Consider the following 46,313-nt stretch of genomic DNA (forward strand, 5'->3'; position numbering starts at 1 on the left):
CCCCCGGACCCCGCCCCCGCTCCGCCCCGCGAGCAGGTAGCGTTGCCGGACGGTTCCGTACGGTCGGGCGAGTCGGAGAAGGAGTCCCGGTGACGCAGAGCGGACAAGGGGGCGCGCCGCAACCTGGTGCCCCGTGGGATCCGGACCCGGCGTCCGGGTATCCGGCGTACCCGGAGCAGCCGGAGCAGCCGCAGCAGCCGCAGCAGCCGCACCCCGGGGCCGCCTACGGCTACCCGCAGGCCTACCCCGCACCGCAGTCCGAGCCCGGGCACGTGGTCGGCCCCGGCTACGAGGGCCCCGGCGCACCGCACGGCTACGGCTATCCGCCGCTGCCCGAGGCCGTCACCCAGTACATCCCGCCCGTCCCGGCGACCCCCGACCACGCCGAGGCCGCGACGCAGTTCATCGCACCCGTCCCGGCGACTCCCGGGCACGACGAGGCCGCGACCCAGTACATACCGCCCGTACCGCCCGTACCGGCCGACCACGGCGAAGCCGCGACGCAGTACATCCCGCCGGTCCCGGCAGGCCCGGCAGCCCCCGCCGCCTCCGCCGTCGAGGGCTTCGACGGCCTCTTCCGGGGAGACGACTCCGCCGGTCACACCCAGCACCTGCCGCCCGTGCAGGAGCCCGTCCTGCGCGGCCGGCCGCCGCAGCGGCCCCAGCAACCGCAACCACACCCGCACCAGCAGCAGCAGTACGCCCCGCCCCCGCCCCCACCGGCGGAGCCGACCCGCAAGGTCTCGCCCGCGATCATCGGCGCCGTCGTCATCGGCCTCGCCGTCATCGGCCTCGGCGTCGGATCGCTGCTCGGCGACGGCAAGCCCCAGAACAACGACCCCGGCGCCGTCCCCGCCGCGCCGACCGCGAGCGGCGGATCCGCCGCGCCCGCCGGTGAGGCCCCGGTCGACCCGGCCCGCCCGCAGGCGGTCCAGCTGGACAAGCTCCTCGCGGACAGCAACGACAGCCGCGCCTCGGTGATCAAGGCCGTGGAGGACATCAAGGGCTGTTCCAACCTCGACCAGGCGTCCTCGGACCTGCGCGACGCGGCCCGTCAGCGCGAGGAACTGATCACCCGCCTGCAGGAGTTGAAGGTCGACAAGCTCCCCGACCACGCCAGGCTGTCCGCCACCCTGACCAAGGCCTGGCAGGCCTCGGCGGACGCCGACAACAGCTACGCCGCCTGGGCGGACGACGTCGACGACGACAAGTGCAAGGACGGCAAGGCCAAGGCCACCAAGAACGCCTCCGACGGCAACAAGTCGAGCGGCGAGGCGACCAAGGCCAAGGAGTCGGCCGCGACCATGTGGAACACGATCGCGGCCAAGTACGGACTCACCAAGCGCGACAAGTCCCAGCTCTGACCTCCGGCCCCGTCAGGCCGTGCGCGGGGCCTGTACCAGCGTCGGCGTCATGTCCAGGGGCTGCTCACCCGGCTGCGCCACGAGCCGCCCGGACTGGACGATCTGGAAGGTGACCTGGCCGTTGACGATGCGGGGGAAGCCGGCGACGGCCCGCATGTCCTGGTAGCGCCAGCTCAGGTCCGGGGTGAGGCCGCCGGTCTTCACGGGCTGGGACTCGTTCAGCGACCGCTTGATCTTGCGGGCGTCGATGCTCTCGCCCTTGTCGAAGCGCTTCACGATCTCGCCGAGCACCGTGTACGCGATCCAGGTGGTCTGGGCCCCGCTGTCGTCGGGGTCGACGGTGTCGTCGCCGAAGGCGAAGTCGGTGACGACCTTGCGCATCGGCTCCCAGAGGGGATCGGACGCCACCGGGTACCAGCTCGTGAGGTACGCGCCCTCGAAGGGGCTCTCCCGGCCGCCCGTGCGGTCCACCAGGGACTGGCTGACACTGCCCAGCACGGAGGAGATCTGCGGCTTCTTGCGCTGCGGCTCGGTGCGGCGGAAGGCGTCGAAGAACGTCTCGGTGCGCTCGCCGAGGACCGCGGTGACGCAGCCCTTCTCCTTTTCCTTCTCCTTGCCGGAGCCGGTGGTGTGCGCGATCGCCTCGCCGGCCTGCGGCTTGAAGTCGGCGGAGTCCTCGGCGGCCCGGATGTCGGAGGCGTCGGCCATCTTGTTGGCGCGCAGTCCCGCGTTGAGCAGGACCGGCAGGGTGTCGCCCGCGAGGGTGTCGGGGCGGACCAGGGCCACCTGGTTGCAGGCACGGCTCAGCTGGTGGCCGGCGCCGGCGATCAGGACGGGCTGGCCGCCGTTGACGGGGTAGGAGAGCGGGGACTGGAACTCCTCGGAGGAGACTCCGTAGCCGCCGATGAACGGGATGCCCTCCGCCTCCAGCGGGGCCATGAAGGCGCGTCCGTGCTGGCTGTAGGAGCCGACGACGGCGACGGCCTTCTCGGCGACGGCCTTGCGGGCGCAGTCGGCGGCGCCGCTGGGCGTGTTCTTCTCGTTGCAGGTCAGTACCCGGAGCCTGTGACCGTTGATGCCGCCCTTGGCGTTCACCCAGCGCTCGTAGGCCTTGGCCATGCCGGTCATGCCGGGCATGTTCGTGGCCTTGGTCGCCTCCGGCGCGAAGGTCATGACGGTGATCGTTTCCCCGGAGCCCCCCGAGCCCCCGGGTAGCGTCCCGCACCCGGCCACGAGGCAGGCCCCCATCGCCGTGGCCACGAAGGTGCGCGAGAGGGATGCTGCACGTCGCGAGATGGTCATGTCCATGCACCATTCCGCCCCACAGGTAACTGTCGAGTGAGATGGACACAACATCGGGTGACGTCGCGGTGAATTACGGGGGTGCTGTCACTTGCAGGCGCTTCAAGATCGCACTGAACAGGAACGTACGATCGAAAGCGTGACATTCGCCCAAGGTTCGAAGAACTCTTCCAAACGCGGCGGCCGCTCCTCCACCATGGGCGGCATGCCCCTGAACGACATGCCGTGGTGGCGCTGGCGCAGCAACGTGCGCTCGGCGCTGCACATGCTTTCCGACCCGGCCTTCCACGAGGACACCTGGCTGGCCGGCGACGAAGGGTACGGCGACGTCACCGACGCCGTGTACCGGCTCGTCGAGGACACGTGGCTCGACAGCTGGTCGGCGGAGAAGTACGTCGGCACGATCTTCCGCGACTCGCAGGAGGCGGCCCTCGTCGACCTCGCCGTGCTGCGCGTGCTCCGGATCCTCCACCAGGTCGGCCCCGACGCCCCCGTCTCCGTCTACCTGGAGCACCACGCGTGGCCCGAGGCGGTCCGTGCCGCGCGCGAGGCGCACGTACGGCTCGCGCAGGCCGACGGGGACGACCCGGACGTACGCCCCACCTCGCTGGAAGTATTGAAGATCCTCACCCGCGCGGTGTGAAAGGCTGTGCGGTCATGAGCGACCCGCACAACGAGGCCCAGGCCCAGCAGCAGCCCCAGTACGTCCTGACCGTGTCCTGCCCCGACAAGCAGGGCATCGTGCACGCCGTGTCGAGCTACTTGTTCATGACCGGCTGCAACATCGTGGACAGCCAGCAGTTCGGAGACCGGGAGACCGGGCTCTTCTTCATGCGGGTGCACTTCGAGGCCGAGCCTGCGGTGACGGTGGAGAAGCTGCGGGCGAGCTTCGCCGCCATCGGCGAGTCCTTCAAGATGGACTGGGAGATCCACCGCTCCGAGGAGCGCATGCGGATCATCCTGATGGTGTCCAAGTTCGGGCACTGCCTCAACGACCTGCTGTTCCGCTCGCGGATCGGGGCCCTGCCGGTCGAGATCGCGGCCGTGGTCTCCAACCACACCGACTTCGCCGAGCTGGTCGCCTCGTACGACGTGCCGTTCGTGCACATCCCGGTCACGAAGGACACGAAGGCCCAGGCCGAGGCGCAGCTGCTGGAACTCGTACGCGCCGAGAACGTCGAGCTGGTGGTACTGGCGCGGTACATGCAGGTGCTGTCCGACACCCTCTGCAAGGAGCTGAGCGGGCGGATCATCAACATCCACCACTCGTTCCTGCCGAGCTTCAAGGGCGCGAAGCCGTACCACCAGGCGCACGCGCGCGGTGTGAAGCTGATCGGCGCCACCGCGCACTACGTGACGGCGGACCTCGACGAGGGGCCGATCATCGAGCAGGAGGTCGAGCGGGTGGGCCACGAGGTCACCCCGGACCAGCTGGTGGCGGTCGGCCGCGACGTCGAGTGCCAGGCGCTCGCGCGCGCGGTGAAGTGGCACAGCGAGCACCGCGTCCTGCTGAACGGCTCCCGCACGGTGGTCTTCGCCTGACGGGCGCCTCACGTCGAACGGGCCGCGCCCCGGCCCGGCCCGGCCCGGCCGTGACCGGCTCGCGGTTCGGGGCCTGCGGCTCGCGGCGCGTTCGGCCGGTGACCGACGGCCCGTGACCCACGGCCGGTGACCGGTCTGCGCCCGGCCCGCGGTTCGCCGGGGCCGGGGCCGTGGCCGGGGCCGTGGTGTGCCGGGGCGCGGGACGGCGGGACCCGCCCCGGTCCTGGTCCTGGTCCTGGTGCCGGTCTTGGTCCCGCTCCTCGTCCTCGGCCGGTCGCACGGCAGCACCAGGTCGGGCCGCCTGTCCTTCACCGCTGTGCGGGCGGCGTGGCTTCGGGCGGTCCACCCGGTTCGTGCGAGCTCGCCGTAGGCGTTACGCGTCCGGGGCCTCCACCCCGCAGTACCCGGCGAAGGCCGCCAGGATCTCGTCCTCAGAGATGCGGCCGTCGCCGTCGGTGTCGAGGCCCAGCGCCACCTGCTCGGCCAGCTCGGGCGCCGTGCCGAGGACGCGCAGCACCCGGGCCGCGGCCGGCGGCGTCGCGCCGAGGCCGTCCTCGTCCGCCACCGCGATCACGGCCCGCAGGAACGGCCGCGCGATCTCCGCGAACCGCTGCGGGTTGTCGCGCAGCCGCTTGGCCGCCCCGGTGATGAACTCCTCGCGGGACACCCGCTGGTCCCCGTCGACGTCCGCGATCCCGGCCATTCCCTGCCAGAACGCCTCGGCGCCGCCGAAGACGGCCTGGCCCTTCTCCGACCGTGCGGCGGTACCGAATTCGGCCAGGACGGCCTTCGCGGCCGCGCTGAAGTCCTCCCGGTCGATGAAGCCGGACCCGTCCTGGTCGAAGGTGGCGAATCGGGCGGCGATCTTGCGCTCGTATTCTGCGCTGTCCATATGCGGCGTTCCACCTTCACGTTGCGTGGGGTTCAGATCAAGACAAGGCAGGAGCGTAAGGCCTAGTTGGCCTGCACGTTAAGCGAAGCGGTCAAGCAGGCGGCCGCATCGAACCCGCGCACGGGGAGCGCGGCGGGGCGCGTACGCGTGTACCCATGTGCCCTCGGCCGCACCACCGTTCACGCCCTGCAACGCCCCTATCACGCAGGGCCCACTTCCGAGGGGAGCTTCGTCCAAAACAGGCGCGATCCGCCATGTGCCCACTACATTCGATGCGTCGACACACGGCTGGGGGCACTTATGCCGAAGGACGTACCACCGCGCTGGGACCGCCGCATGCAGCAGCGCCTGGCCCGCGGCGAGGCCGCCGCGCTCGGTGAGCTCTACGACCGCTTCGCCTCGCTCGTGCACAGCCTGGCGCACCGGGTGCTGGGCGACGAGAAGGCGGCGGACCGGATCACCCGCGAGGTCTTCGGCTACATCTGGGAGAATCCGGACGCCTACGACCCCAAGCAGGGCTCCATGCGCTCCTGGGTGGCCCGCATCACCCAGGGCCAGGCGGTGGCCCGGCTGCGCCAGGCCGAACTGGGCCGGGGCTCCCGCGAGGAGCTGGAGCAGAAGGTGCGCAGCGCCAACGCCGCCGCCCGCGCGGACTACATCGTGACCTCCATGCCCGCGCCGCTGCGCGCCGCGCTGGAACTCGCGTACTTCAAGCGCCGCGACTACCGCCAGGCCGCCGCCGACCTCCAGATCAGCGAGGACGAGGCGCGCCGCAGGCTGCGGCTCGGGCTCCAGCTGCTGTCGACCGCCAACGCCCTCCCGCAGGAGGACGCCGCCCAGCCCGGTTACGGCCCGCGCGAATACGGAACACCCCGATGAACGGCCCCGCCCAGTCGCCCGACGACGGATACGAGCGTCCCGGCGGCCAGGCCCGGATACCGGGCCCGCGCGGGGCCGCCGACGACCTCGACCCGGGACACGCGCCGCGGCCGCTGCCGTTGTCGCTGCCGCAGGCGCCGCCGTCACCGCCGCCCTCGCACGCCGTGCTGAAGTCCCTGCTCGGCGCGTGGGCGCTGGCCGCCTGCTCGGCCGAGGAGACCCGGGCGGTGGAGGACCACCTCACCGAGTGCGCTCCCTGCGCGGAGGAGGCGCTGCGGCTGCGCGACGCGGTCGGGCTGCTGCACCCGGAGGAGACCCTCGACCTCAAACCGCTGCTGCGCTCGCGCGTGCTGGAGGACTGCCTCGGCAAGCGGCCGGCCCGCATTCCGGTGCCGGCGTGGGCGAGCCCGTACGACACCGAGACCGCGCGGCTCGACGCGCTGCTGCAGGACTTCGGCGACTCCGAGTGGCACACCCCGGTACGCCTGAAGTGGTTCGAGGAGGAACGGCGCCGGTCGCAGCGGACCACGGTGGCCGGCGTGATCGGCCACCTCCTGACGGTCGACGGGCTGATCGCCACCGCGCTCGGGCTGGACGATCCGCTGGGATCGGAGGCGCCGCCGGGCGGCCCGACCGTACGGACGGAGTACTTCTGGGGCGCGTCGTCGTATCCGACGACGCGCCAGGTGCGCGAGCCGTGGCGGGAACAGGGGCACACGCTGGTCCGTACGGTGTCCTTCGCGGGGCGCGGTGTCGCCGAACTCGCCGTGGACTACGGCGGCTTCGCACTGCCGCTCGGGGACGCCTTCCTGGAGCGGGCCTTCGAGCGCTGGGTGCACGCGTGGGACATCGCGGACGCGGTGGACTACCCGTACGAGCCGCCGTCCGGGCCGCACCTGCACCGGATGATCGACCTGGCGGCGCGGATGCTGCCGGGCGCACTCGCGCAGCGGCGACGCGCGGGCCTGGCGGCCCCGGCGCGCGGCCTGGTCGCGGCGGGAGCGCCCGGGCGGACCCTGCACCTGGAGATCGAGGGCGCGGGTGGTGGCGGCTGGGACATCGCGCTGGACTCGCCGGGGGCGAAGCCGTCGGTGGAACGCACGGTGGCGGAGATCGCCCTGGACGGCATCGAGTTCTGCCAGCTGGCGGCCGGCCACATCTCGCCGGAGGACGCGGCGGTCGGCCAGCACGGCGACCGCGAGGCGATCCGCGACGTCCTGTTCGCGGCGGCCTCCCTGAGCCGCTTGTAGGGGGTACGGGGCGGGGCGCGGGGGCGGGGGCGGGGGCCCCGCCCCCGGCGGCGGTGGAGCGGAAGCCGGTGGCCGGCTGGGCGGGGTTTCGGTGAGGCCGATCCACTCGGGCGGGATCAGGGATGGTTTGGGGGTTTCCCGTCAGTCCCATCGTCTCTCCGGGCCGTGCCGGCCCCTCAAGGGCGCTCCCTGCGGTCGCGTCGCTTCGCGATGGCCTTCGGCCACCCTTGACCGCCCGTCCCGCCCCGGACATACGAGGACAGCCGGGAAGCCCCCGAAGGAACGGGCCGGGCATCGATCATGAGACGGGGCGTCGCAGATGCCCGGGCGGAGCCCGGGGCGCCCCAAATCGCCACGCGCTCCTGCACGAGGGCGTCCGCGAACCCCTGTGGCTGGGCATAAGCCGCCATCGATCGCTACGCGCTCCTGCACCACGCGTCTGCGGTCCGTCTGAGGCCGGTCATAGGCCGCACAGGTCGCCCAGTGGCCCCGCCCCCCTACGCGTATCGCTCGCGCAGTTTGTATTTCAGGACCTTGCGGAGGGCTTCGTTGCGGGGGAGGGGGGTCAGGAGTTCCAGTTGTTCCGGGAGTTTGTGGGTGGCCAGGCCTTCCGTGCGGAGATAGGCCGTGAGTTGGGGGAGGGTGAGGGGGGCGGCTCCCTCGGGTTGTTCGATCACCGCGCAGACGCGTTCGCCGCGGATCTGGTCCGGGAGGCCGATGACCGCTACGTCCGCGACGCCCGGGAGGCGGTGGAGGAGGTCTTCGATCTCCTTGGCGGAGATGTTCTCGCCCTTGCGGATGATGACGTCCTTGCTGCGGCCGGTGAGGACCAGGTAGCCGTCGTGGGTCAGGTGGCCGAGGTCGCCGGTGATCAGGTAGCCGTCGTGGTCGAAGACCTCGGCGGACCGGTCCCGGCCCAGGTAGCCCTGGCAGACCGCCTCGCCGCGCAGGCGCACCTCGCCGTCGGTGCCCGCGGGGAGCAGGGTGCCGGCGGGGGTGGTGATGCGGATGGACATGCCCTCCGGGGGCCGGCCCTCGGTGGTGGCGAGGTGCTCGGTGGTGTCGTCCGGGGCGCCCATGGTGATCATGGGGACTTCGGTCATGCCGTAGCCGTGGGTGAGCTGGCAGCCGAGTTCGCGGACCACGGCGTGGTAGATCTCGGGCGGCTTGGGGGCGCCGCCGCCCGCGAGGAGGCGGAGGGTGGGGATGAGGGGGACGTCCGGGGCCTTGCGCTGTTCGGTGAGGAACATGGAGTAGAAGGCGGTGGATCCGCCGGCGACGGTGACCCCGTGGCGGCGGTAGCCGTCCAGGGCGTCCGGCATCGCGAACTTCTCGAAGAGGACGGCGGGGAAGCCGTAGAGCAGCAGCATCACGGTGTAGTCCGGGCCGGCTATGTGGGCGTAGGGGAAGGCCATCGAGCCGACGTCGGACGGGGTCAGGTGCAGGGCGTGGGCGAGGCAGGAGCCGCCGGCGATGAGGGAGCGGTCGGTGTGCAGGACGCCCTTGGGGTCGGAGGTGGTGCCGGAGGTCCAGTAGATCCAGCGGACGTCGGTGCCGGAGGCGGGCGGCGGGGGCAGTACGGCCGGGTCGCCGTCGGGGAGGGAGGCGTAGGCCTCGAAGACGCCGCGGGCGCCGAGCCGCCGGGCCATGGCGGGGTAGTCGTGGCCCCGCCACACTCCGGGTATCGCGAGGAAGTCGGCCTTGGCCTCGCGGAGTGCGAAACCGACCTCGCGGTCGCGGTAGAAGGGGATGACGGGGGTCTGGACGGCGCCGATCCGGGCGAGGGCGACGCAGAGCAGTACGGTCTCGATGCGCGTGGGGAGCTGCCAGGCGACGACGGTGCCGGGGCGCACGCCCATGTCGTACAGACCCGCGGCGACGCGTTCGGAGCGGTCGCGCAGTTCTCCGAAGGTGAGCGTGCGGTCGGCGGTGGGGTCTTCGGCGGCTTCGATCAGGACGGGGGTGTCCGGGGTGAGTGCGGCCCGGCGGGTGATGAGTTCCCACAGGGTGCGGGAGCGGCTCAGTTCTGTCGCGGTCGCGGTGTCCGTCATCCCAGACCTCTCTTCGGCCATCGGCCAATAACTGACGGTTAGTCAGATCTGGCGCAGAGCGTAGAGCGCCGACGCTTGTCGGTCCAGGGGTGGCGGGGCTAGCTTGTTTCTGACGATCCATCAGATCGGCACGGGATCGGCACGGGATTGGCACCGGATTGGGGAGCCCATGGAACTGCCTCGGATCATCAGCGTCGACGACCATGTGATCGAGCCCGCGCACCTGTTCGACGTCTGGCTGCCCGCCAAGTACCGCGACCGCGGCCCCAAGGCGCTCACGGCCGGCATCGGCGAGCTCCAGTACACGGGCGGCAAGTACGTGATCTCCATGGACCCGGACGGCCCCCCGACCGACTGGTGGATCTACGAGGACCTGAAGTTCCCGTACAAGCGCAACATCGCCGCCGTCGGCTTCGACCGCGACGACATGACGCTGGAGGGGATCACCCGCGAGGAGATGCGCCAGGGGTGCTGGGACCCCAAGGCGCGCCTCGCCGACATGGACCTCAACCACGTCGAGGCCTCCCTGTGCTTCCCGACCTTCCCGCGCTTTTGCGGTCAGACCTTCGCCGAGGCGCACGACAAGGAGGTCGCGCTCGCCTGCGTGCGCGCCTACAACGACTGGATGGTCGAGGAGTGGTGCGGCGACAGCGGCGGCCGGCTGATCCCGCTGTGCATCATCCCGCTGTGGGACATCGACCTGGCGGTGGCCGAGATCCGGCGCAACGCCGCCCGCGGGGTGCGCGCCGTGACCTTCTCCGAGATCCCGACCTACCTGGGGCTGCCGTCGATCCACTCCGGCTACTGGGACCCCTTCTTCGCCGTCTGCCAGGAGACGGGCACGGTGGTCAACATGCACATCGGGTCCAGCTCGCAGATGCCCGCGGCCTCCCCGGACGCGCCGCCCGCCGTACAGGCGTCGCTCAGCTTCAACAACGCCATGGCCTCGATGATGGACTTCCTCTTCAGCGGGGTGCTCGTGAAGTTCCCGACGCTCAAGCTGGCCTACAGCGAGGGGCAGATGGGCTGGATCCCGTACGCCCTGGAACGCGCGGACGACGTGTGGGAGGAGCACCGGGCCTGGGGCGGAGTGCGCGACCTGATCCCCGAGCCGCCGTCGACCTACTACTACCGGCAGATGTTCTGCTGCTTCTTCCGCGACAAGCACGGCATCGCCTCGCTCGACGTCGTCGGCCGCGACAACGCGACCTTCGAGACCGACTACCCGCACGTGGACTCGACCTTCCCGCACACCAAGGAGGTCGCCCTCGACCATGTGCGGGGGCTGGACGAGGAGACGGTCTACAAGCTGATGCGCGGCAATGCCATCCGCATGCTCGGCCTCGACATGGACAAGGACCGCAGCAAGGGCACGGGCCGCTGATGGACCTGACGTACACCGACGAGGAGCGGGACTTCCGGGCGCGGCTGCGCGAGTGGCTCGCCAAGACCCTCCCCGAGCTGCCCGCCCGGCCGTCCCCGGACGACTGGCCGGGCCGGCGCGCCTACGACCTGGGCTGGCAGCGCAGGCTGTACGAGGCCGGGTACGCCGGGCTGCACTGGCCCGTGGACGCGGGCGGCCGCGGCGCCACCCCGACCCAGCACCTGATCTTCCTGGAGGAGACCGAGCGCGCCGGCGCCCCGTACGTCGGCGCGAACTTCGTCGGGCTGCTGCACGCCGGCCCGACCATCGCCGCCGAGGGCACGGCCGCGCAGCGGGCGCGCTGGCTGCCGCCCGTACTGCGCGGCGACGAGGTGTGGTGCCAGGGCTTCAGCGAGCCGGACGCCGGCTCCGACCTGGCCTCCCTGCGCACGCGCGCGGTCCGAGACGGCGACGACTACGTGATCACCGGGTCGAAGATCTGGACCTCGCACGCGGAGGTCGCCGACTGGTGCGAGCTGCTCGTACGCACGGACCCCGAGGCCCCCAAGCACCGCGGGATCTCCTGGCTGGCCATGCCGATGGACGCGCCGGGGGTGACCGTACGGCCGCTGCGCACGCTCGCCGGGTCGACGGAGTTCGCCGAGGTGTTCCTCGACGAGGTGCGGGTCCCGGTCGCCGACCGGGTGGGCGCGGAGAACGACGGCTGGCGCGTCACCATGGTCACCCTGTCCTTCGAGCGGGGCACCGCCTTCGTCGGCGAGGTCGTCGCCTGCCGCCGGACCCTGGGCGAGCTGGCCCGTACGGCGAAGGCGAACGGCCGCTGGGACGACCCGGCGCTGCGGCGCCGGCTGGGCAGGCTGTACGGCGAGTTCGGCGCGCTGTGGCGGCTGACGCAGTGGAACGTGAGCGAGGCCGAGCGGTCGGCGGGCGGGGTCCCCGGCATCGGCGGCTCGGTCTTCAAGCTGGCCTACTCGCACGCCCGCCAGGAGCTGTACGACGCGGCGGCGGAGGTCCTCGGGGCCGCGTCCCTGTCCCTGGAGGAGGAGTGGACCCTGGACCGGCTCTCCTCCCTCTCGTACACGATCGCGGCGGGCACCTCGCAGATCCAGCGGAACATCGTCGCCGAGCGGATCCTCGGCCTCCCGAAGGGCCGGTGAGCGGGATGGACTTCCGGCCGACGGAGGACCAGCGGGCTCTGCGGGCGGGCGTACGGGCCTTGCTGGCGGGCCGGTACGGGCGGGAGGCGCTGCGCGCCTCGGTGGACACGGGCGTCGCGGTGGACCGCGGGCTGTGGCGGGAGCTGGGCGAGGCGGGCTTCTTCGCGCTGCGGCTGCCGGAGTCCGAGGGCGGTGTGGGGCTGGGGCTGCCGGAGGCGGTGCTCGTCTTCGAGGAGGCCGGGCGGGCCCTGGTGCCGGGGCCGCTGGTGGCGACGCACCTGGCCGCCGGGGTGGTGCCGGGGGCCGCGGCGGGGACGGCGGTGGTGACCGCCTTCGACCTGGGCGGTGACCTGGTCGCCCACCTGGGGGAGGCGGACGCGGTGCTCGGCGCGGCCGGGCTGCCGGACGGCGAGCCGGTGCGCGCGGCGGACCCGCTGACGCCGCTGCACCGGGTTGCGCCGCACCGGGTTCCGCGGCGCGGTGACGTCGGCGCGTACGTGGCGGAGGGGGCGCTGCTGACGGCCGCGCTCCAGGTCGGGAGCGCGCTGCGGACGGTGGAGCTGGCGGTGCGCCACGCGGGCGAGCGCGAGCAGTTCGGGCAGCCGATCGGGGCGTTCCAGGCGGTCAAGCACCTGTGCGCGCAGATGCTGGTGCGGGCGGAGGTGGCCCGTACGGCGGTGTACGCGGCGGCGGTGACGGGCGGGGCGGGGGAGGTGGCCGCGGCGAAGCTGCTGGCGGACGGGGCCGCCGTCGACAACGCCCGGGACTGCCTGCAGGTGCACGGCGGGATGGGCTTCACGTGGGAGGCGGACGTGCACCTGCACCTGAAGCGGGCCTGGGTGCGGGCCGAGCAGTGGCGGACGGCGGCGGAGGCGGAGGAGCTGCTCGCGGAGGAGCTGCTGGACTCGGCGGGGTAGCCCGCCGGCCCCGGGTGGGGCGGTCCGGCCCCGGGTGGGCGGTCCTGCGCGGTGTGACGGGTGGGGCGAGAGGGGTACGGGAGGAACACCGCGGGACGCATGTCCGATTACAGAGAGTTGATATCGCTTTGTGTCCTTCGCCCGCCCCATTACGGCCCGGAGTCAGGGGCCTGCTCCGGTACGCTCCGACGAATGCGAGCGATTGAGCGGCGGGAGCGTCGCACAGTATGCACCACGCCTACTCATTCGCGCGGGAATATGCCCGAAGCGCTTGTTGTGGTGACTGTACGTCAACCATGCTGCTACGCAAGGGGGTCACGGTTGGTGACCCCGCCCCGTCGCGAGGCGAAGTGTCCGCCGGTTCGGATGGTGTGAGCGGTGCAGGTGCTTCAGGTTCAGTTGGAGGTAGGCGCGGATCCCGCCGAGGTCGGCCGGGCCCGCCGGTGGGCGCGGTCGCGGCTGGCGGGGTCCGGCATAGGGGACGACGAGCCGCTCGCCGAGACGCTGATCCTGCTGATCTCCGAGCTGGTCACGAACGCGGTCGTGCACACGGGCTGTCCGGCCGTGCTGCGCATGCTGTTCGGGGGGCCGGGGGTGCGTGTCGAAGTGGCCGACGCGAGCGACCGGGCGCCGGCCCGCCGGCAGGCCTGCGGAGAGGACACGGGCGGGCGCGGCCTGGAGCTGGTGGACGGCCTGGCCGACCGGTGGGGCTGGCAGCGCGAGGGCGCGGGCAAGCGGATCTGGTGCGAGATCGACCGCGCGCGGAAGGCGGAGTCGGACGCCGCGACGGGCGGTGCCTCGGCGGACGCCTCGTGCTGCACGCCGGAAGTTCACACTCCCGTGCGGGAACCGCGCTTGTACCTCTAACGAGGTGTTGACGGTTCGTCACCTGTTGATCACCCTGGTGTGGAGCGATTCGACGCGAGGGGACGCCAAGGACACGCCTTGACGAGTGCGGGTCGCGGGGTGGCGGCTGCCGTGCCGCGCTCGGGGCGTGCATGCGCGCCGCCGCCACCCGCAGCACACCGCGGCGCGCTCCGCGGCCCGGCGGTCCGGGTGGCGGAGCGCGGCGGGCGCCGGGCGGAGGTCAGCCGTCGGTGCAGATCACGTCGTAGGGACGGCCCACCGAGATGGTCAGACGGATCGGATCGGTGGTGCCGGAGGGGCACTCTTCCTTCGTCTTGACCAGGCCGAGGACCTTGAGCGCGCCCGAGCCGCCGCAGGGGACCTCCTTGGCCTGCGAGGTCACGCAGTCGCCCTTGACGAGCTGGCCGCCGCCGGCGCCGGCGTCGCCGGGGTGTTCGTTGGACAGGTTGCGGCCGCAGACCGTGTTGGTGGGGATACCGCTCGACTTGCCGCCGTTGTAGGAGATGCTCACCTCGATCATCACGTCGGTGCCCGCGGGGCACTGGATGGAGCCCGGCAGGATGCTGGCTTCCTTGATGTCGATCGCCTTGAAGCTTGCGCCGGAGTCGGAGCAGCCCGTCCGCTTGTAGGCGTCGGCGCCCTTGGAGGCGTCGGGTCCACCGCAGTCGCCGACCTTCCAGGCGCTGGAGGTGTCGGAGGAGGACTCGGGGGACCCGGGGTCCTTCGCCGTGGGCTTGGCGGAGGGGGAGGCGGAGGCGGAGGTGGAGGTGGACGACTTGCCCTTGTCCGCGCCGAGCACCTTGGAGGCGCCGTAGGCCCCGCCGACGACCAGGGCCAGGACCAGGAAGACGACGAACTTGTTGCTCCCGCGCCGCTGCGGGGCCCCCGGGGTGAACGGCGGCGGCTGCGGCGGGGGCGGGGACGCCTGGTACGGGTTGGACATGCGCTTCTCCAGTGCTGAGGGTGGTGAGGAGCGGGGGGTGACGCGAGAACGGTGACGCGTCATGGACACAACATGGTTCCACCCGGTGTGGCGCCCGGGCCGCCGGGGTCGCCCCGCCCCTCGCCACCTGCGGGGACGGGTCTCAGAGGACGGCCACCGGGGCCACGGGGGTGCCGGTGCCGCCCACGAAGGGCTCGGGCATGGCGGAGAGGAGGAAGGCGTACCGGTTCTCTTCTGCACAGGCTGTGGACAGTTTTTCGAGGTCCCAGTTCTGGCCCTGGTGCATGCCCATCTCCACCAGGTCGAGGGCGTGGACCGGCAGCCACAGGTTCTCGATCTCCGGCGGGAAGATCTCGAAGGTCAGGGTGTCGTTCGCGACGGCCGCCACGTCCCGCGCGTGGAACCACTCCGGGGTGCGGACGGACAGCCCGGGCGACGGGAAGCCGTAGCCGTGCTTGTCGCCCGCCAGGTAGACCTGGATCTGGCCGGTGCGGACCAGGACGACGTCGCCGGCGCGGACGGTGACCCGGCCGAACTCCTCGGCCTCCGCCAGGTCCGCCGGGGTCACCGCGTGATCGCCCGGCAGACGGTCCAGTCCCTTCGCGCGGGCCACGTCGAGGAGCACCCCGCGCGAGACGATGGGGGTGGCCTTGTCGATGCCGCTGAACTCGGCCCGGCCGTGGGCGGTGATGGTGCCGGCGGGGCGGCCGTTGTAGATCCGGCCCGAGTGCGAGACGTGGGTGAGGGCGTCCCAGTGGGTGCCCGCCTGCAGGCCCATGCTGACGGCGTCGTCGCTGCACGCCACGGTGCCCGGCCCGAAGAGCTCCTGGTTGATCTGCACCATCGTGTGCAGCGGGTTGATCCGGCCGGGGATCATGCCGACCTGGACGCCGTCCTCCTTGAGCGGCAGCGCCAGGGGGATGCGGCGGCCGCTGCGGATCTCGGCGGCCGCACTCCGCACCACCTCGTCGGTGATCAGGTTCAGGGTGCCGATCTCGTCGTCGGCGCCCCAGCGTCCCCAGTTGTTGACGCGCTTGGCGATGTCGTGGAACTCGGCGGGCAGGGTCATGGGCGTCGACAGCTCCTCGCATGGATGCGGATGCGGATGTGGATGCGGTAACGGGGGCTTGTGCAGGTGCATCTGACTACCCATAGAATCTAACGGTCCGTCAGAAAACGCGGGAAGGGGCCGACGTGGGGAACTTCTTGGCAGGCAAGGTCGTCGCCGTCACCGGCGCCGGCCGGGGCATCGGACGGGCCGTGGCACTCGCCGCGGCCGCCGAGGGCGCCAAGGTCGTCGTCAACGACTACGGCGTCGGCATCGAGGGCGGAGAGCCCACGAGCGAGATCGCCGACGGCGTCGTGAAGGAGATACAGGCCGCCGGCGGGGAGGCCGTCGCCGTCGCCGACGACATCTCCACCATGGCGGGCGGCCAGCGCATCGTCGACGTCGCGCTCGCCCGGTACGGGCGCATCGACGGGGTCGTCTGCGTGGCCGGCATCCTGCGCGAGCGGATGCTGTTCAACATGTCCGAGCAGGAGTGGGACCCGGTGGTCGCCACCCACCTCAAGGGCACCTTCACCGTCTTCCGCGCCGCCTCCGCCGTCATGCGCCGCCAGGGATCGGGCACGCTGATCGGCTTCACCAGCGGCAACCACCAGGGTTCGGTCGCCCAGGCCAACTACAGCGCCGCCAAGGGCGGGATCATCTCCCTCGTCCGCTCCGCCGCCCTGGGCCTCGCCAAGTACGGGGTCACCGCCAACGCCGTCGCACCCGTCGCCCGTACCCGCATGTCCGCGAACGTCCCCATGGAACTGAAGGAGATCGGCGAGCCCGAGGACGTCGCGGCGCTCGTCACCTACCTGCTCTCCGACAAGGCCGTGGCCGTCGGCGGCGAGCGGATCACCGGACAGGTCTACACGATCGCCGGCCCGAAGATCGCCGTGTGGGCGCAGCCGCGCGAGCTGCGCGCCGGATACGCCGAGGGCTCCTGGACCCCGGAGAAGATCGCCGACTTCCTGCCCGGGACGGTCGGCACCGACCCGATGCCGATGCTGGCGCAGCTGGAGGCCATGGCCAGGGCGGCGGCCGCCAAGGACCGCCCCAACGCCTGACGAGGGGGGAGCGGCGTGGACTTCAGCTTCGGGGCCGAGGACGAGGAGCTGCGCACCCGGGCCCGGGCGTGGCTGACGGAGCACCTCGTGGGCCCCTACGCGCAGGCCGTCGGCCTCGGCGGGCCGGGCAGCGAGCACGAGGGGGTGCAGGCCCGGCGGGCCTGGGAGCGGGAACTGGGCCGCGGCGGCTGGATCGGGCAGGGCTGGCAGGCCCCGGAAGGGGCGTACGGGCAGCGGCGGCTCTCGCTGACCGGGCAGGTGGTGTGGGCCGAGGAGTACGCGGCGCTGCGCGCCCCCGGCCGGGTCGGGCACATCGGGGAGAACCTCCTCGCGCCCACCCTCATCGCCTACGGCAGCCAGGAGCAGCAGCGGCGCTTCCTGCCCGCCGTCGCGCGCGGCGAGGAGCTGTGGTGCCAGGGCTACAGCGAGCCGGGCGCCGGCTCCGACCTCGCGGGCATCCGCACGGCCGCCGTGCGCGACCCGGCCGACGGGCTGTTCCGCGTCACCGGGCAGAAGATCTGGACCTCCCTCGCCCGCGACGCCGACTGGTGCTTCGTCCTGGCCCGCACCGAGCCCGGATCGCGGCGCCACCGGGGGCTGTCCTTCCTGCTCGTACGGATGGACCAGCCGGGCCGCGTGGAGGTCCGGCCGATCCGGCAGATGTCGGGGACCTCGGAGTTCAACGAGGTGTTCTTCGACGGGGCGGTGGCGGCGGAGGTCGTGGGCGGCGAGGGCGACGGCTGGACCGTGGCCATGGGCCTGCTCGCCCTGGAGCGGGGCGTCTCGACACTGGTCCAGCAGATCGGCTTCGCGGCCGAGCTGGAACGGGTCCTCGGGCTGTACGCGGCGTCGGCGAAGGCTTCCGGCGCGCCGGCCGACCCGGTGGTCCGCGACCGCCTCGTACGGCAGTGGGCCGAGCTGCGCACCATGCGGTGGAACGCGCTGCGGACCCTGGGCGCGCAGGGGGATCCGGGCGCGCCGAGCGTGGCCAAGCTGCTCTGGGGCGGCTGGCACCGGCGGCTCGGGGAGCTGGCGGTGGAGGTGCGGGGGGCCGCGGCCGCTGCCGGGCCCGCGCAGTGGGCGCCGGACCTGCCGTACGAGCTCGGACTCGACGAGGAGCAGCGCCTGTTCCTGTTCACCCGCGCCGACACGATCTACGGCGGTTCGGACGAGATCCAGCGCAACATCATCGCCGAGCGCGTGCTCGGCCTGCCTAAGGAGTCCAGGTGAGAGGCGTCGTGTTCGACGGCAAGCAGGCCCAGGTGGTCGACGACCTGGAGATCCGGGATCCGGGGCCGGGGGAGGTACTGGTCGCGATCCGGGCGGCGGGCCTGTGCCACAGCGACCTGTCGGTGATGGACGGGACGATCCCGTTCCCGCCGCCGGTGGTGCTGGGGCACGAGGGCGCGGGGGTCGTGGAGGCAGTCGGCGAGGGCGTCACGCACGTGGTGCCCGGCGATCACGTGTCGCTGTCCACGCTGGCCAACTGCGGGGCGTGCGCGGACTGCGACCGGGGCCGGCCGACGATGTGCCGCAAGGCGATCGGGATGCCGGGACAGCCGTTCTCGCGGGGCGGCAAGCCCCTCTTCCAGTTCGCGTCGAACTCCGCCTTCGCGGAGCGGACGATCGTCAAGGCCGTGCAGGCGGTGAAGATCCCCGCCGACATCCCGCTGACGTCGGCGGCGCTCATCGGCTGCGGGGTGCTGACCGGGGTGGGGGCGGTCCTCAACCGGGCGCGCGTCGACAACGGCGAGACGGTGGTGGTCATCGGCACCGGTGGCATCGGGCTGAACGTCCTCCAGGGTGCCCGGATCGCGGGGGCCGCGACGATCGTGGCGGTGGACGCGAATCCGGCGAAGGATGCGGTGGCCCGGCAGTTCGGGGCCACGCACTTCATCGACGCGTCCGCGGTGGCCGACTCGTCGGCGGCGGTGCGCGAGATCCTGCCGACCGGTGCGGACCACGCCTTCGAGTGCGTGGGCAACGTCAAGCTGATCCGCCAGGCCGTCGACCTCCTCGACCGGCACGGCCAGGCGGTGCTGCTGGGCGTGCCCGGCTTCAAGGAGGAGGCGTCCTTCCTCGTCTCGTCGATGTACCTCGACAAGACGATCATGGGTTGCCGGTACGGGTCCTCGCGCCCGCAGCGCGACATCGCGCTGTACGCGGAGCTCTACCGGCAGGGCAGGCTGCTGCTGGACGAGCTGGTGACCGAGGTCTATCCGGTCGAGGACTTCGCCAAGGCCGTCGACGACGCCCACCACGGGCGGGTGGCGCGCGGGGTGCTCACCTTCTGATCCGCGTCCGGTACGACGACTGCCGGTCCGCCCCCCGGGGGTGGACCGGCAGTCGTCGGTTGGGCAGCACCCTCAGTCGGCGAGGCGGCCGAAGCGGCCCTTGTGGAAGAGCAGCGGATCGCCTTCCCCGGCCGCGCCCATGGCCACGACCCGGCCCACGACGATGAGGTGGTCCCCGCCGGTGTGGACGGCGTGGATCCGGCAGTCGATCCAGGCGGGCACGGCGTCGAGCTGCGGTGAACCGGTGACCGGGGCCGGGGTGTGGGTCACTCCGGAGAACTTGTCGGCGCCGCTGACGGCGAAGGACCGGCACAGCTCACCCTGTTCGGCCCCGAGGATGTTGACGCAGAACACCCCGGCGCGGGCGATCCGGGGCCAGGTCGTCGAGGTGCGGGCCACCATGAAGGTGACCAGGGGCGGGTCCAGGGAGAGCGAGGCGAAGGACTGGCAGGCGAAGCCGGCCGGCCCGTCCCCGTCCCCGTCCTCGCCGGGCGGCGCGGTGATGACCGTGACCCCGCTCGCGAAGTTCCCCAGCACCGCCCGGAATTCGGCGGGGCCGACCGGCGCGCGCTCGTCCTCGCCGACGGCCCGCAGGTCGGGACGCGGCAGGGCGTCGACGGACTCGGGTTCCCGCTGCGCCGGGGCGGAGGTGGGGGAGCCGACTGACCTGAGGTATCGGACGACGGTGGCCGCCATCCCTGCATGTCCCATCACATCTCCGATTGAAGCTGACGGTTCGTCAGATTGGAAGGGTGGTACGGGTTTCGACCTTGATTGAACACGTTCAAGGGAGGGTGTAGGGTCCGGAGTCAGAGTGTTGAACATGTTCAAGCGGGGGGTGGGTGCGGTGGCGCGGACGGCATGCGGTCCCGAGGAGGAACAGGCTTCGTGGTGGTCGTCGGCACCGGGTGCGGAGGCCGTGTTCGCCGGGGAGGCGATCGTCGCCCTGACCTTTCTGGTCGCCCTGCCCGGCTCCGGCGACAGCTATGGCCAGAGAGGCTGGGGAGCGGGCGTGCTCTTCGGGTTCGTGATCGTGTCGGGAGTGTCCGTCCCGGTGCTCCTCTGCCTCGGTGTCCTGCACGCCGTCGTGTTCACCCGGCCGGCCCTCGCCCTGGCCCGGCGGACCGGCCGGGGCGTGGCCGCGGTGGCCTGGCTCCTGTCGGCGTCGGCCGCGTCCGCCCTGGTGGTTCGGTGCGCCGGAGCCCCGTACGCGAGCGCCCTGGCCTGGATCGCGGGCATCGGTGTGCCGCCGCTGCTGGTGGCCCATCTGGCGCTCAGGGCGGGAACACGGCCCGGCACGGTGGTGGCCAGGACGAGTGTTGCCACTCCCGTGCTCGTCCTCGTGGCCCTGGCGGCCGTGAGCGGCATGAGCGACGCCGGTGCCTTCGACACCTACGAGCCGCCGAGCCTGGAACGCGCCGCATACGTCGGTGAGTGGCGCGGGGAGGGCGATGAGGTGATCCGGCTGTACGAGGGCGGAGGAGCCGCCGTCGAACGCGTGAAGGCGAGCGGCTTCGGCGGCAACGGTGCCGCCTGCACCGGCACCGGAACCTGGACGGCACGGGCGGAGGACCCCCGGTACGGCACGCGGGCCGGCGTGGAGATCGACGTACCCGGCTGTTCCCGATGGGGAGAGACCTGGGAGGTGTCAGGCACCGCGGCGCGTCCCGAGCTCTTCCAGTGGATCGGCGACCCGGACACCGGGGACCTGCGGATCCTGCGCCGCACCGGCGCGGCCACGGCGACGCACCCGCACGGGTGAATCCGGCCGGGCGGGCGGCTCCGCGGGCCCGGCCGGGGGAGGAGGCTCGGCATCGTGGCTGCGACCCGTACCGCCGCCGTACCCCGGAGGGCACATGCTCGGCACCGACTTCCGTACCGGATCACCCAACTGGCTCGACCTCGGCAGTCCCGACACCGGCGCGGCCGCCGCGTTCTACGGGGCCGTCTTCGGCTGGGAGTTCGTCTCCGCCGGCCCCGAGGCGGGCGGGTACGGCTTCTTCCGGCAGGACGACAAGACCGTCGCCGCGCTCGGGCCGCTCACCGAGGAGGGCGCCCGTTCGGCCTGGATGCACCACTTCATGACCCCCGACATCCGGGCCACCACGGAGGCCGTCCGGGCCGGTGGCGGGACGGTGCGGATGGAACCCATGGACGTCATGGGAGAGGGGTGGCTGGCGCAGTACACCGACCCGCAGGGCGCCGAGTTCGCCTGCTGGCAGCCCGGGAACACCGAGGGCTTCGGGGTGGCCTCCGCCGAGAACACCCTGGTGTGGGCGGAGCTGCACGTACCGGACCCGGTCGCGGACATCGCCTTCTACGCCGGACTGTTCGGGTGGCGGCACGCCGAGATGCAGACGCCCGGGATGACCTACCGGGTCCTGAGCACCGCCGACGGCGACCAGGAGGACGCCTCCTTCGGCGGGGTCGCCCCGCTCGGCGAGGGCGCGGGCGACGGCCAGGAGGCGCGCTGGGTGCCCTACTTCCACGTGGCGGACGTCGACGCCACCATCGCCCGGGCCCGGGACAACGGCGGCACCGTCCTCATGCCCGCCGCCGACGTACCGGACGTCGGGCGGATCGGCTGGCTCGCGGACCCCTCCGGCGCGGTCTTCGCCCTGCTGAAGCCCGACCCGCGGATGTAGCCCGCCGAAGGGGCCGCGGTCAGCGGCCGAGGTACTTGGGCGTGCGGCGCTCCACGAAGCTCGCCACGCCCTCGTTCGCGTCGGCCGTGGTCATGTTGATCTCCTGAGCGGTGGCCTCGGCGGCCAGTGCGGCCGCCCGGTCGCCGTCCAGGGAGGCGTTGACCAGCTGCTTCGTCATGGCGAGGGCCCGCGTGGGGCCCTGGGCGAGCCGCTCGGCCCACTCCCGGGCGGTGTCCTGGAGCTCCTCGGCCGCCACCACCTTGTTGACCAGGCCGAGCCGTGCGGCCTCGGCCGCCGGGACGGCGTCACCGAAGAACATCAGCTCCTTCGCCTTCTGCGGGCCCACCAGGCGGGGCAGCAGGTACGCGCCGCCGCCGTCGGGAACCAGGCCGCGGCGCACGAACACCTCGATGAAGCGGGCCCCTTCGGCGGCGATGACGAGATCGCAGGCGAGGGCGAGGTGCGAACCGATGCCGGCGGCCGTGCCGTTGACGGCGGCGAGCACCGGCTTCTCGCAGTCGAGGACCGCGGTGATCAGGCGCTGCGCGCCGAGGCGGATCGTGCGGGCCACGTCCCCGGCGACGCGATCGCCGCCGCCGGGGCCGGTCGCGGGGCCGGTCGTGGAGCCGGTCGCGGGACCGCCGCGCAGATCGGCGCCGGCGCAGAAGCCCTTGCCCGTGGCGGTGAGGACGACCGCCCGCACCGCGGGGTCGGCGGAGGCGTCGGCGAGCAGCGCGATGACGCGTTCACGCTGGGCCCAGGTGACGGCGTTCATGGCCTCGGGGCGGTTGAGGGTGATCCAGGAGACGCTGTTCTCGGTGCGGTGCAGGACGGTGTCCTCGGGGGCGGTGGGCACGGGGGCTCCGTTCGTGGTCGGTGGTCGCGGCCGTGCCCTCGAACGCCGGGCGGGGCCCGGCAACGGAGGCGGCGGCGCCCCGTGGGGTCAGCGGCAGATGGCCAGGGCGTCCAGGGCGACCGCGCCCTGGCCCCGGGGGAGCACCATCAGGGGGTTGATGTCCAGCTCGGAGAGTTCGTCGCCGAACTCCAGGGCCATGCGCTGGATCCGGAGGATGACCTCCACCAGCGCGTCCACGTCGGCCGGGGGCGCCCCCCGGACGCCCTCCAGGAGGGCATGGCCGCGCAGCTCCGTGAGCATCGCGCGGGCCTGGTCCTCGCCGAACGGCGGGACGCGGACCGCCGCGTCGTGCAGGACCTCGACGAGGACGCCGCCCAGCCCGACGGTGACGGTCGGGCCGAAGAGGTCGTCCTGGGTGACCCCGACGACCATCTCCACGCCGCGTTCCACCATCTGGCAGACCAGGATCCCGTCGAGCGGGACGTTCTCGTAGCGGGCGATGTCGGTCAGCTCCCGGTAGGCGTCGCGGATCTGGCTCGCGGAGGTCAGGCCGATCTTCACCAGGCCGAGTTCGGTCTTGTGGCCCAGCTGCGGGCCGGAGGCTTTCATCACCACCGGGTAGCCGACCAGCCCGGCCGCGCGGACCGCCGCCGCCGCGCTCGTCACCAGCTGCTCGCGGGGCACGCGTATCCCGTAGGCGCGCAGGAGCTGCTTCGCGGCGTGCTCGCTGAGCTGCTGTCCCGGCCGCATGAGGGCCTGCGCCTTGCGGTACGAGGGTGACGGCGTGCGGGGCGCGTCCTCGAAGGGGGAGCGGTAGCCGGCGGTGAAGCGGTGGTGGCCGAGGTAGGCGCGTACGGCGGTGATGCAGTTGCCGAAGGTGCGGAAGGTGGCCACGCGGGATGAACCGAGGAGGGTGGTGCGGTAGGCGTCCTCGGTGCCGACGGGGGAGCCCCAGATCACGCAGATCAGCTTGTCGGTCTGCTCGGCCGCGTCCACCAGGTCCTGGGCGAGCTTGTCGCTCATCGGGGGGAAGGGGCCGGTGATCGGGCAGATCAGGACGCCCACTTCAGGGTCGGCGAGGATCGCGTCGATGATTTTCCGGCCGCGCCAGTCGCCGACCGGGTGGCCGCCGTTGTCGACGGGGTTGGCGACGTTCAGGTACGGCGGGATCCACTGGTGGAGTTCGTCCTGCTTGGCCTGCGAGAGGGCGGGCAGGGTCAGGCCCGCCTCGGTGGCCAGGTCGGAGAAGTGGGCGCCGGTGCCGCCGGAGATGGAGTACACGACGACGCCGTCGGCCTTGGGCCTGCGAGCCCGGGCAAGGAGGGCGGCCGTGTCCTGGAGCTCGTCGAGGCCGTCGACGCGGATGACGCCGAACTGGCGCATGGCGGCGTCCACGACGGTGTCGGCGCCGGTCAGCTTCCCGGTGTGGGAGGCGGCCGTGCGGGCGCCGGTCTCGGTGCGGCCGACCTTGACGGCGACGACGGGGACGCCGTTGCGGGCGGCCCGGTCGGCGGCGAGGAGGAAGGACCGGCCGTCCTTGAGGCCCTCGACGTAGCAGGCTATGGCGCCGACCTCGGGCCGCTCGGCGAAGTAGGAGATGAAGTCGGAGGTCTCCAGGTCGGCCTCGTTGCCGGTGGGTGCCCAGTGGGACAGCCGGATGCCCAGTTCCTGGAGGGTGTAGAGGGGTCGGCCCTGGTGGCCGGACTGGGTGATCAGGGCGATCGCCGGGCCGTCGAGGTCGTCGCGGAACTCCTCGAAGGCGTTGAGGTTGGTGTTGGGTCCCAGCAGGCGCAGGCCGGAGCGCCGGACGGCGGCGGCGAGGCGTTCCTGGGCGGCGGCTCCGGCCCCGCCGGTCTCCGCGAAGCCGGAGGCGAAGGCGACGGCGAACTTCACCTTGGTGTCGGCGAGTTCCTCGATGACGGGCAGCGGGTCGGAGACCAGCAGGACGGCGAGGTCCACCTGTTCGGGCAGCTCGGCCACGGACGCGTGGCAGGCCAGCCCGAAGACGGTGGTGCGGCTGGGGTGCACGGGGTGGATCCGGGCGCCGACGCGCTCCGCCCAGGCGATGAGCTGGCGGGTGATGCCGGTGTTGGGTCTGCCCTCGGCGTCGGAGGCGCCGATGACGGCCACGGACTCGGGCCGGAAGAACCGGTCCAGGTCGGGTACGTCGGCGTGCAGCGGCCGTCCGCTGACGTCCACGGGGACCGCGTCGTCGGCGGAGGGGGCCGCCGACGAGTGGACGGCCGCCCTGGGGGTCTCCCCGCAGGCCTCGACTCGTGCGCGGAAGTCGGTGGTGAGGGTGCCGTGAGTAGATCCAAGCATCGTTCCGCCCGCTCCTGCTCGATGAACCTCGATGGAACTCGATAACTGACGTGCAGTCAGATTACTGAACTGACGTGCCGTCAGGAACAGGGCTGCGCAGGAAAGCTGGTGGAGGTGATGTGGTGAACGGTGGCAGACGCCGCCGGACCCGGTCCAGAGTGCACTTCAGGCCGAGATCAACCGCCCGCGGCCCGGGTCGGCGCGCTCGCCGCCCGCGGCCCTGGATGTTTCCCCGCAGCGGTGTGATCATCTACCGCATGACTGCTGTCCGAAAGGCCCATGCCGCGTAAGCGGCCGAGCGCGTTGCGCGCACGACTGTCCCTGCCGCAACCGATGTACGCGGGCACCGACCACTGTCGGAGCCGCCGGCCGCCCATGCCGTGGCCCACCCGGATCGACCGGCTCTCCTCCCGTACGGTCGCCGCGATCCACCGCGAGGAGTCCCGGCGCCCGTACGACGAAGGGCTCTGGCCCGGGGCGACGGCGACGGCCCTCGCGACCTGTCGCTCCTTCCTCGCTCTTCCGGGCCGCCGGCTCTACCTGCAGCGGGACTACTGCGCCTGCGAGCAGTGCGACCTCCGCAACGACATCGCCGTGGCCCGGGACCTCCTCGAACTGACCGTCCACAGGCTTCCGCCCTGGCCGCGCCGGGAACTGGAGGCCCTGCTGGCCTGGCTGGACGGGGAGCTGTGGCGCCGGACCGTGCCCGACCCCTTCGCCCACCGGCAGCCGCACCGCACGGGAGCCTGGTGGCACCGGCGGCTCTACGACCTGGACCACCTGCTGTGACGCGCTGCCGGGCACCCTCAGGAGGTGTTGGCTCCCTGGCGGTCGGCCGGCTGTCGCGCCACCGCCTTGGCGATCTTCTCCGCGTCCAGGGCCATCTCCCGGAACATGCCGCTGATGGGGTTGGTGAAGCCGGTGAAGTACAGGCCGCGCGCCCCCTCGCCGGTACGGGCGCCGTGCGTGCGGGGCCGGCCGCGTTCGTCCAGCACCCCGAGGTGGCCGACCAGCCCCTCCAGCCGGCGGCTGTACCCGGTGGCCGCGATCACCGCGTCCGGGGTGATGCGCGAGCCGTCCGCGAGCACCACCTCCGGCCCGTCGAAGAAGTCCACGGCGGCCACCGGCTCCACCCGGCCGGCGCGCACGGCGTCGACCAGACCCACGTCCTGGACCGGGATCGCGCCTTCCCTGACCCTGCTGTACAGGCCGGTGGCGGGGCGCGGGAGCCCGTACGCCGACAGGTCCGGGACCGAGGCCCTGGCCACGAGCGCGCCCAGCCGGTCCACGAGCCGCACCGGCAGGCGTCGCACGAGGATCCCGCTGCGCTGGGCGGGCCAGCCGGCGGTGGAGCGGCGCATGATGTGCGGGGCGGTGCGCACGGCGATCCGTACGCGTGCCGCGCCGCCCTCGGCGAGGTCCGCGGCGATCTCGGCGCCGGTGTTGCCGACGCCGACGACGAGGACGTCCTGGCCGGCGTAGGGCCGGGGGTTGCGGTAGTCGGCGGCGTGCAGCAGCCGGCCGCCGTACGACTCCACGCCCGGCCAGTCGGGCAGCCGGGGCGTGTGGTTGAAGCCGGTGGCGACGACGACGGCCGCGGCGGTCAGCACCCGCCCGCCGCTGGCGTGCAGGGTCCAGCCGCCCTCCCCCTCGGGGCCGGGCTCGATGCGGGTCACCTCGACGCCGGTGACGATCTCCAGCTCGTGGAACTCGGCGTACTTCTCCAGGTAGCGCACGACGTTGTCGCGGGAGACCCAGCGGCCGAACCGGCGCGGCATCGCCAGGCCCGGGAGGGCGGAGAGTCGGCGCGTGGTGTGCAGGTGCAGCCGGTCGTAGTGGCGCCGCCAGGACGCGCCGACGGTGTCGGACTTCTCGACGACCACCGCGCGGACCCCGCGTGCGCGCAGGGCGGCGGCCGCGGCGAGGCCGCCGGGGCCGGCCCCGATCACGTACACGGGGCGGGGCTGGGTGGTCATGTCGACTGCTGGTGCGGGGACTCCGGGCATGAGGTGTGATCGTATCGCCACGCTGGGTTGATGGGTCTCGGACAAGGAGGGAATCGATTGCGGATCGGTCACGGCCGGGGCTCCCGGACCCGCGTGCAGGGAAGCCGTGGCCGGCCGGGGCCTTGCGGGATCGCTCCGCATCCGCTGAACTGACGTACCGTCAGATCAGTGGTGAGAGGGGTGGGGGCTGCCGATGCAGACCGTCTGGCTCAGTGGGGCCGAATGGCTCGCCGTGCTCCGGATAGGCCTCGGCCTGTGGTGGCTGGAGAGCTGGCGGCACAAGGACAAGAAGGGCTGGTTCGAACGCGGCACCGGCATCGCCTGGGCCGCCGACGTCGCGAACAAGCACCGCTGGACCTTCGTCAAGAGCGGCTTCCACCGGGTCGTCGCCCCGCGGCCCAAGGCGATGGCGTACATCGTCGTCTACGCGGAACTCGCCCTCGGACTGGGCCTGGTGTTCGGCTTCCTGACCCCGGTCGCGCTGATCGGAGGACTCCTGCTGAACCTCCTCTACCTGGTGCTGATGATCCACGACTGGGCCGAGCAGGGACAGAACGCGATGATGGCGCTCATCTCGCTCGTCGCGCTCATGGCCATGTCCTGGCAGACCTGGTCCCTCGACGCGGCGATCGGACTGTTCCCGTGACCGGCACCGCGCGCCACGACCTCCCCGAGACCGACGACTTCACCCGCCCCTACTGGGACGCGGCGGCTCAGGGCCGGCTCCTGCTGCGCCGGTGCGGCGACTGCGGACGGGCACACCACTACCCGCGAGAGTTCTGCCCCCACTGCTGGGCCGGCGAGGACCGGGTGACCTGGGAGACCGCGAGCGGCCGGGCCGCCCTCCACACGTGGTCGGTGATCCACCGCAACGACCTCCCGCCGTTCGCCGCGCGCGTCCCCTACACGGCGGCCGTCGTCGACCTGGCCGAAGGCCCGCGGATGATGACCGAGGTGGTGGACTGCGACGCGGCGGACCTGCGCATCGGCATGCCGCTGACGGTCACCTTCCGCGAGGCCGCGGACGGGGTGTGGGTGGCGGTCTTCCGACCCGGCACCGCGCCGTGGCCGCCTCAGGGCCAGAGCAGCTCGCGGACCCAGGACCCGCCTGCGGCGCGCCGGTAGCGCAGACGGGTGTGCCTGCGCGCGGCGTCCCCCTGGAAGAACTCCACCTCGGCGGGGGCCAGTACGTACCGCGTCCAGGTCGGAGCCGGCGCGTCCGGCTCCGACCCGGCCCGCTCCCAGGCGGCCGCCGAGGCCCGCGCCAGCTCCTCCACGGAACCCAGCACCTCGCTCTGCCGCCCCGTGAGCGCGGCCGCGAGCGCACCGCGCGAACGGACCGCCAGGTCCGCCCGGCTCTCCTGCGGGCCGCACGCGGTGACCTCGCCCCGCACCCGCACCTGCCGGCCCACCGACGGCCAGTAGAACCCGAGCGCCGCCTCCGGCCGCGCGGCCAGCTGCACGCCCTTGGCGCTCGTCGCGTGCGAGGCGAAGTGCCAGCCCCGCCCGTCGACGTCGTGCAGCATCAGCGTTCGTACGTCGGGCCGGCCCTCGCCGTCCACGGTGGCCAGGCTCATCGTGTGCGGCTCCGGCTGCCCCGCCCCCGCGGCGTGCACGAACCACTCCCGGAACAACGCCACCGGCTCTCCGGGCGCCGCCCCGGTGTCGAACCCGGGGAGCGGGGAGTCCCACACGCGCAGGCCGTGCAGGACGGCACGGAATTCCTCGTCGCTGATCTCGCTGATCTCGCTGCTCATGGCGCCCAGGCTAGGTCGTCTCTTCAGGATCGGGCCGGATCGGGCCGGATCGGGTAGCACCGGTCACAGCGAGCCCGGCCCGATCCGGAAGACACGGCCTGCACGCGGCCGTGCCGGCCCGGCGGTCGGGGTGGAGACGCAGGTCACACCCGCCCGGGCGCCGTCCGTGTCACAGGGCGCCGGGCCACCTCGTCTCAGGGACGTAGCCACTGACGACGACGGAAGGCACACACCATGGACGCGCGACTGGACTACTTCGCCGACCCGACCGCCGGCAAGGCGCTCAAGCACCTCATCGCGGCAGGCAAGGTGATCAAGGAGTCGCCGCTGCCGGCCGCCACGCAGGAGCTGGTGGCGCTGCGCGTGAGCCAGATCAACGGCTGCGCGTTCTGCATCGACATGCACACCAAGGACGCCACCGCGGCCGGTGAGACCCCGGTGCGGCTGCACCTGGTGGCGGCATGGCGGGAGGCCGCCGTCTTCACCGAGGCCGAGCGGGCCGCCCTGGAACTGGCGGAAGAGGGCACCCGGACGGCGGACGCCGCCGGCGGGGTCGGCGACGAGGTGTGGGCGAACGCCGCCAAGCACTACGACACTGAGCAGCTCACCGCCCTCACGCTCCTGATCTCCTTCATGAACATGGCCAACCGGCTGAACGTCATCGCCCGGCAGTCGGCGGGCGACTACCAGCCCGGGCAGCTCCACTGACGAGGGCCCCGGCCCTTGTGACGGGCCACCGCCGGTCCGGATGATCACCGCAGGACGCCCGCGCCGGTGGACACGGCCGGGCCGGAGGACTTCAGGGGGAACCAGGCGTGAGCAAGGTCGAGGAATTCGAGGAACTGCGGTCGCTGCTGTTCTCGATCGCCTACCGGATCCTGGGCGGCGTCGGCGAGGCCGAGGACGCCGTGCAGGAGACGTGGCTGCGCTTCGACGCCTCGGCGACCCGGCCCACGTCGACCAAGGCCTTCCTGTCCGCGACCGTGACACGCATCTCGATCGACGTACTGCGCTCCGCGCGCGTGCGGCGCGAGCAGTACACGGGCCCCTGGTTCCCCGAACCGCTGCTCAGCGACCCGTACGAGGACCCCGCGCGGGCGGTGGAGCTGGCCGACTCGGTGTCCATGGCGGCGCTGCTGCTGCTGGAACGCCTCAGCCCGCTGGAGCGGGCGGTGTTCGTGCTGCGGGAGGTCTTCGGCTTCGGCTTCGACGAGGTCGCCGCCGCGGTGGGGCGGTCGGAGGCGGCGTGCCGCCAGCTGCTGGTGCGGGCGCGCCGGCACATGGACGCCGGCCGACCGAGGTTCACGGCCGACCGGCGGGAGCGGCGGGAACTGGCGACGCGGTTCTTCGACGCGCTGAAGAACGGAGACGTGGGCGGGCTCCAGAACCTGCTGGCGGCCGACGTGCAGCTCGTCGGGGATGCCGGCGGCAACGCCCCGCAGCTGGCCAAGGCCGTCACGGGCGCGGCGAACGTCGCCCGTCTGCTGGCCGCGGTCTACCCCTGGCTGATGCGGATCGACGTGACGTGCGAGCCGCACGACGTCAACGGCGAGCCCGGCGCGATCTTCCGCGACCGCGACGGCAAGGTGCTGCACCTCATGGTCCTCGACGTGCTCGACGGCAGGATCCGGACCGTCCGAGGCCTGAACAACCCCGAGAAGCTCACCCACGTCGGCCCGGTCGCCGACGCCTGGGCCGTCGCCCGCGAGCTGAAGGAGGCCCGCCGCCGCCGGACGACGGCCTGACCCCACGGTGTGATGCGGCTCACCCCGCCCCTGTCGCTCAGTTTTCGGTCCACCGGCGGTCATCACTGCGACGGCACCACGACGAAGACGTAGGAGACACGCCATGGCCGACACCGTGAAGGGCCCCGCCAGCTACTTCCCCTCGATCGAGAAGAAGTACGGCCGGCCGATCGCCGAATGGAAGGACCTCATCAGGTCCTCGCCGCTGACCAAGCACATGGAGCTCGTCGCCTGGCTCAAGACGGAACACGGCCTGGGCCACGGCCACGCGAACGCCCTGGTGGCCGACACCCTGGCGGAGCGCAAGTAGAGGGCGGGGCGGGGCGGGGCGGCGGCTTCGGGGGCGGGCGGGGCAGGGCGGCGGCTTCGGGGGCGGGAGACGCCCGGAGGGAGTCGGAAGGGCGTGGGGGCTTCGGTGGGCGGGATCCACTCGGGCGGGATCAGAGAGGGTTTGGGGGTTTCCCGTCAGTCCCATCGTCTCTCCGCGTCGGGCCGGCCCGGAAGCCCCCAAAGGAACGGGCCGGTCCCAGCTTTTCAGGGACGGGGCGTCGGAGATGCGCGGCGGCGGTCGGGGGGCGCCCCAAATCGCTACGCGTTCCCGCGAGACGGCGCCTGCGAGCCCCTTGGGTTGGACATAAGCCGCCATCGATCGCTACGCGCTTCTCGATCACGCGTCCGCGGTCCGTCTGGGGCTGGGCATAAGCCGCCACCAATCGCTACGCGCTCCTGCCGGACTGCGCCTGCGAGCCCCGTGGGCTGGACATAAGCCGCCATCGATCGCCAGGCGCTCCCCATCACGCGTCTGCGAGATGTCCGGGGCTGGTCGCAAGCCGCAGAAACCTTCCATCACACCCCACGGACGGCGTCCGGCCCCTGTCGTAGGGGAGGAAAAGCGTCAGATGACGGCTGGAGCGATGCCCATCCATGTCTGGGCGAGTGCGCGCCCCAAAGAGCCCCCAATACGCCCCAATTACCCATGTCTGTACCGGCGGGTGGGATCTCACGGTGCCCTTGGTGGGGGTTGGCATCGGCTGAGCCGATGGATCGCCCTCCCGCCCACCGATATCGCCCGCATCAGCCCCGGACAAGGGCCGGACGCCGTCAGCGAGAAGCGCGTAGCGATCGATGGCGGCCTATGCCCAGCCACAGGGGCTCGCAGGCGCCGTCCTTCAGGAGCGCGTAGCGATTGGTGGCGGCTTATGTCCAGCCACAGGGGCTCGCAGGCGCCGTCCTTCAGTAGCGATCGATGGCGGCTTATGTCCAGCCGCAGGGGCTCGCAGGCGCCGTCCTTCAGGAGCGCGTAGCGATTGGTGGCGGCTTATGTCCAGCCCACGAGGCTCGCTGACGCCGTCTGGCAGGAGCGCGTAGCGATTGGACGCGCCCTGGGCTCCGCCCGCGCAGGGCGATCGCCCCGATGGGTCCCCTGTCGGCCGGCCCGTTCCTTTGGGGGCTTCCCGGCAGTCTTTCGGATTTCCGTGGCGGGGCGGGCGGTCAAGGGTGGCCGAAGGCCATCGCGAAGCGACGCGACGAAGGAGCGCCCTTGAGGGACCGGCCCGACACGGAGAGACGATGGGACTGACGGGAAACCCCCAAACCCTCTCTGATCCCGACCGGCACAGATCCCGCCCACCGAAGCCCCCGCGCCCGTCCGGTCCGGGCCCGGTGTCTTCTGCCTCCCGGGTTCGCCCGCGCCCGTCCGACTCCGTCCGGGTGTCTCCCGCCTCCCCGGCTCCCGCCCCCGCCTTTCGGTCCGGGCCCGGTGTCTTCCGCCTCCCCGGTCCGTCCCCGCCTTCCGGTCCGGGCCGGGTGTCTTCCGCGCACCTGGGCCCCCGCCGCTAACCCCGGCCCAGTAGGACCGTGCCCGAGGAGCAGAACCAGCCGCCTGTGCCTGAGGCCAGGGCTACCTGGGGGAGGCGGCCGCCGGGTTTGGTGACCTGGCCCGCCCCCGCCTCGCCGCGGAGTTGGCGGACCGCCTCGACCAGCAGGAACAGGCCGCGCATGCCGGGGTGGCAGGCCGAGAGGCCTCCGCCGTCCGTGTTGACCGGGAGTTCTCCGTCGCGCAGCAGGCGGCCCTTCTCCACGAAGGCCCCGCCCTCGCCCTTCGCGCAGAAGCCGAGGTCCTCCAGGGTCACCAGGGTCATGTACGTGAAGGCGTCGTAGATCTCCGCGAGGTCCACGTCCGCCGGGGTGAGGCCCGCCCGTTCGAAGGCGATGCGGCCCGAGACGGCGGCGGGGGAGACCGTGAAGTCCTCCCACTCCGACATGGTGGTGTGGGAGACGGACGTGCCCGAGCCCAGGACCCACACCGGCGCCTTGGCGGTGTCGGGTACGTAGTCCTCCGCGGCCAGGAGCACCGCGCAGCCGCCGTCCGAGCGGATGCAGCAGTGCAGCTTCGTGAAGGGGTCGGCGATCATCTCGCCGGACAGGACGTCCTCGACGGTGATCGGGTCACGGAACATCGCGTCGGGGTTCGTCGCCGCGTTCGCCCGGGCCTGTACGGCCACGGAGGCGAGCTGCTCCAGCGTCGTCCCGTACTGGTGCATGTGGCGGCGGGCGGCCATGGCGTACTTGGAGATCAGCGTGTGGCCGTACGGGACCTCGAACTGCAGCGGTCCGCGGGCGCCGAAGGAGAGGTTCGAGGTGCGGCGCCGGGCCTTGATGTCGGCCCGGGCCGTGGATCCGTAGACCAGCAGCACCGCGTTGGCGTGGCCCGCGGCGATCGCGTCCGCCGCGTGCGCGGCCATGACCTCCCAGGTCGAGCCGCCGACGGAGGTGGAGTCGACCCAGGTGGGGCGCAGGCCCAGGTATTCGGCCACCTCGACCGGTGCGAGCGTGCCGAGGCCGGCCGAGGCGAAGCCGTCGATGACGGAGCGGTCGAGGCCGGAGTCGGCCAGGGCGCGCCGGGCGGCCTGTGCGTGCAGGGCGTAGGGGGTGGGGCCGTCCACCCGGCCGCAGTCCGAGAGGGCGACGCCGACCGCCGCGACCCGCCGGCCGGGGCGGGGGGCGGTTCCAGGTGTGAGTCCAGGCATGCCAGGACGGTACATCTGACGTATCGTCAGATGCTAGGCCCCGGGCCCGCCCTCGCCCTCCCGGGCTGCCCGCCCCCGCCCTCCGGGGCCCCCGTCCGCGCGCAACCCGGCGCCGTCGCCCCCTGTGCATCTGTCGCCCGCCGCCCTAACATGACGGCCCGTCAGATACGGGGAGGAGCCCGACGATGGATGCCGCCTTCACCGCGGAGCAGGACGAGATACGGCGTACCCTGCGCGAGATCCTGGGCAAACGCTGCGGCCCCGACGAGGTCAAGGCCGCCGTCCGCACCGCTGCCGGATACGACCCTGAGCTGTGGCAGCAGCTCTCCCGGCAGCTCGGGCTGCCGGGCATCGCCGTCGCGGAGGAGTACGGCGGGGTCGGCTGCGGGCCCGCCGACCTGGCCCTGGCCTGCGAGGAGACCGGGCGGGCGCTGCTGCCCTCGCCGCTGCTGGCCACCGCCGCGCTCTGCGCGCCCCTGATCGCCGCCCTCGGCACCGCCGCCCAGCGCTCCGCGCTGCTCCCGCCGCTGGCGTCGGGCGGGCTGACCGCCGCCCTCGCCGTCCCCGGCCCGGCGCTCGCCACCGCCCTCGCGCTGACCGGGGAGGACGCCGCAGGCCAGTGGTCCGGCGGCGGCCGGGCCGGCGGGGTCCAGGCCCGGGCCGGCGCGGCCGGCGACGGCTGGCGGCTGTACGGGGAGGCGGCCCAGGTGCTCGACGGGCACAGCGCGTCCCTGCTGCTGGTCGCCGCGCACACCGGCGGCTTCGCGCGCAGCCGTACGCTGCTGTTCCTCGTACGGGAGGACGCGCCCGGCCTCGTACGGGCCCGGCAGACCGTGCTCGACGAGACGCGCCCGCAGGCCCGGATCCAACTCCGCGACGTTCCGGCGGAGTTGCTCGGCGCGAGCGAGGGCGAGGGCGAGGGTGAGGAGGGGGCCGACGTGCCGGGGGCCCTCGCCGCCACCGGGCGCACCGCCTCCGCCGTGCTCGCCGCCGAGGCGGTCGGGGCGGCCGGTCAGGCGCTCGCGCGCACCGTGGAGTACGTGCGCCAGCGCGAGCAGTTCGGCCGGGCGATCGGCTCTTTCCAGGCGGTCAAGCACCGGCTCGCCGACCTGTACGTGCAGGTCCAGGCGGCCCGCTCGGCGGCCTACTACGCGGCCTGGGATCCGGACCAGGGCGGGCTCGCGCTCGCGCAGGGGCTGGAGGCGCTGCGGCTGACGGCGGGGGAGGCGATCCAGCTGCACGGCGGTATCGGCTTCACCTGGGAGCACGACGCGCACCTCTACTTCAAGCGGGCCGCGTCCGACGAGCTGCTGTTCGGCCCGGTGCACCGGCTGCGGGCGCACGCCGCGGACCGCGCGGGCCTGTTCGCGCCGGCGGCGGCGCCGGCGGCCGCGCCCGAGCCGGCCGACGCCGCCCCGCCCGCGCCCGCATCCTCCGCCGCGGCTCCCGCCGCGTCCCCGCCCGCACAAGAGAAGGTGGCCGTCTGATGGCTCGCGTGGCTCCCGGCGTCAAGCTGATGCAGAAGGTCTCCTCGACCATGCTGTTCGCCAAGATCGCACCGCACTTCATCCCCGCCATGGACAAGGCGGTGCACAAGCTGACCCGCGGCAAGGTCATGCTGAGCGCCCAGATGCTGCCGGGCGTGATCCTCACCGCCAAGGGCGCGCGGACCGGCGAGCCGCGCACCACACCGCTCGCGTGCATGCCGGAGGACGGTGGGACGAGCTGGATCCTGATCGGGTCCAACTTCGGCCGGCCCGGGCACCCGGCATGGACCGGGAACCTGCTCAAGCACCCGGACGCGGACGTGAGTTGGCAAGGGAGGGACATCGCCGTACGGGCCCGGCTGCTGGTGGGTGAGGAGCGCGCGGCGGCATGGCGGGCGGTGCTGAGGTTCTGGCCGCCGTACGCGACGTACCAGGCGCGCATCGAGCGTGAGATCCGGCTGTTCCGCCTGGAGCGTCGCTGATCCCGGGCGGGTGGTGGCGCCGGCGCGGAGCCGGCCGGGGGCGGCGGACCCGGAGCGGGCCCGCCGTTACCTGGTCGGCTTCTTGCCGGTGATGCCGAGGTGGACGAGCAGGGCCAGGTTCGGCTTGAGCTCGGCCTGCTTGACTCCCCAGGCCTGGAAGCCCTTCTGGTGCGAGGCGACCGCGGCCAGCATCGCGACCAGCGAACCGGCCATCGCGGCGGGGCTGACGTCCTTGTCGACCTTGCCCTTGGCCTGGAGCTCCTTCACCGATTCCGTGAGGGAGTTGGTGACCGAGTTCAGGATCTTCATGCGGATCTTGTAGAAACGCTTGTCGCCCTCGGCCGCGCCGAGGTCGACCACGCGCAGGATCGCGTCGTTTCGACGCCAGAACTCCAGGAAGCCGTCGACGAGTTCCTCGGCGGCTGACCACCCGGACTTGCCGACCCAGGTCCGGCCCTCGACGAGCGACGTCAACTGCGCGCCCTCGGTGGCCATTTGTTCGGCGATCTCCAGGACGGCGCCTTCGACGTCCGGGAAGTACTGGTAGAAGGTCGCGGGGGAGGTACCGGCCTTGCGGGCGACGTCGATCACCTTGACGTCGCGGTACGGCGAGGAGCTGAGCATCTCGCTGAGGCAGTCGAGCAGCTTCTGCCGCGTCGCCTGGCCGCGCCGGCCGGCGACACGCCCGTCGACGGTGCGTACTTGTCCTGTCATGCCGTCAGCTTACCGAGGGGTGATCGGCGCGCTATTCGGCCGCCTGCAAATGGGGTTACGGGGTCCCTGGCCTGGGTGGAAGGCCGTCCCGGGCGGTCGCGGAGGCGGATTCAGGCCGGTGCGGCGCGCGGTCACGGCCCGGGTGCGGCGCGTGGTCGAGGGCCGCACGCCCCCGTGGTCGCGGTCCGGGCGTGTCGCCCGGTTCCACGAAGTTTCCCCCGAATAGTCTTATCAACAGGCTGTGGACAAGTTTTCGGGCGGATCATGGCTGGGAGAGGTGGGAGGGTACACACCCCCGCAGAACGGAAGGAACCGGGCCCATGGCCGCATTCGTGGAAGGCGCACCCTGCTGGGTGGACGCCTCGCTTCCGGACGTCGAGGCGGGCAAGCGGTTCTACGGCGAGCTCTTCGGGTGGACCTACGCGGACAGCGCGGGCGCCGAGTACGGCCACTACACGCAGGCCTACAGCAGGGGCCGCAACGTCGCGGCCCTCGCCCCCAAGCCCGACGGCCGGATGCCCACGGTCTGGGGCGTCTACCTCTACACCAACGACGCCTACGCCTGCGCCCAGCGCATCCGCGCCGCCGGCGGCCAGATGGTGATGGACCCCATGCCGGTCGGCCCGTACGGCACCGCCGCCATGGCCGCCGACCCCGGCGGAGCGGTCTTCGGGCTGTGGCAGCCCGGCACCCACCACGGCTTCGAGGCCCAGCAGGAGCCGTACACGTACTGCTGGAGCGAGGTCTACACCCGGGCCCGCGACGCCGTGGACGTCTTCTACGCCAAGGTCTTCGGCTACGTCCCGCAGGACCAGGACGACGCCGGCGTGGAATACCGCATCTGGTCGCCGCCCGGCAAGGCGCCCGGCACCGACACCGCCGTCCTGGGCCGCAGCCTGATCACGGACGCCTTCCCGGAGATCATGCCGGCGCACTTCCTCGTCTACTTCGCCGTCCCGGACTGCGACCAGTCCGTGGCGACGGCGCAGCGGCTCGGCGGCCGGGTCACCGCGGACCCCTTCGACACCCCCTACGGCCGGATCGCGGTCGTCGCGGACAATCAGGGGGCGGTCTTCGGGCTCCTCTCGGAACCCCGCACCAAGGCGGACGGATAGCCGCCGCGGACGGATCGCCGGGCAGATCACACCGCGCTGCTCGCCGTGCCGGGGCCGGACCCGGCCCGGGCCTGACAGAATCGGGGTTGCGCGACCCGGGCTGCGCCCCGGAATGAGACGCTGCACGGGGCAGGGCCCCGTGCCGGTGGGAGCGGGCCCGGTGAGTGGCCCGTACGGGGAGGTGTGGAGGCGAGTGGTGGAGCAGCTGACGCAGCACGACCCGAGACGGATCGGCCCCTTCGAGGTGCTGGGACGGCTCGGCGCCGGCGGCATGGGGCTGGTCTATCTCGCGCGGTCCGCGTCCGGACGGCGGGTCGCGATCAAGACGGTGCGGACCGAGCTCGCCGAGGACCAGCTGTTCCGCGTGCGGTTCACCCGCGAGGTGGAGGCGGCGCGTGCCGTGTCCGGCTTCTACACGGCGGCCGTCGTCGACGCCGACCCGCGGGCCGCCGTGCCGTGGCTGGCCACCGCGTACGTCCCGGCGCCCTCCCTGGAGGAGATCGTCAACGAGTGCGGGCCCATGCCCGCCCAGGCCGTACGGTGGCTCGCAGCCGGCATCGCCGAGGCCCTGCAGTCCATCCACGGCGCCGGCCTCGTCCACCGCGACCTGAAGCCGTCCAACGTGCTCGTCGTCGAGGACGGCCCGCGCGTGATCGACTTCGGTATCGCGAGCGGTGTCTCGAACACCCGCCTGACCATGACGAACGTCGCCGTCGGCACCCCCGCCTACATGTCGCCCGAGCAGGCGAAGGACTCGCGCAGCGTCAAGGGCGCCAGCGACGTCTTCTCGCTCGGCTCCACGCTGGTCTTCGCCGCGACCGGGCACCCGCCCTACCACGGGGCCAACCCGGTGGAGACGGTCTTCATGCTGCTGCGCGAGGGCCCGAACCTGGAGGGGCTCCCCGAGGAGCTGCGGCCGCTGATCGAGTCCTGCATGCAGATGGACGCCTCGCTGCGGCCCACCCCGGCCGACCTGCAGGCGCAGCTGGCCCCGCACCTGTTCGACGGCGGCGACGACAGCGGCACCGCGTCGGCGTGGCTGCCCGGGCGGGCCGTCGCGATGATCGAGGCCCGGCGCGCGGGCAACCGTACGCCCGCCGCGGCCGTGCCCGCACCCGGCCGTGACGGCGGCGGCGCGGGCGCCGGAGGCGGCGCGGGGGGCCGCGGGCCGCTGTCCGAGCAGGCGACGCACCGCCGCCCGCGCGGCGCCGAGGGCTGGGTGGACCCGCGCACCGGCCAGGCCGTGCCGCAGCGCCCGCACCACCCGCCGCGGTCCCCGGTGCCGTCGGGCGAGCCCGTACGCCTGGGCGGCTCGCCGGTGCCGATCGGGCCCGGCCCGTTCGCGTCGGCCGCGGCGTCGGCCGGGCACTCCTCCGCCGCGGACTCGGCGACCGGCTGGGTCCGCTCTCCCGACGGCTCCGCACCCGCCCATGCGACCGGACCGGTCGCGCCGTCCGTACCGAGCCCCGGCCCGGCACCGGACAGCGGCCGCTGGCGGCCGTGGCGTTTCCGCATGTCGAACGAGGTCTGGGGCACCCCGACCGTCGCCGGCAACCTCCTGTACGTGACCTCCTTCGAGGTCCACGCGCTGGACGTGGCCAGCGGCCGCCGCCAGTTCAAGACCCGCGACGTCGCCTGGTCCATGGCGGTCGCCGACGGCCGGATCCACGCCTCCGACGGGCCCTCCCTGTACGCGCTCGACGGCTCCGACGGCTCCGAGCGGTGGCGGCTGTCCACCGACGCCTGGGTGTACGCGCTGCGCGCCGAGCGCGGCACGGTCGTCACCGCCACGCGCGGTGGCGGCGTACAGGCCTGGGAGGCGTCCAGCGGCCACAAGCTGTGGGAGCTGACCGGCGCGCAGAGCGACTTCGAGACGCCGGAGGCGGCCCCCGTCCTCCACGACGGCACGGTGTACGTGTGGCAGGACGCGCGGCTGCGCGCCCTGGACGCCCGCAGCGGCCGCGAGTCCTGGTCGTACCCGATCGGCGACGCGGGCTCCTGCGGGAACGTGCCCGTCCGGGTCACGCCCGCCCCGGACGGCAACGTGTACGTCGCGGCCGGCACCCGGGTGCTCTCGGTGGACCGGGCCTCGGGCCGGGTCCGCTGGCACTTCGAGGCCCCCGCGGTCTTCCTGGCCCCGCCGGCCTTCGCGCCGGGCGCGGCCGTCACGGGCGGCGGGGTCTACCTCGCCGACTACCTGGGCACCGTCTACGCCCTCGACGCCGCCACCGGCCAGGACCGCTGGCGGATCGCGACGGAGTCGCGGCAGTCCTCCGACCCGGTGCTGGTGGTGGGCGGCAACGTCCACCTGGGGGCGGGCAGCGCGCTGTACACGCTCGACGCGGTCACCGGCACCCCGAAGTGGCGGTTCGCGGCGGGCGGCGAGATCACGGGTCTCCCTGCGGTCGCGGACGGCCGGGTGCACTTCGGGTCGGCCGACCACTGCCTCTACACCCTGGACGCGGCGGGCGGCCAGCTGCGCTGGAAGCTGGCCACGGGCGGCGAGATCACCGGCGCCCCGGTCGCGGAGGCGGGCGTGGTGTACGCGTGCAGCAAGGACCGCTGCGTGTACGCCCTGGACGCGGCGAAGGGCACGGGCACCCGTACGAGCGGGTGACCCGACAGGGGCCGGGTCCGGCCCCGCCGGGTAGCGCACCGCACCGGGAGTGACAGGATGGACCCCATGAGCAACGTCTACTTCGACATCAACATCAACGGCGCCCCCGCCGGCCGCATCGTCTTCAACCTCTTCGACGACGTCGTGCCGCAGACGGCGCGCAACTTCCGTGAGCTGGCCACCGGCCAGAACGGCTACGGCTACGCCGGCTCGGGCTTCCACCGCGTCATCCCGCAGTTCATGCTGCAGGGCGGTGACTTCACCAACCACAACGGCACCGGCGGCAAGTCCATCTACGGCGAGAAGTTCGCGGACGAGAACTTCAACCTGAAGCACGACCGCCCGTACCTGCTGTCGATGGCGAACGCCGGCCGCAACACCAACGGCTCGCAGTTCTTCATCACCACGGTCGTCACCCCGTGGCTCGACGGCAAGCACGTCGTCTTCGGCGAGGTCGTCGAGGGCCAGGCCCTCGTCGACCAGATCGAGGCCCTGGGCTCCCAGTCCGGCGCCCCCAAGGGCAAGGTCGAGATCGCGGCCTCCGGCGTCGTCGAAGCCTGATCCCATCCGCCTGTACGGCCGGTCGGCCCCGCCCCCTCCGGGGGGCCGGGGCCGCCGCCGTTCCCGGGCCGGCAAGGCCCCCTGACGGGACGCGTCAGCGCAGCCGGGGTTGCGGGGCCGTGCGGCGGTCCGCGAACAGTTGCGCCTGGCGGTGCGGCGGCAGGTTTCCCAGGGCGATCAGCGCCGGGGCCTGGGCCAGGGCCTGGTGGAGCGCGGCCTGCTTCGCCGACCACAGGGCCCGTACGGTGCCCTGCACGGCCTCCGTCGGGAAGCCGGCCAGGGTCTGGGCCGCCCGCAGGGCGGCCGGGAGCAGCCCGGCCGGCTCGGCCAGCTCCGAGACCAGGCCGATCTCGTGCGCCCGGCGCGCGGAGAGCCGTTCGGCCGTGCCCATCAGGGACATCCGGGCGGCCTCGCCGAAGGGCATGCGCTGCGCCATGTAGACGGCCTCGTACGCGCTGACCATCCCGTAGGTGGTGTGCGGGTCGAAGAAGGTGGCCGTCTCGGAGGCGATGAGGAACTCCGACTCGCCCAGCAGATAGAAGGCTCCGCCGCAGGCCATGCCGTTGACGGCGGCGATCACCGGCTTCCACAGGTCGCAGGACTTGGGTCCGATCGTGATGAGCGGGTCGTCGGCGGAGTAGGGCGAGGCGGGTTGCGGCACCTCGACGCCGCGGTCGATGCCGGTGCAGAAGGCGGCCGTTCCGGCGCCGGTCAGCACGACCGCCCGTACCTCCTCGGCGAACCGGAGCTCCCGCCACGCCTCGCCCAGTTCCCCGGCGGTGGCCAGGTCGACGGCGTTGTGCCGGTGTTCCCGGTCCAGGGTGACGACCGCGACCCCGGTGGCCTTGTCGCGTTCCACCCGCAGGGTCATGACTTCTCCAGGAGCCAGCGCGGCACGCTCATCCCGCCCAGCTCGGTGAAGACCACGTGGACGCGGGCGCCGATGCGCAGTCTGGCCGGGTCCACGGAGTCGAGCGGGGCGTCGGCGGAGGTCACCAGGTTCCCGGCGAGCCGGATGTGCGGGGCGTCGGCGAGCTCGACGAGGATCACGTTGTACGGGGCCTGCGCGGCGTAGGCGGGCAGCAGCGGCGGGTGGGGCCGGACGTAGGACCAGATGCGGCCGCGGCCGCTCATGCGGCGCCACTCGCTGTCGAAGGACCGGCAGTGCGGGCAGCAGGGGCGCGGCGGGAAGCGCAGCCGGCCGCAGTCGGTGCAGGCCTGGACGCGCAGTTCGCCCCGGGCGGCGTACTCCCAGAAGGGGGCGCCGTCCTCGTCGGGGACGGGCAGGAGCAGGCCGTCAGCGGGTGCGGCGGCTTCGGGTGCGGTGGTCATCGCTCGGTCAGCTCCTCAGCAGGATCGCGGACGTGGGGACGCCTTCGCCGGCCGTGACCAGGCAGGTCGTGGCGTCCGGCACCTGGGCGGTGGAGACGCCGCGCAGCTGCTTGACGCCCTCGTTGATCAGGTTGAATCCGTGCACGTAGGCCTCGGACAGGCCGCCGCCTCCGGTGTTGATCGGGAGCCGCCCGCCCAGTTCGAGGGCGCCGCCTTCGGTGAAGGCGGCGCCCTCGCCGCGCCCGCAGAAGCCGTAGCCCTCCAGGGAGAGCGGGATGAGGGGGGTGAAGGCGTCGTAGATCTGGGCGACGTCCACGTCCTGGGGGCCGAAGTCGGCCTGCTTCCACAGGTGGCGGGCGGCGGTCCAGGCGGGCCCGGACAGGGGGTCGTCGTTCCAGTAGTTGACCATGCCGTGGTGCTGGGAGGGCAGGCCCTGGGCGGCGGAGTGGACGTAGACGGGCTTGTGGCGGCAGTCGCGGGCCCGTTCGGCGGAGACGATCACGCAGGCCAGTGCGCCGTCGGTCTCCAGGCAGTTGTCGAAGAGGCAGAGCGGGTCGCTGATCATGCGGGAGGTCATGTACATCTCGCGGGTCAGCGGGCGTTCGTACATCATCGCGGTGGGGTTCTCGTTGGCGCGGTTGCGGCAGGCCATGGCCACGTTGAAGAGGTGGTCGCGGGTGGCGCCGTACTCGTGCATGTAGCGGCGGGCCAGCATGCCGATCTCGTCGGCGGGGCGCAGCAGGCCGAAGGGCCGGGTCCACTGGCCGGGGGTGGGCAGCTGGACGGCGGTGTTCTTCCAGGGGCGGGGGCCGGAGCCGCGTTTGCGGGAGCGCCAGGCGACGCCGACGGTGGCCTGGCCGGTGGCGACGGCTGCGGCGAGGTGGCCGACGGTGGCGCAGGAACCGCCGCCGCCGTAGCCGATCTTGGAGAAGAAGGTGACGTCGCCGGCGCCGATGGCCTTGGCGACCTCCACCTCGTCGGTCTCCTCCATCGTGTAGGAGGAGAAGGCGTCGACCTCGCCGGGGTCGATGCCCGCGTCGGCCAGGGCCGCCAGGATCGCCCGGCAGGCCAATTCCTTCTCGGACTGGGGCAGATGTCTGGCAAAGGCGGTCTGTCCGATGCCGACTATCGCCGTAGCGTCCTTGAGCGTTGCGGCCATCGCCACCTCCGGGGTGCGCCAGTACTGACAGCCGCGAAGGCTACAGCTAATCTGACGGATAGTCAGCTACTGGGTTCGCGGGAGGGTGGCACGCATGGGCGACGACGGGCTGCGGGGGCACGCACGCGAGGACGCGCGCGGAGGCGTACGCGAGGACGCGCGCGGAGACCGGCGCTGGGGCACCATCGCGGGGCTCGTCCGGTCGGCGGCGGCACAGTACGCCGACCTCGAGGCCGTGGTCGACGGGCGCGTCCGGATCAGTTACGCGCAGCTCGGGGAGCGCGTCGAGCGCGCCGCGGCGGCCTGCGTCGCCGCCGGGGTGCAGCCGGGCGACCGGGTCGCCGTCTGGGCCCCCAACACCCTGGACTGGATCGTCTCCGCGCTCGGCGCCGTCTCGGCGGGCGCCGTCCTCGTCCCCCTCAACACCCGTTTCAAGGGCACGGAAGCGGCGTACGTCCTGCGGCGCAGCCGGGCCCGGCTGCTCTTCGTGACCGGCACCTTCCTCGGCACCTCCTACGTCGCCTCGCTGCGCCGGGCCGCCGCCGAAGGAGCCGGCCGCGGGCCCCTGCCCGGGCTGCCGCACCTGGAACAGGTCGTCGTCCTCGCCGAGGACGCCCCCGACACCTTCCGCACCTGGAAGGACTTCCTCGCGGGCGGGGACCGGGTCACGGCGCAGGCGGTCCGCGAGCGCGCCGAAGCCATCAGCCCCGACGCCCCCTCCGACATCATCTTCACCTCCGGCACCACCGGCAGCCCCAAGGGCGCGGTCATCACCCACGCCCAGTCCCTGCGCTGCTACGACGTGTGGAGCGAACTCGCCGGCCTGCGCGAGGGCGACCGCTACCTGATCGTGAACCCCTTCTTCCACACCTTCGGCTACAAGGCCGGGATCATCGCCTGCCTCATGCGCGGGGCGACGATGGTCCCGCAGCCCGTCTTCAACGTGGACACCGTCCTCGCCAACGTCGCCGCCGAGCGGATCTCCGTACTCCCCGGGCCGCCCACGCTGCACCAGTCCCTCCTGGACCACCCCCAGCGCGACCACCACGACCTGTCCGCCCTGCGCCTGGTCGTCACCGGCGCGGCCGTGGTCCCGCTCCGGCTCGTCGAGAGGCTGCGCGAGGAACTGCGCATCGCCACCGTCCTCACCGCCTACGGGCTCTCCGAGGCGGGCGGCATCGTCACCATGTGCCGCCGCGGCGACCCCGCCGCGACCATCTCCGCCACCTCGGGCCGGGCCATCCCGGACACGGAGGTGGCGGTCCTGGACGGCGCCGGACGGACCCTGCCGGCCGGCCGCGCCGGCGAGATCGCCGTCCGCGGCTACAACGTCATGCAGGGGTACTTCGAGGACCCCGACGAGACGGCGGCGGCGATCACCCCGGACGGCTGGCTGCACACCGGCGACGTGGGCGTCCTGGACGAGCACGGCAACCTGCGCATCACCGACCGGATCAAGGACATGTTCATCGTCGGCGGCTTCAACGCCTACCCGGCCGAGATAGAGCAACTCCTCGGCCTGCACCCGGACATCGCAGACGTCGCGGTCGTCGGCGTCCCCGACCCGCGCCTCGGCGAGGTCGGCAAGGCCTACGCGGTCCGCCGCCCCGGCTCCACCCTCACCGCCGACGACCTGATCGCCTGGTCCCGGCGGGAGATGGCCAACTACAAGGTCCCCCGCGCGGTGGAGTTCGTCACCGAACTCCCGCGCAACGCGAGCGGCAAGGTCCTCAAACGCGAACTCCGCGCCCGCTGAGGGCGGTGGGTGACCGGGGTCAGCGGGCGTAGGAGCCTATGCCGACGAGGCAGTACACGTACTGGTTCAGGACGATGGAGCCGCGCATGTAGCGGTAGGAGAAGGCGTACTGGGTCTTGGGGTTGTCGTTGCAGCCGTTCAGGTCCGAGGTGCCGGGGATGCTCTCGATCACCCGGTAGTGCGCGTCGGAGGCCGAGCAGGGGACCTCCTCGACGCCGCTGACGCTGCGGGGCGTCGTCGAGTCCGGCAGCTGGCCGTTGAGGCAGGTGCCCCGGTCGAAGGGGCTGGGCTCGGGGCTCGGCTCGACGCTCGGTTCGGGGACGTAGGGGGTGGTGGCCGCCGCTTCGGGGGTCGACGGCCAGGGTGACGGGGTGGGCGACGGGCTGGGCGACCACGAGGCCGACCAGGTGGGCGTGGAGTCGGCGGTGGGCTTGGCGTCCGAGCCGTCGTCGCCGTCGCTCAGTACGAAGAAGCCGATGACCAGGGCCGCCGCGACGGCGAGCCCCACCAGGCAGCCGCGCCCGCCGCCCGTCGAGGGGGCCGGGACGGGCTGCTGCGCGACCGTTCCCGCCGTCGGCGGGGGAGTGACGCCGCCGGCCCCCGCGATCCAGGCCGCGCCCGCTCCGGACACGTGGATGCGCAGCATGACCTCTTCCGCGCCGACGCGGACCTTGACGAGGTCGCCGTGCCGGCAGGGCGGTATGCGCAGCCGGACCGGGCCGGAGGGCAGCTCCACGGGGAGGATCACACCGTGGGCGGCCTGTTGCGGAGTGATCGTTATGAGCATTTCCTGTGACGACACCGGCTGCTCCAAGGAGTGAGGGTGGTGCGCAGGCTGCCTGACGGTTCCTCACGGATTGTGCCCTGTGTCCTGAAGGTGACGCAGCCGTTCCGCCGACTCTCAGAGGCGGCGGGCCAGGACCAGCCGCCAGCGCGGGGCGCCGCCGGGCAGCCGGCCGAAGTGCTCCAGCGCGACCGTCTCCACCGTGAAGCCCGCCGCCCGCAGGTCCGCGCGCACCCCGCTCAGCGGGAAGGTCCGGTAGTACATGACGAACGGCGGCCGCCACACCGCGTTGCGCACCCGCATCACGGCGTCGAAACCGGCCACCGCCCACCACACCGGCGAGCTCGCCGGGATCGGGGCGCCGATCGGGAAGGCGAAGACGCCGCCCTCGCGCAGCGCGGAGCGGACCCCGGAGAAGAGCGCGGGCCGCTCGGAGGGGAGGAAGTGGCCGAAGGCCCCGAAGCTGACCGCCAGGTCGTAGCGGCCGGCGAGCTGCGTCGGGAGGGCTCGTGCGTCGGCCCGTACGAAGTCCACGCGGTCGTCGTCCGCGTGCGTGCGCCCCGCCTCGGCGAGCATGCCCGCACTGAGGTCGACCCCGGTGACCCGGTCCCGGCACAGCCGGCGCAGCATGCCGATTCCGGCGCCCGTGCCGCAGCACACGTCCAGGCCGGCATCGAAGCCGCCCTCCCGCTGGGCGAGGGTCTCCTCGACCGCGTCGAGCATCCGGTCCGGGGTGCGGAAGGGGGTGTGGTCGAACTTCGGCGCCAGCAGGTCGTAGCCCCGCTCGACGGAGGAGAGGCCCTGCACTGCCAGTTCGCGGACGCTCGGCCCGTGGGAGGAGAACACGCCCCCAGCCTATGCCGCGCCCGTGCGTCCGCCCGGGCATACGTGTGCGGCGGTCGCGGTGGCTCCCCCTCCGGGCCACCGCGACCGCCGTCCCCCCGTTGCTCCCCCGTTGCTCCCCCGTACTCCCCCGTACTCCCCCGAGC

43 protein-coding genes are annotated in these 46,313 nt (G+C 72.9%); 26 read left to right on the forward strand and 17 right to left on the reverse strand.

Features of this window, described 5'->3' with window-relative positions:
- Positions 1 to 89: 89 nt before the first annotated feature.
- Positions 90 to 1,364: a hypothetical protein gene (locus tag IG86_RS0135885; protein ID WP_051785602.1), complete on the forward strand. Its 1,275-nt coding sequence runs from the start codon at positions 90 to 92 to the stop codon at positions 1,362 to 1,364.
- A 12-nt stretch (positions 1,365 to 1,376) separates the two neighbouring features.
- Here IG86_RS0135885 and IG86_RS0135890 read toward each other — a convergent pair whose 3' ends face one another.
- Positions 1,377 to 2,666, reverse strand: a complete 1,290-nt coding sequence (locus IG86_RS0135890; protein ID WP_030902463.1) for an ABC transporter substrate-binding protein — start codon at positions 2,664 to 2,666, stop codon at positions 1,377 to 1,379.
- A 196-nt stretch (positions 2,667 to 2,862) separates the two neighbouring features.
- On the opposite strand from IG86_RS0135890, the gene IG86_RS0135895 reads away from it, so the two are divergent.
- Positions 2,863 to 3,309 carry an SCO4402 family protein gene (locus IG86_RS0135895; RefSeq protein ID WP_030902465.1) on the forward strand — a complete coding sequence of 149 codons (447 nt, stop codon included), beginning with the start codon at positions 2,863 to 2,865 and terminating at the stop codon, positions 3,307 to 3,309.
- 14 nt (positions 3,310 to 3,323) lie between these two features.
- Entirely contained in the window at positions 3,324 to 4,208 is an 885-nt protein-coding gene (gene purU / locus IG86_RS0135900; protein WP_030666169.1) for a formyltetrahydrofolate deformylase, read from the forward strand.
- Between the two features lie 373 nt (positions 4,209 to 4,581).
- Here purU and IG86_RS0135905 read toward each other — a convergent pair whose 3' ends face one another.
- Positions 4,582 to 5,100: an EF-hand domain-containing protein gene (locus tag IG86_RS0135905; protein ID WP_030666172.1), complete on the reverse strand. Its 519-nt coding sequence runs from the start codon at positions 5,098 to 5,100 to the stop codon at positions 4,582 to 4,584.
- Positions 5,101 to 5,400: 300 nt separating this feature from the next.
- Here IG86_RS0135905 and IG86_RS0135910 point away from each other — a divergent pair, with 300 nt between their 5' ends.
- On the forward strand, positions 5,401 to 5,979 hold the full coding sequence (locus tag IG86_RS0135910; protein ID WP_030666174.1) for a sigma-70 family RNA polymerase sigma factor: 579 nt from the start codon (positions 5,401 to 5,403) through the stop codon (positions 5,977 to 5,979).
- A complete protein-coding gene (locus tag IG86_RS0135915; protein ID WP_030902466.1) occupies positions 5,976 to 7,229 on the forward strand; it encodes a zf-HC2 domain-containing protein in 1,254 nt (417 codons plus the stop codon). Before IG86_RS0135910 ends, IG86_RS0135915 begins: the two co-directional genes overlap by 4 nt.
- Positions 7,230 to 7,726: 497 nt before the next feature.
- Here IG86_RS0135915 and IG86_RS0135920 read toward each other — a convergent pair whose 3' ends face one another.
- Complete coding sequence (locus IG86_RS0135920; RefSeq protein ID WP_030902467.1) at positions 7,727 to 9,280, reverse strand: AMP-binding protein; 1,554 nt, start codon at positions 9,278 to 9,280, stop codon at positions 7,727 to 7,729.
- 169 nt (positions 9,281 to 9,449) lie between these two features.
- Here IG86_RS0135920 and IG86_RS0135925 point away from each other — a divergent pair, with 169 nt between their 5' ends.
- From IG86_RS0135925 to IG86_RS0135940, 4 genes are all read left to right on the forward strand, one after another.
- Complete coding sequence (locus IG86_RS0135925; RefSeq protein WP_030833542.1) at positions 9,450 to 10,664, forward strand: amidohydrolase family protein; 1,215 nt, start codon at positions 9,450 to 9,452, stop codon at positions 10,662 to 10,664.
- On the forward strand, positions 10,664 to 11,821 hold the full coding sequence (locus tag IG86_RS0135930; protein ID WP_030902468.1) for an acyl-CoA dehydrogenase: 1,158 nt from the start codon (positions 10,664 to 10,666) through the stop codon (positions 11,819 to 11,821). Before IG86_RS0135925 ends, IG86_RS0135930 begins: the two co-directional genes overlap by 1 nt.
- A 5-nt stretch (positions 11,822 to 11,826) precedes the next feature.
- Positions 11,827 to 12,738 (forward strand): acyl-CoA dehydrogenase family protein, encoded by a 912-nt coding sequence (locus IG86_RS0135935; protein ID WP_030902469.1) that lies wholly within the window; start codon positions 11,827 to 11,829, stop codon positions 12,736 to 12,738.
- A gap of 378 nt (positions 12,739 to 13,116) precedes the next feature.
- The gene (locus IG86_RS0135940) at positions 13,117 to 13,605 is read left to right on the forward strand and encodes an ATP-binding protein (RefSeq protein WP_030833550.1); all 489 of its coding nucleotides are present in this window, start codon (positions 13,117 to 13,119) and stop codon (positions 13,603 to 13,605) included.
- A 220-nt stretch (positions 13,606 to 13,825) separates the two neighbouring features.
- Here the strand turns inward: IG86_RS0135940 and IG86_RS43360 are convergent, their stop codons facing one another.
- Both IG86_RS43360 and IG86_RS0135950 read right to left on the reverse strand, forming a co-directional pair.
- Positions 13,826 to 14,548: a hypothetical protein gene (locus tag IG86_RS43360; protein WP_045937331.1), complete on the reverse strand. Its 723-nt coding sequence runs from the start codon at positions 14,546 to 14,548 to the stop codon at positions 13,826 to 13,828.
- Positions 14,549 to 14,690: 142 nt separating this feature from the next.
- Entirely contained in the window at positions 14,691 to 15,617 is a 927-nt protein-coding gene (locus tag IG86_RS0135950; RefSeq protein ID WP_030833552.1) for a cyclase family protein, read from the reverse strand.
- Between the two features lie 125 nt (positions 15,618 to 15,742).
- On the opposite strand from IG86_RS0135950, the gene IG86_RS0135955 reads away from it, so the two are divergent.
- The 3 genes from IG86_RS0135955 to IG86_RS0135965 are packed head-to-tail and all read left to right on the forward strand — an operon-like array spanning position 15,743 to position 18,957.
- Positions 15,743 to 16,663 (forward strand): SDR family NAD(P)-dependent oxidoreductase, encoded by a 921-nt coding sequence (locus IG86_RS0135955; RefSeq protein ID WP_030833555.1) that lies wholly within the window; start codon positions 15,743 to 15,745, stop codon positions 16,661 to 16,663.
- Between the two features lie 15 nt (positions 16,664 to 16,678).
- Positions 16,679 to 17,893, forward strand: a complete 1,215-nt coding sequence (locus IG86_RS0135960; protein WP_030902470.1) for an acyl-CoA dehydrogenase family protein — start codon at positions 16,679 to 16,681, stop codon at positions 17,891 to 17,893.
- A complete protein-coding gene (locus IG86_RS0135965) occupies positions 17,890 to 18,957 on the forward strand; it encodes a Zn-dependent alcohol dehydrogenase (RefSeq protein WP_030902471.1) in 1,068 nt (355 codons plus the stop codon). The genes IG86_RS0135960 and IG86_RS0135965 overlap by 4 nt, the downstream gene beginning before the upstream one ends.
- A gap of 72 nt (positions 18,958 to 19,029) precedes the next feature.
- Here IG86_RS0135965 and IG86_RS0135970 read toward each other — a convergent pair whose 3' ends face one another.
- A complete protein-coding gene (locus IG86_RS0135970; protein ID WP_030833565.1) occupies positions 19,030 to 19,653 on the reverse strand; it encodes a flavin reductase family protein in 624 nt (207 codons plus the stop codon).
- 127 nt (positions 19,654 to 19,780) lie between these two features.
- Between IG86_RS0135970 and IG86_RS40380 the strand changes: the two genes are divergently transcribed.
- Together IG86_RS40380 and IG86_RS0135980 are read left to right on the forward strand one after the other, a co-directional pair.
- A complete protein-coding gene (locus tag IG86_RS40380) occupies positions 19,781 to 20,719 on the forward strand; it encodes a hypothetical protein (RefSeq protein ID WP_157854977.1) in 939 nt (312 codons plus the stop codon).
- A gap of 94 nt (positions 20,720 to 20,813) precedes the next feature.
- On the forward strand, positions 20,814 to 21,602 hold the full coding sequence (locus tag IG86_RS0135980; RefSeq protein WP_030833571.1) for a VOC family protein: 789 nt from the start codon (positions 20,814 to 20,816) through the stop codon (positions 21,600 to 21,602).
- Between the two features lie 19 nt (positions 21,603 to 21,621).
- Here the strand turns inward: IG86_RS0135980 and IG86_RS0135985 are convergent, their stop codons facing one another.
- The gene (locus tag IG86_RS0135985; protein ID WP_030902475.1) at positions 21,622 to 22,458 is read right to left on the reverse strand and encodes an enoyl-CoA hydratase/isomerase family protein; all 837 of its coding nucleotides are present in this window, start codon (positions 22,456 to 22,458) and stop codon (positions 21,622 to 21,624) included.
- An 87-nt stretch (positions 22,459 to 22,545) separates the two neighbouring features.
- On the reverse strand, positions 22,546 to 24,780 hold the full coding sequence (locus IG86_RS0135990) for an acetate--CoA ligase family protein (protein WP_030833577.1): 2,235 nt from the start codon (positions 24,778 to 24,780) through the stop codon (positions 22,546 to 22,548).
- Positions 24,781 to 25,155: 375 nt separating this feature from the next.
- On the opposite strand from IG86_RS0135990, the gene IG86_RS0135995 reads away from it, so the two are divergent.
- Positions 25,156 to 25,569 carry a hypothetical protein gene (locus tag IG86_RS0135995; RefSeq protein WP_051785603.1) on the forward strand — a complete coding sequence of 138 codons (414 nt, stop codon included), beginning with the start codon at positions 25,156 to 25,158 and terminating at the stop codon, positions 25,567 to 25,569.
- Between the two features lie 17 nt (positions 25,570 to 25,586).
- Here IG86_RS0135995 and IG86_RS0136000 read toward each other — a convergent pair whose 3' ends face one another.
- Positions 25,587 to 26,786 (reverse strand): flavin-containing monooxygenase, encoded by a 1,200-nt coding sequence (locus IG86_RS0136000; RefSeq protein ID WP_030902481.1) that lies wholly within the window; start codon positions 26,784 to 26,786, stop codon positions 25,587 to 25,589.
- Between the two features lie 193 nt (positions 26,787 to 26,979).
- Between IG86_RS0136000 and IG86_RS0136005 the strand changes: the two genes are divergently transcribed.
- Complete coding sequence (locus IG86_RS0136005) at positions 26,980 to 27,432, forward strand: hypothetical protein (RefSeq protein WP_030833583.1); 453 nt, start codon at positions 26,980 to 26,982, stop codon at positions 27,430 to 27,432.
- The gene (locus IG86_RS0136010) at positions 27,429 to 27,911 is read left to right on the forward strand and encodes a Zn-ribbon domain-containing OB-fold protein (RefSeq protein ID WP_045937332.1); all 483 of its coding nucleotides are present in this window, start codon (positions 27,429 to 27,431) and stop codon (positions 27,909 to 27,911) included. Before IG86_RS0136005 ends, IG86_RS0136010 begins: the two co-directional genes overlap by 4 nt.
- Here the strand turns inward: IG86_RS0136010 and IG86_RS0136015 are convergent.
- A complete protein-coding gene (locus IG86_RS0136015; RefSeq protein ID WP_037849918.1) occupies positions 27,860 to 28,543 on the reverse strand; it encodes a pyridoxine/pyridoxamine 5'-phosphate oxidase in 684 nt (227 codons plus the stop codon). The genes IG86_RS0136010 and IG86_RS0136015 overlap by 52 nt on opposite strands.
- A gap of 234 nt (positions 28,544 to 28,777) precedes the next feature.
- On the opposite strand from IG86_RS0136015, the gene IG86_RS0136020 reads away from it, so the two are divergent.
- The 3 genes from IG86_RS0136020 (at position 28,778) to IG86_RS0136030 (ending at position 30,598) form a co-directional block, all read left to right on the forward strand.
- Positions 28,778 to 29,251, forward strand: a complete 474-nt coding sequence (locus IG86_RS0136020) for a carboxymuconolactone decarboxylase family protein (RefSeq protein ID WP_030833589.1) — start codon at positions 28,778 to 28,780, stop codon at positions 29,249 to 29,251.
- 107 nt (positions 29,252 to 29,358) lie between these two features.
- On the forward strand, positions 29,359 to 30,288 hold the full coding sequence (locus IG86_RS0136025) for an RNA polymerase sigma-70 factor (protein ID WP_030833591.1): 930 nt from the start codon (positions 29,359 to 29,361) through the stop codon (positions 30,286 to 30,288).
- A gap of 103 nt (positions 30,289 to 30,391) precedes the next feature.
- Entirely contained in the window at positions 30,392 to 30,598 is a 207-nt protein-coding gene (locus IG86_RS0136030; protein WP_030833593.1) for a DUF4287 domain-containing protein, read from the forward strand.
- Positions 30,599 to 32,123: 1,525 nt separating this feature from the next.
- On the opposite strand, the gene IG86_RS0136035 is transcribed toward IG86_RS0136030, so the two are convergent.
- The gene (locus IG86_RS0136035; protein ID WP_030902487.1) at positions 32,124 to 33,317 is read right to left on the reverse strand and encodes a thiolase C-terminal domain-containing protein; all 1,194 of its coding nucleotides are present in this window, start codon (positions 33,315 to 33,317) and stop codon (positions 32,124 to 32,126) included.
- A gap of 185 nt (positions 33,318 to 33,502) precedes the next feature.
- Here IG86_RS0136035 and IG86_RS0136040 point away from each other — a divergent pair, with 185 nt between their 5' ends.
- Together IG86_RS0136040 and IG86_RS0136045 are read left to right on the forward strand one after the other, a co-directional pair.
- Positions 33,503 to 34,804 carry an acyl-CoA dehydrogenase family protein gene (locus IG86_RS0136040; protein ID WP_051785604.1) on the forward strand — a complete coding sequence of 434 codons (1,302 nt, stop codon included), beginning with the start codon at positions 33,503 to 33,505 and terminating at the stop codon, positions 34,802 to 34,804.
- The gene (locus tag IG86_RS0136045; protein WP_030826962.1) at positions 34,804 to 35,286 is read left to right on the forward strand and encodes a nitroreductase family deazaflavin-dependent oxidoreductase; all 483 of its coding nucleotides are present in this window, start codon (positions 34,804 to 34,806) and stop codon (positions 35,284 to 35,286) included. Before IG86_RS0136040 ends, IG86_RS0136045 begins: the two co-directional genes overlap by 1 nt.
- 66 nt (positions 35,287 to 35,352) lie before the next feature.
- Here IG86_RS0136045 and IG86_RS0136050 read toward each other — a convergent pair whose 3' ends face one another.
- Positions 35,353 to 36,000 (reverse strand): TetR family transcriptional regulator, encoded by a 648-nt coding sequence (locus tag IG86_RS0136050; RefSeq protein ID WP_030648906.1) that lies wholly within the window; start codon positions 35,998 to 36,000, stop codon positions 35,353 to 35,355.
- Between the two features lie 320 nt (positions 36,001 to 36,320).
- On the opposite strand from IG86_RS0136050, the gene IG86_RS0136055 reads away from it, so the two are divergent.
- From IG86_RS0136055 to IG86_RS0136065, 3 genes are all read left to right on the forward strand, one after another.
- Positions 36,321 to 37,115: a VOC family protein gene (locus tag IG86_RS0136055; protein WP_030902492.1), complete on the forward strand. Its 795-nt coding sequence runs from the start codon at positions 36,321 to 36,323 to the stop codon at positions 37,113 to 37,115.
- Positions 37,116 to 37,308: 193 nt separating this feature from the next.
- Entirely contained in the window at positions 37,309 to 39,732 is a 2,424-nt protein-coding gene (afsK, locus tag IG86_RS0136060) for a protein serine/threonine kinase AfsK (RefSeq protein ID WP_030902495.1), read from the forward strand.
- A 66-nt stretch (positions 39,733 to 39,798) separates the two neighbouring features.
- Positions 39,799 to 40,293 carry a peptidylprolyl isomerase gene (locus tag IG86_RS0136065; RefSeq protein ID WP_030826970.1) on the forward strand — a complete coding sequence of 165 codons (495 nt, stop codon included), beginning with the start codon at positions 39,799 to 39,801 and terminating at the stop codon, positions 40,291 to 40,293.
- Positions 40,294 to 40,387: 94 nt separating this feature from the next.
- Here IG86_RS0136065 and IG86_RS0136070 read toward each other — a convergent pair whose 3' ends face one another.
- From IG86_RS0136070 to IG86_RS0136080, 3 genes are read right to left on the reverse strand one after another with little or no spacing between them, the layout of a single operon-like run.
- Positions 40,388 to 41,164, reverse strand: coding sequence for an enoyl-CoA hydratase/isomerase family protein (locus IG86_RS0136070; RefSeq protein ID WP_030902498.1), 777 nt, complete (start codon positions 41,162 to 41,164; stop codon positions 40,388 to 40,390).
- Positions 41,161 to 41,625 carry a Zn-ribbon domain-containing OB-fold protein gene (locus tag IG86_RS0136075; protein WP_051785605.1) on the reverse strand — a complete coding sequence of 155 codons (465 nt, stop codon included), beginning with the start codon at positions 41,623 to 41,625 and terminating at the stop codon, positions 41,161 to 41,163. Before IG86_RS0136075 ends, IG86_RS0136070 begins: the two co-directional genes overlap by 4 nt.
- 7 nt (positions 41,626 to 41,632) lie before the next feature.
- Positions 41,633 to 42,784, reverse strand: a complete 1,152-nt coding sequence (locus tag IG86_RS0136080) for a lipid-transfer protein (RefSeq protein WP_030902504.1) — start codon at positions 42,782 to 42,784, stop codon at positions 41,633 to 41,635.
- A gap of 94 nt (positions 42,785 to 42,878) precedes the next feature.
- On the opposite strand from IG86_RS0136080, the gene IG86_RS0136085 reads away from it, so the two are divergent.
- The gene (locus IG86_RS0136085) at positions 42,879 to 44,540 is read left to right on the forward strand and encodes a FadD3 family acyl-CoA ligase (RefSeq protein WP_078906153.1); all 1,662 of its coding nucleotides are present in this window, start codon (positions 42,879 to 42,881) and stop codon (positions 44,538 to 44,540) included.
- 19 nt (positions 44,541 to 44,559) lie between these two features.
- Here the strand turns inward: IG86_RS0136085 and IG86_RS0136090 are convergent, their stop codons facing one another.
- Both IG86_RS0136090 and IG86_RS0136095 read right to left on the reverse strand, forming a co-directional pair.
- On the reverse strand, positions 44,560 to 45,342 hold the full coding sequence (locus tag IG86_RS0136090) for an LppU/SCO3897 family protein (protein ID WP_030826984.1): 783 nt from the start codon (positions 45,340 to 45,342) through the stop codon (positions 44,560 to 44,562).
- Positions 45,343 to 45,441: 99 nt separating this feature from the next.
- Positions 45,442 to 46,170 (reverse strand): class I SAM-dependent methyltransferase, encoded by a 729-nt coding sequence (locus IG86_RS0136095; protein WP_030902510.1) that lies wholly within the window; start codon positions 46,168 to 46,170, stop codon positions 45,442 to 45,444.
- Positions 46,171 to 46,313 lie beyond the last annotated feature (143 nt).

Source organism: Streptomyces virginiae (assembly GCF_000720455.1).
GTDB classification, from domain to species: domain Bacteria; phylum Actinomycetota; class Actinomycetes; order Streptomycetales; family Streptomycetaceae; genus Streptomyces; species Streptomyces virginiae.

Coding starts and splice junctions, on each gene's coding strand:
- IG86_RS0135890 (WP_030902463.1), bottom strand. CDS start 2,666: ATGACCATCTCGCGACGTGCAGCATCCCTCTCGCGCACCTTCGTGGCC.
- IG86_RS0135895 (WP_030902465.1), top strand. CDS start 2,863: ATGGGCGGCATGCCCCTGAACGACATGCCGTGGTGGCGCTGGCGCAGC.
- purU (WP_030666169.1), top strand. CDS start 3,324: ATGAGCGACCCGCACAACGAGGCCCAGGCCCAGCAGCAGCCCCAGTAC.
- IG86_RS0135905 (WP_030666172.1), bottom strand. CDS start 5,100: ATGGACAGCGCAGAATACGAGCGCAAGATCGCCGCCCGATTCGCCACC.
- IG86_RS0135910 (WP_030666174.1), top strand. CDS start 5,401: ATGCCGAAGGACGTACCACCGCGCTGGGACCGCCGCATGCAGCAGCGC.
- IG86_RS0135915 (WP_030902466.1), top strand. CDS start 5,976: ATGAACGGCCCCGCCCAGTCGCCCGACGACGGATACGAGCGTCCCGGC.
- IG86_RS0135920 (WP_030902467.1), bottom strand. CDS start 9,280: ATGACGGACACCGCGACCGCGACAGAACTGAGCCGCTCCCGCACCCTG.
- IG86_RS0135925 (WP_030833542.1), top strand. CDS start 9,450: ATGGAACTGCCTCGGATCATCAGCGTCGACGACCATGTGATCGAGCCC.
- IG86_RS0135930 (WP_030902468.1), top strand. CDS start 10,664: ATGGACCTGACGTACACCGACGAGGAGCGGGACTTCCGGGCGCGGCTG.
- IG86_RS0135935 (WP_030902469.1), top strand. CDS start 11,827: ATGGACTTCCGGCCGACGGAGGACCAGCGGGCTCTGCGGGCGGGCGTA.
- IG86_RS43360 (WP_045937331.1), bottom strand. CDS start 14,548: ATGTCCAACCCGTACCAGGCGTCCCCGCCCCCGCCGCAGCCGCCGCCG.
- IG86_RS0135950 (WP_030833552.1), bottom strand. CDS start 15,617: ATGACCCTGCCCGCCGAGTTCCACGACATCGCCAAGCGCGTCAACAAC.
- IG86_RS0135970 (WP_030833565.1), bottom strand. CDS start 19,653: ATGGCGGCCACCGTCGTCCGATACCTCAGGTCAGTCGGCTCCCCCACC.
- IG86_RS40380 (WP_157854977.1), top strand. CDS start 19,781: ATGTTCAAGCGGGGGGTGGGTGCGGTGGCGCGGACGGCATGCGGTCCC.
- IG86_RS0135980 (WP_030833571.1), top strand. CDS start 20,814: ATGCTCGGCACCGACTTCCGTACCGGATCACCCAACTGGCTCGACCTC.
- IG86_RS0135990 (WP_030833577.1), bottom strand. CDS start 24,780: ATGCTTGGATCTACTCACGGCACCCTCACCACCGACTTCCGCGCACGA.
- IG86_RS0135995 (WP_051785603.1), top strand. CDS start 25,156: ATGCCGTGGCCCACCCGGATCGACCGGCTCTCCTCCCGTACGGTCGCC.
- IG86_RS0136000 (WP_030902481.1), bottom strand. CDS start 26,786: ATGCCCGGAGTCCCCGCACCAGCAGTCGACATGACCACCCAGCCCCGC.
- IG86_RS0136005 (WP_030833583.1), top strand. CDS start 26,980: ATGCAGACCGTCTGGCTCAGTGGGGCCGAATGGCTCGCCGTGCTCCGG.
- IG86_RS0136015 (WP_037849918.1), bottom strand. CDS start 28,543: ATGAGCAGCGAGATCAGCGAGATCAGCGACGAGGAATTCCGTGCCGTC.
- IG86_RS0136020 (WP_030833589.1), top strand. CDS start 28,778: ATGGACGCGCGACTGGACTACTTCGCCGACCCGACCGCCGGCAAGGCG.
- IG86_RS0136030 (WP_030833593.1), top strand. CDS start 30,392: ATGGCCGACACCGTGAAGGGCCCCGCCAGCTACTTCCCCTCGATCGAG.
- IG86_RS0136035 (WP_030902487.1), bottom strand. CDS start 33,317: ATGCCTGGACTCACACCTGGAACCGCCCCCCGCCCCGGCCGGCGGGTC.
- IG86_RS0136040 (WP_051785604.1), top strand. CDS start 33,503: ATGGATGCCGCCTTCACCGCGGAGCAGGACGAGATACGGCGTACCCTG.
- IG86_RS0136045 (WP_030826962.1), top strand. CDS start 34,804: ATGGCTCGCGTGGCTCCCGGCGTCAAGCTGATGCAGAAGGTCTCCTCG.
- IG86_RS0136050 (WP_030648906.1), bottom strand. CDS start 36,000: ATGACAGGACAAGTACGCACCGTCGACGGGCGTGTCGCCGGCCGGCGC.
- IG86_RS0136055 (WP_030902492.1), top strand. CDS start 36,321: ATGGCCGCATTCGTGGAAGGCGCACCCTGCTGGGTGGACGCCTCGCTT.
- IG86_RS0136065 (WP_030826970.1), top strand. CDS start 39,799: ATGAGCAACGTCTACTTCGACATCAACATCAACGGCGCCCCCGCCGGC.
- IG86_RS0136070 (WP_030902498.1), bottom strand. CDS start 41,164: ATGACCCTGCGGGTGGAACGCGACAAGGCCACCGGGGTCGCGGTCGTC.
- IG86_RS0136075 (WP_051785605.1), bottom strand. CDS start 41,625: ATGACCACCGCACCCGAAGCCGCCGCACCCGCTGACGGCCTGCTCCTG.
- IG86_RS0136080 (WP_030902504.1), bottom strand. CDS start 42,784: ATGGCCGCAACGCTCAAGGACGCTACGGCGATAGTCGGCATCGGACAG.
- IG86_RS0136085 (WP_078906153.1), top strand. CDS start 42,879: ATGGGCGACGACGGGCTGCGGGGGCACGCACGCGAGGACGCGCGCGGA.